This is a genomic window from Microbacterium sp. Root553 (assembly GCF_001426995.1).
In the GTDB taxonomy this organism is placed as follows: Bacteria; Actinomycetota; Actinomycetes; order Actinomycetales; family Microbacteriaceae; genus Microbacterium.
Genome location: NZ_LMFY01000001.1, coordinates 2,550,321 through 2,607,991 on the forward strand (window position 1 = coordinate 2,550,321; position 57,671 = coordinate 2,607,991).

General features: G+C 68.8%; 51 protein-coding genes (2 of these 51 cut by a window edge). 21 read left to right on the top strand and 30 right to left on the bottom strand.

The window, feature by feature from the left end; translation table 11 throughout:
- Positions 1–446: the 3' portion of a Pr6Pr family membrane protein gene (locus ASD43_RS11930; protein WP_056417748.1), read on the top strand. Its footprint begins 208 nt before the window's first position; only the last 446 of its 654 coding nucleotides appear in the window; its start codon lies off the left edge, out of view; the stop codon is at positions 444–446.
- On the opposite strand, the gene ASD43_RS11935 is transcribed toward ASD43_RS11930, so the two are convergent.
- From ASD43_RS11935 to zapE, 3 genes are all read right to left on the bottom strand, one after another.
- On the bottom strand, positions 415–960 hold the full coding sequence (locus ASD43_RS11935) for a type II toxin-antitoxin system PemK/MazF family toxin (protein ID WP_082539371.1): 546 nt from the start codon (positions 958–960) through the stop codon (positions 415–417). The genes ASD43_RS11930 and ASD43_RS11935 overlap by 32 nt on opposite strands.
- Before the next feature lie 20 nt (positions 961–980).
- Positions 981–2,219 (bottom strand): ammonium transporter, encoded by a 1,239-nt coding sequence (locus ASD43_RS11940; protein WP_045255048.1) that lies wholly within the window; start codon positions 2,217–2,219, stop codon positions 981–983.
- Positions 2,220–2,333: 114 nt separating this feature from the next.
- Complete coding sequence (gene zapE, locus ASD43_RS11945; RefSeq protein WP_056417750.1) at positions 2,334–3,383, bottom strand: cell division protein ZapE; 1,050 nt, start codon at positions 3,381–3,383, stop codon at positions 2,334–2,336.
- Between the two features lie 148 nt (positions 3,384–3,531).
- Between zapE and ASD43_RS11950 the strand changes: the two genes are divergently transcribed.
- The gene (locus ASD43_RS11950) at positions 3,532–4,425 is read left to right on the top strand and encodes a sulfurtransferase (RefSeq protein ID WP_056417754.1); all 894 of its coding nucleotides are present in this window, start codon (positions 3,532–3,534) and stop codon (positions 4,423–4,425) included.
- A gap of 19 nt (positions 4,426–4,444) precedes the next feature.
- Entirely contained in the window at positions 4,445–4,876 is a 432-nt protein-coding gene (locus ASD43_RS11955) for a SufE family protein (protein ID WP_056417757.1), read from the top strand.
- On the opposite strand, the gene ASD43_RS11960 is transcribed toward ASD43_RS11955, so the two are convergent.
- Positions 4,860–6,014 carry an alpha/beta hydrolase family protein gene (locus ASD43_RS11960; protein ID WP_056417761.1) on the bottom strand — a complete coding sequence of 385 codons (1,155 nt, stop codon included), beginning with the start codon at positions 6,012–6,014 and terminating at the stop codon, positions 4,860–4,862. The genes ASD43_RS11955 and ASD43_RS11960 overlap by 17 nt on opposite strands.
- A gap of 25 nt (positions 6,015–6,039) precedes the next feature.
- Between ASD43_RS11960 and ASD43_RS11965 the strand changes: the two genes are divergently transcribed.
- From ASD43_RS11965 to ASD43_RS11980, 4 genes are all read left to right on the top strand, one after another.
- Positions 6,040–6,621 carry a DUF3000 family protein gene (locus ASD43_RS11965; RefSeq protein WP_056417764.1) on the top strand — a complete coding sequence of 194 codons (582 nt, stop codon included), beginning with the start codon at positions 6,040–6,042 and terminating at the stop codon, positions 6,619–6,621.
- Positions 6,614–7,807 carry a ribonuclease D gene (locus ASD43_RS11970; protein WP_056417767.1) on the top strand — a complete coding sequence of 398 codons (1,194 nt, stop codon included), beginning with the start codon at positions 6,614–6,616 and terminating at the stop codon, positions 7,805–7,807. The genes ASD43_RS11965 and ASD43_RS11970 overlap by 8 nt, the downstream gene beginning before the upstream one ends.
- Before the next feature lie 73 nt (positions 7,808–7,880).
- The gene (locus ASD43_RS11975; protein WP_056417768.1) at positions 7,881–9,086 is read left to right on the top strand and encodes a thiolase family protein; all 1,206 of its coding nucleotides are present in this window, start codon (positions 7,881–7,883) and stop codon (positions 9,084–9,086) included.
- A gap of 6 nt (positions 9,087–9,092) precedes the next feature.
- Entirely contained in the window at positions 9,093–11,252 is a 2,160-nt protein-coding gene (locus ASD43_RS11980) for a 3-hydroxyacyl-CoA dehydrogenase NAD-binding domain-containing protein (RefSeq protein WP_056417770.1), read from the top strand.
- Positions 11,253–11,339: 87 nt separating this feature from the next.
- Here ASD43_RS11980 and ASD43_RS11985 read toward each other — a convergent pair whose 3' ends face one another.
- From ASD43_RS11985 to dut, 6 genes are all read right to left on the bottom strand, one after another.
- Positions 11,340–12,248, bottom strand: coding sequence for a diacylglycerol kinase family protein (locus ASD43_RS11985; RefSeq protein ID WP_056419580.1), 909 nt, complete (start codon positions 12,246–12,248; stop codon positions 11,340–11,342).
- Positions 12,249–12,316: 68 nt separating this feature from the next.
- Positions 12,317–14,257: a 1-deoxy-D-xylulose-5-phosphate synthase gene (gene dxs, locus ASD43_RS11990; RefSeq protein WP_056417776.1), complete on the bottom strand. Its 1,941-nt coding sequence runs from the start codon at positions 14,255–14,257 to the stop codon at positions 12,317–12,319.
- A 167-nt stretch (positions 14,258–14,424) separates the two neighbouring features.
- Positions 14,425–17,262 carry an aconitate hydratase gene (locus ASD43_RS11995; RefSeq protein ID WP_056417778.1) on the bottom strand — a complete coding sequence of 946 codons (2,838 nt, stop codon included), beginning with the start codon at positions 17,260–17,262 and terminating at the stop codon, positions 14,425–14,427.
- Positions 17,263–17,415: 153 nt separating this feature from the next.
- Positions 17,416–18,150 (bottom strand): DUF3159 domain-containing protein, encoded by a 735-nt coding sequence (locus ASD43_RS12000; RefSeq protein WP_056417781.1) that lies wholly within the window; start codon positions 18,148–18,150, stop codon positions 17,416–17,418.
- Complete coding sequence (locus tag ASD43_RS12005; RefSeq protein WP_056417784.1) at positions 18,147–18,734, bottom strand: DUF3710 domain-containing protein; 588 nt, start codon at positions 18,732–18,734, stop codon at positions 18,147–18,149. The genes ASD43_RS12000 and ASD43_RS12005 overlap by 4 nt, the downstream gene beginning before the upstream one ends.
- Complete coding sequence (gene dut, locus ASD43_RS12010; protein WP_056417788.1) at positions 18,727–19,200, bottom strand: dUTP diphosphatase; 474 nt, start codon at positions 19,198–19,200, stop codon at positions 18,727–18,729. Before dut ends, ASD43_RS12005 begins: the two co-directional genes overlap by 8 nt.
- A 12-nt stretch (positions 19,201–19,212) precedes the next feature.
- On the opposite strand from dut, the gene ASD43_RS12015 reads away from it, so the two are divergent.
- A complete protein-coding gene (locus tag ASD43_RS12015) occupies positions 19,213–19,677 on the top strand; it encodes a DUF3093 domain-containing protein (RefSeq protein ID WP_056417791.1) in 465 nt (154 codons plus the stop codon).
- Between the two features lie 143 nt (positions 19,678–19,820).
- Here the strand turns inward: ASD43_RS12015 and ASD43_RS12020 are convergent, their stop codons facing one another.
- Entirely contained in the window at positions 19,821–20,114 is a 294-nt protein-coding gene (locus tag ASD43_RS12020; protein WP_045255033.1) for a DUF4193 domain-containing protein, read from the bottom strand.
- 197 nt (positions 20,115–20,311) lie between these two features.
- Between ASD43_RS12020 and sepH the strand changes: the two genes are divergently transcribed.
- The gene (gene sepH, locus ASD43_RS12025; RefSeq protein WP_056417795.1) at positions 20,312–21,349 is read left to right on the top strand and encodes a septation protein SepH; all 1,038 of its coding nucleotides are present in this window, start codon (positions 20,312–20,314) and stop codon (positions 21,347–21,349) included.
- Between the two features lie 8 nt (positions 21,350–21,357).
- On the opposite strand, the gene ASD43_RS12030 is transcribed toward sepH, so the two are convergent.
- On the bottom strand, positions 21,358–22,479 hold the full coding sequence (locus ASD43_RS12030; protein WP_056417797.1) for an alkaline phosphatase family protein: 1,122 nt from the start codon (positions 22,477–22,479) through the stop codon (positions 21,358–21,360).
- Positions 22,480–22,554: 75 nt separating this feature from the next.
- On the opposite strand from ASD43_RS12030, the gene ASD43_RS12035 reads away from it, so the two are divergent.
- Entirely contained in the window at positions 22,555–24,996 is a 2,442-nt protein-coding gene (locus ASD43_RS12035) for a DNA gyrase/topoisomerase IV subunit A (RefSeq protein ID WP_149422975.1), read from the top strand.
- A 31-nt stretch (positions 24,997–25,027) separates the two neighbouring features.
- On the opposite strand, the gene ASD43_RS12040 is transcribed toward ASD43_RS12035, so the two are convergent.
- Genes ASD43_RS12040 through ASD43_RS12055 form a run of 4 tightly spaced genes read right to left on the bottom strand, consistent with a single transcriptional unit; the run spans position 25,028 to position 29,032 of the window.
- On the bottom strand, positions 25,028–25,963 hold the full coding sequence (locus ASD43_RS12040) for a 3-oxoacyl-ACP synthase III family protein (protein WP_056417803.1): 936 nt from the start codon (positions 25,961–25,963) through the stop codon (positions 25,028–25,030).
- A complete protein-coding gene (locus ASD43_RS12045) occupies positions 25,957–27,249 on the bottom strand; it encodes a F390 synthetase-related protein (protein ID WP_056417806.1) in 1,293 nt (430 codons plus the stop codon). Before ASD43_RS12045 ends, ASD43_RS12040 begins: the two co-directional genes overlap by 7 nt.
- Positions 27,249–28,046, bottom strand: a complete 798-nt coding sequence (locus ASD43_RS12050; protein WP_056417812.1) for an MBL fold metallo-hydrolase — start codon at positions 28,044–28,046, stop codon at positions 27,249–27,251. The genes ASD43_RS12045 and ASD43_RS12050 overlap by 1 nt, the downstream gene beginning before the upstream one ends.
- Positions 28,043–29,032, bottom strand: coding sequence for an NAD-dependent epimerase/dehydratase family protein (locus ASD43_RS12055; RefSeq protein WP_056417815.1), 990 nt, complete (start codon positions 29,030–29,032; stop codon positions 28,043–28,045). The genes ASD43_RS12050 and ASD43_RS12055 overlap by 4 nt, the downstream gene beginning before the upstream one ends.
- A 32-nt stretch (positions 29,033–29,064) precedes the next feature.
- On the opposite strand from ASD43_RS12055, the gene ASD43_RS12060 reads away from it, so the two are divergent.
- A complete protein-coding gene (locus tag ASD43_RS12060; RefSeq protein ID WP_056417818.1) occupies positions 29,065–30,282 on the top strand; it encodes a glycosyltransferase in 1,218 nt (405 codons plus the stop codon).
- A gap of 28 nt (positions 30,283–30,310) precedes the next feature.
- On the opposite strand, the gene ASD43_RS12065 is transcribed toward ASD43_RS12060, so the two are convergent.
- Positions 30,311–32,413: a DNA topoisomerase IV subunit B gene (locus tag ASD43_RS12065; RefSeq protein WP_082539375.1), complete on the bottom strand. Its 2,103-nt coding sequence runs from the start codon at positions 32,411–32,413 to the stop codon at positions 30,311–30,313.
- 180 nt (positions 32,414–32,593) lie between these two features.
- On the opposite strand from ASD43_RS12065, the gene ASD43_RS12070 reads away from it, so the two are divergent.
- Entirely contained in the window at positions 32,594–32,809 is a 216-nt protein-coding gene (locus ASD43_RS12070) for a DUF7455 domain-containing protein (protein WP_045255025.1), read from the top strand.
- Positions 32,810–32,879: 70 nt separating this feature from the next.
- Here the strand turns inward: ASD43_RS12070 and ASD43_RS12075 are convergent, their stop codons facing one another.
- Both ASD43_RS12075 and ASD43_RS12080 read right to left on the bottom strand, forming a co-directional pair.
- A complete protein-coding gene (locus tag ASD43_RS12075; protein WP_056419587.1) occupies positions 32,880–33,920 on the bottom strand; it encodes an alanine racemase in 1,041 nt (346 codons plus the stop codon).
- Positions 33,917–34,624: an alanine racemase gene (locus tag ASD43_RS12080; RefSeq protein WP_235564121.1), complete on the bottom strand. Its 708-nt coding sequence runs from the start codon at positions 34,622–34,624 to the stop codon at positions 33,917–33,919. Before ASD43_RS12080 ends, ASD43_RS12075 begins: the two co-directional genes overlap by 4 nt.
- 79 nt (positions 34,625–34,703) lie before the next feature.
- Here ASD43_RS12080 and ASD43_RS12085 point away from each other — a divergent pair, with 79 nt between their 5' ends.
- Positions 34,704–35,720: a sugar-transfer associated ATP-grasp domain-containing protein gene (locus ASD43_RS12085; RefSeq protein WP_056417823.1), complete on the top strand. Its 1,017-nt coding sequence runs from the start codon at positions 34,704–34,706 to the stop codon at positions 35,718–35,720.
- A gap of 66 nt (positions 35,721–35,786) precedes the next feature.
- Here ASD43_RS12085 and ASD43_RS12090 read toward each other — a convergent pair whose 3' ends face one another.
- From ASD43_RS12090 to ASD43_RS12100, 3 genes are all read right to left on the bottom strand, one after another.
- On the bottom strand, positions 35,787–36,479 hold the full coding sequence (locus ASD43_RS12090; protein ID WP_056417826.1) for a coenzyme F420-0:L-glutamate ligase: 693 nt from the start codon (positions 36,477–36,479) through the stop codon (positions 35,787–35,789).
- Complete coding sequence (locus ASD43_RS12095; RefSeq protein ID WP_056417829.1) at positions 36,479–37,711, bottom strand: RNA polymerase sigma factor; 1,233 nt, start codon at positions 37,709–37,711, stop codon at positions 36,479–36,481. Before ASD43_RS12095 ends, ASD43_RS12090 begins: the two co-directional genes overlap by 1 nt.
- A 166-nt stretch (positions 37,712–37,877) precedes the next feature.
- Positions 37,878–38,819 carry a proteasome assembly chaperone family protein gene (locus ASD43_RS12100; RefSeq protein ID WP_056417832.1) on the bottom strand — a complete coding sequence of 314 codons (942 nt, stop codon included), beginning with the start codon at positions 38,817–38,819 and terminating at the stop codon, positions 37,878–37,880.
- Between the two features lie 105 nt (positions 38,820–38,924).
- Between ASD43_RS12100 and ASD43_RS12105 the strand changes: the two genes are divergently transcribed.
- The 3 genes from ASD43_RS12105 to sucB all read left to right on the top strand — a co-directional run bounded on the left by ASD43_RS12105 (position 38,925) and on the right by sucB (position 43,643).
- Positions 38,925–40,397 (top strand): leucyl aminopeptidase, encoded by a 1,473-nt coding sequence (locus ASD43_RS12105; protein WP_056417835.1) that lies wholly within the window; start codon positions 38,925–38,927, stop codon positions 40,395–40,397.
- Between the two features lie 2 nt (positions 40,398–40,399).
- Positions 40,400–41,773, top strand: a complete 1,374-nt coding sequence (lpdA, locus tag ASD43_RS12110; RefSeq protein ID WP_056417838.1) for a dihydrolipoyl dehydrogenase — start codon at positions 40,400–40,402, stop codon at positions 41,771–41,773.
- Between the two features lie 67 nt (positions 41,774–41,840).
- Complete coding sequence (gene sucB / locus ASD43_RS12115) at positions 41,841–43,643, top strand: 2-oxoglutarate dehydrogenase, E2 component, dihydrolipoamide succinyltransferase (RefSeq protein ID WP_056417842.1); 1,803 nt, start codon at positions 41,841–41,843, stop codon at positions 43,641–43,643.
- A gap of 9 nt (positions 43,644–43,652) precedes the next feature.
- On the opposite strand, the gene ASD43_RS12120 is transcribed toward sucB, so the two are convergent.
- Positions 43,653–45,167, bottom strand: coding sequence for a hypothetical protein (locus ASD43_RS12120; RefSeq protein WP_056417844.1), 1,515 nt, complete (start codon positions 45,165–45,167; stop codon positions 43,653–43,655).
- A gap of 181 nt (positions 45,168–45,348) precedes the next feature.
- Here ASD43_RS12120 and ASD43_RS12125 point away from each other — a divergent pair, with 181 nt between their 5' ends.
- Positions 45,349–46,059, top strand: a complete 711-nt coding sequence (locus ASD43_RS12125) for a DUF4191 family protein (protein ID WP_056417847.1) — start codon at positions 45,349–45,351, stop codon at positions 46,057–46,059.
- Positions 46,060–46,125: 66 nt separating this feature from the next.
- Here the strand turns inward: ASD43_RS12125 and ASD43_RS12130 are convergent, their stop codons facing one another.
- Entirely contained in the window at positions 46,126–47,313 is a 1,188-nt protein-coding gene (locus ASD43_RS12130) for a RimK family alpha-L-glutamate ligase (protein ID WP_056417849.1), read from the bottom strand.
- 25 nt (positions 47,314–47,338) lie between these two features.
- Here ASD43_RS12130 and ASD43_RS12135 point away from each other — a divergent pair, with 25 nt between their 5' ends.
- Complete coding sequence (locus ASD43_RS12135) at positions 47,339–47,821, top strand: ATP-dependent zinc protease family protein (protein ID WP_200946588.1); 483 nt, start codon at positions 47,339–47,341, stop codon at positions 47,819–47,821.
- 9 nt (positions 47,822–47,830) lie between these two features.
- Here the strand turns inward: ASD43_RS12135 and ASD43_RS12140 are convergent, their stop codons facing one another.
- Entirely contained in the window at positions 47,831–48,217 is a 387-nt protein-coding gene (locus ASD43_RS12140; RefSeq protein ID WP_149423485.1) for an RDD family protein, read from the bottom strand.
- Positions 48,218–48,377: 160 nt separating this feature from the next.
- Here ASD43_RS12140 and glnA (ASD43_RS12145) point away from each other — a divergent pair, with 160 nt between their 5' ends.
- On the top strand, positions 48,378–49,802 hold the full coding sequence (glnA, locus tag ASD43_RS12145; protein ID WP_045253012.1) for a type I glutamate--ammonia ligase: 1,425 nt from the start codon (positions 48,378–48,380) through the stop codon (positions 49,800–49,802).
- Between the two features lie 162 nt (positions 49,803–49,964).
- Here glnA (ASD43_RS12145) and ASD43_RS12150 read toward each other — a convergent pair whose 3' ends face one another.
- Entirely contained in the window at positions 49,965–51,587 is a 1,623-nt protein-coding gene (locus ASD43_RS12150; protein WP_056417855.1) for an MFS transporter, read from the bottom strand.
- On the bottom strand, positions 51,584–52,006 hold the full coding sequence (locus tag ASD43_RS12155; protein ID WP_056417858.1) for a VOC family protein: 423 nt from the start codon (positions 52,004–52,006) through the stop codon (positions 51,584–51,586). Before ASD43_RS12155 ends, ASD43_RS12150 begins: the two co-directional genes overlap by 4 nt.
- Positions 52,007–52,154: 148 nt before the next feature.
- Here ASD43_RS12155 and ASD43_RS12160 point away from each other — a divergent pair, with 148 nt between their 5' ends.
- Complete coding sequence (locus ASD43_RS12160; protein WP_056417860.1) at positions 52,155–52,397, top strand: hypothetical protein; 243 nt, start codon at positions 52,155–52,157, stop codon at positions 52,395–52,397.
- Positions 52,398–52,501: 104 nt separating this feature from the next.
- Positions 52,502–53,656, top strand: a complete 1,155-nt coding sequence (locus ASD43_RS12165) for an AI-2E family transporter (protein WP_082539376.1) — start codon at positions 52,502–52,504, stop codon at positions 53,654–53,656.
- Here the strand turns inward: ASD43_RS12165 and ASD43_RS12170 are convergent.
- The 3 genes in view from ASD43_RS12170 to glnA (ASD43_RS12180) are tightly spaced (at most 9 nt apart) and all read right to left on the bottom strand, a layout consistent with a single transcriptional unit that may run on beyond the window.
- Entirely contained in the window at positions 53,643–54,572 is a 930-nt protein-coding gene (locus ASD43_RS12170) for a diacylglycerol/lipid kinase family protein (protein WP_056417864.1), read from the bottom strand. The genes ASD43_RS12165 and ASD43_RS12170 overlap by 14 nt on opposite strands.
- Positions 54,573–54,581: 9 nt before the next feature.
- Positions 54,582–57,557 carry a bifunctional [glutamine synthetase] adenylyltransferase/[glutamine synthetase]-adenylyl-L-tyrosine phosphorylase gene (locus ASD43_RS12175; protein ID WP_056417867.1) on the bottom strand — a complete coding sequence of 992 codons (2,976 nt, stop codon included), beginning with the start codon at positions 57,555–57,557 and terminating at the stop codon, positions 54,582–54,584.
- 9 nt (positions 57,558–57,566) lie between these two features.
- Positions 57,567–57,671: the 3' end of a type I glutamate--ammonia ligase gene (gene glnA / locus ASD43_RS12180; RefSeq protein ID WP_045253017.1), read on the bottom strand. 1,233 nt of this gene lie beyond the right edge of the window; 105 of the gene's 1,338 nt are visible here — the last part of the coding sequence; its start codon lies beyond the right edge, outside the window — the gene reads right to left on this strand; it ends in the stop codon at positions 57,567–57,569.

Here is a 57,671-nt window from a genome sequence, read left to right on the forward strand (position 1 = left end):
GACGCCGCGTCCCGGCGGGTCTCACCACCGCGCGCGCAGTGGTGACCGCCTGCATGATCGTGGTGGCGCTCGTCTACAACCTGATCGTGCCGGGCACAGGCAGCGCTCCCGCGTGGGTGAGCCTCGTGCTGCACACCGTCTTCCCGCTGCTGCTGGTGCTCGACTGGCTGCGTGTGGGCGATCGGCCCCCGCAGCCGTGGCGTCTGCTCTGGCTGGTGCTGCCCTATCCGATGCTCTGGCTCCTCGTGGTGCTGGGCCGCGGCGTCACAGACGGATGGGTGCCGTACGGCTTCCTGCTCCCCGAGCGCGGTGTGGTGTCGCTCTCCACCACCGTCGCCGCCCTGCTGGTCGCGTTGCTCGTGGCTGCTGCCGCCGTGTGGGCGCTCAGCCGGGTGCCTGCGCCGATCTCGCGGGTCAGCCCGCGGTCCACCCGTAGCGGCCGGTGAGAGCGGTGGAGACGCGCCGGTAGCGAGACCGATCGAGCACGGCGGCTTCGCGCCGCAGTCCCGTCTCATGGACACTGTAGAGCAGCTCGATGTCGACCCAGGATTCTCTCCCCTGGGCGTCCCAGGCGCCGGAACCGATCGAGAGGAAGTCGCGCCGACCGTCGTGGGGCTTGCTCGTCATCCGCAGGGCGTAGACGCGATCGGATGACTGCCGCCCGATCACCAGCAGGGGCCGATCCTTGCCTCTGCCGTCGTTCTCCTCGTAGGGCACCCACGTCCAGATGATCTCGCCGGCATCCGGGGCGCCGTCACGCTGGGGCGCATAGCCGATGACCAGGTCGCCGACCGACGAAGGGTCGATCCGCACCGTGTCGGTGCCGTGCGTCTCGGTAGTGGAGCGCAGACGCGAGACCGGGCGTCTCGGACGAGTGTTCGTCCGAGACGCCCGGTCAGATCCCAGTGCTGTGAAGAGGATCTCCGCGAGTCGTGCCAGGATGCCGTTGCGATTGCTCACACGGTCACCCTAACGGCAGGTCAGGCGTCAGCGAGCGCGTAGCCCTCCTCGCCGTGCACGACCTGGTCGACACCGGCGATCTCGTCCTCGTTCGTGACGCGGAAGCCGATCGTCTTCTCGATCGCGAAGCCGATGATGAAGGCGACGACGAAGGAGTAGATCAGGACGCCGAGAGCGGCGATCACCTGGACGGCGAGCTGGCGGGCGTCGCCGCCGACGAACAGTCCGGTGCCGGTGGCGAAGAAGCCGAGGTACAGGGTTCCGATGAGCCCACCGACGAGGTGGATGCCGACGACGTCGAGCGAGTCGTCGAAGCCGAGGCGGAACTTCAGCTCGATCGCCAGTGCGCAGACCACACCGGCCAGCAGACCCAGCAGCAGCGCCCAGCCCGGCGTCAGGTTCGCGCACGCCGGGGTGATCGCGACGAGTCCGGCGACCGCACCCGATGCCGCGCCCACGGAGGTGGGCTTGCCGTCCTTGATCTTCTCGATGAGGATCCAGCCGAGGATGGCTGCAGCGGTGGCGCCGAGCGTGTTGATGCCGATGAGTCCGACACCGCCCATGTCCTCAGACAGCCACTCCGCACCGGCATTGAAGCCGAACCAGCCGAACCACAGCAGGGCGGCGCCGAGCAGCGTCAGAGGCACGTTGTGCGGCTTCAGGATGCCCTTCTGGAAGCCGATGCGCTTGCCGAGGACGAGCGCGAGGGCGAGGGCCGCGGCTCCCGCGTTGATGTGCACCGCGGTACCACCGGCGTAGTCGATCACGCCGATCCCGCTGTCCTCGCCGAAGAGCGTGGTGCCGAGGTTCATGATCCATCCGCCACCCCAGACCCAGGCGGCGACGGGGAAGTATCCGACGGTGGCGAAGACGCCGGCGAAGATCAGCCAGCTGCCGAACTTCGCGCGGTCGGCGATGGCACCCGAGATCAGGGCCACCGTGATGATCGCGAACGTCGCACCGTAGGCGACGCCGAGCAGAGCGACGTTCGAGCCTTCACCGGCCGCGAGGCTGGAGAGGCCGATGTCGGCGAAGGGGTTGCCTGCGAAGGCGGTGGGGCTGTCGACAGCGCTCATCGAGAATCCGAAGAGGATCCAGAGCACTGCGACGAGGCCGATCGAGCCGAAGCTCATCATCATCATGCTGACGACGCTCTTGGCCTTCACGAGGCCGCCGTAGAAGAAGGCGACGCCGGGCGTCATGAGCAGTACGAGGGCGGTCGCGGTGATCGCCCAGGAGATGTTGCCTGGAGCATCCATAGTCAAACCTCACATTCGGGAACTGAGAGCTTCAGTGTGACGAGGCCCGATTTCCGGAATGCGTGAGGTTTGTTGCGGCGACGTTACAGGAGCGCCCCGGGTGTGAACATCGCGTTACGCGACACTGCGATCCGCGTGTGTAAGTGCATTGAGTCTGGAGATGGCGCGCAGATACTTCTTGCGGTATCCCCCGCCCAGCATCTCCTCGGCGAACACCTGGTCGAGGCTCACGCCGGTGGCGACGATCGGGATCTGCGCGTCGTACACCCGGTCGACGAACGCGACGAATCGCAGCGCCTCGGACTGATCCGTCAGCACCTGCACGTCTCGCAGACCCACGAGGTCGAGACCGGAGATGACACGGAGGTACCTCGAGGGGTGCACTCGAGCGAGATGGCGGATGACATCGCCGAAGGTGTCGTCGGACGCGGTGCCGCTCGCGGACCTCGTCTCGACGGCCTTCCCGTACTCGGCGTCGTCGCTCACGACCGCGTGACCGTCGAGGGCGCGCTGACGGAAGTCGACGCCGTCGATGCGGATGGTCTGGAAGCTGTCCGCCATGGCGTGGATCTCGCGCAGGAAGTCCTGCGCCGCGAATCGTCCCTCCCCGAGCGCGTTCGGCGGAGTGTTCGAGGTCGCCGCGAGCTTCGTGCCCGTGGGTACCAGCTCGCCGATGAGACGGGTCATCACCATCGTGTCGCCCGGATCATCGAGCTCGAACTCATCGATGCAGAGCAGATCCGCGCCCTTGAGGAGGTCGATCGTGTTCTTGTATCCGAGTGCACCCACGAGAGCGGTGTACTCGATGAAGGATCCGAAGTACTTCCGACGAGCAGGCATCGCGTGATAGATCGCCGCGAGCAGGTGGGTCTTGCCGACGCCGAATCCGCCGTCGAGGTAGACCCCGGGTTTGGCCTCGGGTTCCTTCTTCGCCCTGCTGAAGAACCCGCCGCGCTTGATCGGGGCGCCGGGGCCCGCGAAGCGGATCAGCATCTCCTTGGCCTCCTCCTGCGAGGGATAGGCGGCATCCGCCCGATAGCTCTCGAAGGTGGCGCCGTCGAACTGCGGCGGCGGGACGAGACTCGCCAGCATCTCCGGACCGGAGACGGTCGGCTGGCGGTCGGTCAGGTGCACGATGCCCGTGCGGCTGGGCGTGTCGGTCATCAGAGTCCTGTATCGGGGGGCGCACCTGTGTCGAAGTCTTACGAATCGGGTGCAGGGCGCACGGCGTGGATCTATCGTCGAAGTATCGGCTCCACATTACGCCGTCACCACCCTGCACCATCGCCGCTCACCGTCTGAGGAGATCCCTGTGGCCATCGAGTTCGACACCACCTCACCCAAGTTCGCCGAGTACTCCGATCCGGGGCGGCTCGTGAGCACGGAGTGGCTCGCCGAGCGCCTGGGAACACCGGGCCTGGTCGTGGTGGAATCCGACGAGGACGTCCTGCTCTACGAGACGGGGCACATTCCCGGTGCGGTGAAGGTCGACTGGCACACCGAGCTCAACGACCCCGTGGTGCGTGACTACGTCGACGGCGAGGGCTTCGCGACGCTGCTCAGCCGCAAAGGGATCTCCCGCGACGACACCGTCGTGATCTACGGCGACAAGAACAACTGGTGGGCCGCCTACGCGCTCTGGGTCTTCTCGCTGTTCGGCCATGAGGATGTGCGTCTGCTCGACGGCGGCCGTGACCGCTGGATCTCCGAGGGACGCGAGATCACGCGCGACGCACCGACGCCCACGCCGACCGAGTACCCGATCGTCGAGCGCGACGACTCCGTCATCCGCGCCTACAAGGACGATGTGCTCGCCCACATCGGCAGCCCGCTGATCGACGTGCGCTCTCCCGAGGAGTACAACGGTGAGCGCACCACCGCGCCCGCGTACCCCGAAGAGGGCACGCTGCGAGCCGGCCACATCCCCACCGCCCAGAGCGTGCCGTGGGCCAAGGCAGTGGCGGAGGACGGCGGATTCCGCCCGCGCGCCGAACTCGATGCCATCTACCGCGACGGCGCCGGACTCGCGGACGGCGACGAGGTCGTCGCGTACTGCCGGATCGGTGAGCGATCCAGCCACACCTGGTTCGTGCTCACGCACCTGCTGGGGTTCGAGAACGTGCGCAACTACGACGGTTCCTGGACCGAGTGGGGCAGCGCGGTGCGGGTGCCGATCGTGACAGGCTCGGAGCCCGGTTCCCTCTGACCGTGGGAGAATGACGGGGATGAGCACCAGCCGAGTTCCTGACACCCTCGCCGAGATCCGCGACGGATTCCTGGAGACCCCCGAGGCCGATCGTCTACTGCTCCTGCTGGAGTATTCCGACGAGCTGCCAGAGGTCTCCGAGGACGTCGCGAATCATCCCGAGATGTGCGAGCGCGTGGCCGAATGCCAGTCGCCCGTCTACATCTACGTCGAGGTCGACGAGGGCATCGTCACGATGCACGCCACCGCTCCGCCGGAGGCTCCGACGACGCGCGGGTTCGCGAGCATCCTGGTGCAGGGGATCTCCGGCCTCACCGCCGACGAGGTGCTGGCGATCCCCGACGACTACCCGCAGTCGATCGGCCTCACCAAGGCCGTCTCGCCGCTGCGGATCGGTGGCATGACCGGAATGCTGATGCGCGCCAAGAAGCAGGTCAGTCAGAAGCGCTGAAACCCTGCGCGGTCAGCCATCCGGTGATCGCGGCGTTCCAGCCGTTCTGGTCGTAGTTCCACAGCTTCGTGTGCCGAGCGACCGAGAAGCTCGGCATCGTCACGAGATCCGGCCGGGCCCGCTGCAGCGCGTGCGAGGCATCTGCCGGCACGAAACCGTCGTCGTCGCTGTGCAGGATCAGGATCGGCACCGCCAGTTCGTCGGCCCTCGCGACCATGTCGAGACGGTCGAAGGGGATGGCGTCCTCCGCCCCGCTGAGTCGCGCGGTCAGCGGCACCGAGAGTGCACTCATGGCGAGGTCCGGAAGGGGCGCCCGCATCCCCGCCTCCCTGGCCTGATACCGGAGCACGGTCCGCCAGTCGATCACCGGGGATTCGAGGATGAGCCCGGCGATGCGGTCGCGATGGCCCGAGTTGACGGCGGTCTGCAGTGACACCGCACCGCCCATCGACCACCCCATCAGGATCACCCGCTCGGCTCCGTGCCGCAGCGCGTAGGCCACCGCCGCATCGACGTCGCGCCATTCTGCTGCCCCGAGGGCGTAGGCCCCCGCACGGCTGCGCGGCGCCTCGCCGTCGTTGCGGTACGAGACCACCAGATTCGGGAATCCCGCCGCATGGAGCACCGGCACTGCCCGCAGGCACTCGGCACGCGTCACTCCGCGTCCGTGCACCTGGATGACCCAGGTCGAGGACTCCGCGGGGAAGAACCACGCGGGGCAGGGGCCGGCGGGCGACCCGATCAGCACGTTCTCCCATCGCAGGTGCAGCTCGCTCGGCGTCGCGTAGTACCAGCCGCTGAACGCCGCATCCCGGTCGACCTGAGCGCCGGTCTCGATCTCGGTCAGCAGCTTGCGTCGCACACTGGTCGCGTCGACGCTGAGCACCGCACCGAGCTTGACGTAGCCATAGGTGCCCGAGGTGAACAGGCCGTAGCGCCCCGGCAGCTCGGTGTCGCGCGTACGGGACAGCTCGATGGTCTGCGCACCGGTGTCGACAGCGAGGATCCGCGCATCCGCCGGACGTTTCGCCGGAATCACCACCCGCCGTGCGATGCGCAGCACGAGCAGGGTCATCGCCGCCCCGAGAGCGAGCAGCACAGGGACAAGGAGCGCAACGGCGTGCCTGAGACTCTTCATCGCTTCCTGACTCTAGCCTGTTGCCGTGACCGCACACCCCGATGCCGGGACGATCTTCGACGACGCCGTGGCCGAATTGCGTGATATCGCGTTCCGCGCGGACATCACGATCCGAGAGATCCCCACGCCGCAAGGCCTCGCCCCGCATGCGCTGGCGCTCGCCGCTGACGTCCGCCCGGACGACGACGGCGAGTCCGCATACGGCACCGGCCGTTTCGTGCTCCTGCACGATCCCGACACCCCCAGCGCCTGGGACGGCGCCTGGCGCATCGTCATCTTCGCCCAGGCCCCGCTGGAGACCGAGATCGGCACCGACCCGCTCCTCGCCGATGTCACCTGGTCCTGGCTCGTCGACGCCCTGGACTCCCGTGGAGCGGTCTACCACTCGGCATCCGGCACGTCGACCAAGACGCTGTCGAAGGGCTTCGGGACCCTCTCTCTCGAGGGCGACGGCGCTCAGATAGAATTGAGGGCGTCCTGGACACCCGATGGCCCCTTCGCCCCCCATGTCGAAGCCTGGGTCGAGCTGGTCGGGATGCTGGCGGGTCTTCCGCCCGGTTCCGAGGGCATCGCCGTGATCGGCGCTCGAAAGGCAGCACGTGACTGAATACTCCGTGATCTCCGACGTGTCGGAGTTCCGTGCGGCCTGCGCCGCCCTGACAGCAGGCTCGGGCCCGGTCGCCGTCGATGTGGAGCGGGCATCCGGATTCCGCTACTCCCAGCGTGCGTACCTGGTGCAGGTGTACCGCCGCGACGCCGGCGTCTTCCTGTTCGATCCGCCGGCGATCGGCGACTTCTCGCCGCTGCAGGAAGCCATCGGAGACGTGCTGTGGGTCTTCCACGCGGCCAGCCAGGACCTGCCCTCGCTGCGGGAGCTCGACCTCGTGCCGCACTCCATCTTCGACACCGAACTCGCCTCGCGACTGCTCGGTCATGAGCGCGTCGGTCTCGCCGCCGTGGTCGAGAACGCCCTCGGCATCACGCTCAAGAAGGAGCACTCCGCGGCGGACTGGTCGACCCGCCCCCTGCCCGCCGCGTGGCTGGAGTACGCGGCACTGGACGTGCTGCACCTGATCGACGTGTACGAGATCCTGCAGGCAGAGCTCGAGGATCAGGGGAAGACCGAGTTCGCCGCCGAAGAGTTCGCTGCGACGCTCACCCGCCTGCCGAAGCCGCCCCGCGAGGACCCGTGGCGACGGCTCAGCGGACTGCACCAGGTGCGCGGGGCTCGCAACCTGGCCGTCGCACGCTCCCTCTGGCAGGCTCGCGAGTCGTTCGCCCAGGACCAGGACGTCTCCCCCGGGCGACTCGTTCCGGACCGGTCGCTGGTCGCCGCCGTGCTCGCCAACCCCCAGAGCAAGCAGGCCCTCGCCGGCACCAAGGAGTTCCAGGGCCGAGCGAGTCGCTCTCAGATCGATCGGTGGTGGCAGGCCATGGTGGCCGGCCGCTCGACCGAGGATCTTCCGCGCGAACGCGTGCCGAGCGACACTCTTCCTCCTCCCCGCGCATGGGCGGACCGCAATCCCGAGGCCGATGCGCGTCTGAAGGCGGCACGCCCCGTGGTGGAGGCGACGGCCGAGGAGATGGGCATGCCCACCGAGAACCTGCTGACCCCCGACTACCTCCGTCGCGTCGCCTGGGATGTGCCGGGCCCGACCGCCGAGGACATCGGAGCAGCGCTCGAAGCGCTCGGCGCCCGCCCCTGGCAGATTGCACAGACCGCACAGAAGATCGCCGACGCCTTTGTAGAGGCGGCGCAAACCCCGGACGAGACGCCCGCAGACGCTTCGTAGGTTCGATCCAACCGATTCCTCCCGGTTTCCGGCCCTCCATAGACTGAGGCCACCGCACAAACTTGGAGGCAGAGTGGCCGAGATCTCGGACGTCTTCTTCGTCGATGGAGTGCGCACCCCCTTCGGGCGCGCCGGCGAAAAAGGCATGTACTGGAACACCCGCGCAGACGACCTCGCCGTGAAGGCGACCATCGGCCTGATGGAGCGGAACGCCGCGGTTCCCACGGACCGCATCGACGATGTCGCCATCGCCGCGACCAGCCAGACGGGTGACCAGGGCCTCACGCTCGGCCGTTCCGTCGCGATCCTGGCCGGTCTTCCGCAGACCGTGCCCGGCCTCGCCGTCGAGCGCATGTGCGCCGGCGCGATGACGAGTGTCACCACCATGGGCGCCTCGATCGGTGTCGGCATGTACGACTTCGCCCTCGCCGGCGGAGTCGAGCACATGGGGCACCACCCGATCGGCGCCAACGCCGACCCGAACCCGCGCTTCGTCGCGGAGAAGATGGTCGACCCCGGGGCCCTGAACATGGGGGTGACCGCGGAGCGCATCTTCGATCGCTTCCCGCATCTGACCAAGGAGCGCTCCGACCGGTTCGGCATGCTCAGCCAGCACAAGGTGCAGGCGGCCTACGAGGCCGGCAAGATCCAGCCCGACCTCGTCCCGGTCGCGACCAAGACCGCCGACGGCGCCTGGGGTCTCGCCACGGAGGACGAGGGCCGACGCCCGCAGACGACCATGGCGGATCTCGCCGCACTCAAGACGCCCTTCCGCCCGCATGGCCGCGTGACCGCGGGCACGTCGTCGCCGCTGACCGACGGGGCGACCATGTCGCTGCTCGCCGGTGGCGGGGCGGTGAAGGAGTTCGGACTCGCGCCGAAGATGCGCATGGTGTCGTTCGCGTTCGCGGGGGTGCAGCCCGAGATCATGGGCATCGGTCCGATCCCCTCGACCGAGAAGGCTCTGAAGAAGGCCGGGCTGACGATCGCCGACATCGGGCTGTTCGAGCTCAACGAGGCCTTCGCGATCCAGGTCATCTCGCTGCTCGACCACTTCGGCATCGCCGACGACGACCCCCGGGTCAACCAGTGGGGCGGCGCCATCGCACTCGGGCACCCGCTCGCGGCGTCCGGCGTACGTCTGATGATCCAGCTCGCGGCGCAGTTCGCTGAGCGTCCCGACGTGCGCTACGGCCTGACGGCCATGTGCGTCGGTCTCGGACAGGGCGGCTCCGTCATCTGGGAGAACCCGCACTACGACGGCAAGAAGAGGAAGTAAGCGCCGATGGCACACTCGATCTCCGCACAGTACGCGAACGTCGACTTCTCCCCCATCCAGGCCCTCACCGACGGCGAGGTGATCACGCACTCCCCCGTGCGCGACATCCGCCTCGCGTCCGGCAAGGTGCTGGCTCTGATCACCCTCGACAACGGACGCGATCACACGCGTCCGAACACGCTGGGCCCCGCCACGCTCACCGCTCTCGGCGAGACGCTCGACGGTCTCGCCGCTCGCGCCGCTGCCGGCGAGATCCAGGCCGTCGGCATCACCGGCAAGCAGTACATCCTGGCCGCCGGGGCCGACCTCTCGGACATCAGCAAGGTCGGCTCGCGGGACAACGCGCGCCTGATCGCGCAGCTCGGCCACAAGGTGCTCGGCAAGTTCGGCGAGCTCGGCGTCCCGTCGTTCGCGTTCGTGAACGGGCTGGCGCTGGGCGGCGGTCTCGAGATCGCGCTCAACTCGAGCTACCGCACCGTCGACGCGTCCGCCGCGGCGATCGCGCTCCCCGAGGTCTTCCTCGGCATCATCCCCGGCTGGGGCGGGGCCTACCTGCTGCCCAACCTGATCGGCATCGAGAACGCCCTCGAGGTCGTCATCTCGAACCCGCTCAAGCAGAACCGGATGCTGAAGCCGCAGCAGGCCTTCGACCTCGGCATCGTGGACGCGATCTTCCCGGCGGCGAACTACCTCGAGAACTCGCTCGCCTGGGCGGACGCCGTCCTCGGCGGCAAGAAGGTGGAGCGCAGGAACGAGCCCGGCAAGATCGAACGCCTCACCAAGTGGCCGATCGCCATCAAGATGGCGCGGAACATGCTCGAGTCGAAGATCGGCACCGTGCCGAAGTCTCCCTACGCCGCGCTCGACCTGCTCGACAGGGCGAAGAGCGGCACCAAGGCCGAGGGCTTTGCACGCGAAGACGAGGCTCTCGCCGAGCTCGTCACCGGCGATCAGTTCGCGGCGTCCATGTACGCGTTCGATCTCGTGCAGAAGCGTGCGAAACGGCCCGTCGGCGCACCGGACAAGGCTCTCGCCAAGAAGGTCACCAAGGTCGGCATCATCGGTGCGGGTCTCATGGCCAGCCAGTTCGCCCTGCTGTTCGTGCGCAAGCTGCAGGTGCCCGTGCTGATCACCGACCTCGACCAGGCGCGCGTCGACAAGGGCGTGGCCTACATCCACGAGGAGATCGGCACGCTCGAGGGCAAGGGCCGCCTCGACACGGACTCCGCCAACAAGCTGCGCGCTCTCGTCACCGGCACGACCGACAAGACCCTCTACGCCGACTGCGACTTCGTCATCGAGGCCGTGTTCGAGGAAGTGGGCGTCAAGCAGCAGGTCTTCGGCGAGATCGAGAAGGTCATCGCCGAGGACGCCATCCTCGCGACCAACACGTCGTCGCTGTCGGTCGAGGAGATCGGTGCGAAGCTCGCTCACCCCGAGCGTCTCGTCGGCTTCCATTTCTTCAACCCGGTCGCGGTGATGCCGCTGATCGAGATCGTGAAGACTCCGACGACGTCGGAGGAAGCACTCTCGACCGCGTTCGTCGTCGCGAAGAACCTCGGGAAGAACGCGGTCCTCACCGCCGACGCACCGGGATTCGTCGTGAACCGGCTGCTCGCGAAGGTCATGGGCGAAGCGGCGCGCGCGGTGTACGAGGGAACGCCCATCACGGACGTCGAGAAGGCCTTCGCGCCGCTCGGACTCCCGATGGGTCCGTTCCAGCTCATCGACCTCGTAGGGTGGAAGGTCGCGGCGCACGTGCAGGACACCATGGCGCACGCGTTCCCCGATCGCTTCTACGCGAACGAGAACTTCCACGCTCTGGCCGAGCTCGACACGGTGATCGAGAAGGACAAGGGCGGCCGCGTGACCGGCTGGACGAAGCAGGCGGAGAAGCTGATCAAGCCCGCAGTCGGCACGACGCCGGCCTCGGCCGAGACCATTCTGGGGCGGGTGCAGGACGGCCTCGCGAGTGAGATCAAGCTGATGCTCGATGACGGCGTCGTGCCCGAGGCCGAGGACATCGATCTGTGCCTGATCCTGGGCGCCGGCTGGCCGTTCATCGACGGCGGCGCGTCGCCGTACCTCGACAGGGAAGGCGCCTCGGAACGCGCCTTCGGCGGAGAGTTCCACACCCCGCAGATCCGCGGCATCGAGAACCGCTGACAACGATCCGGAGACCGCAGTGCCGTGCGGCGAGCACGGCGCTGCGGTCTCTCTGCGCGTCTACTCCGAAGCGAGGAGTCGGGGTCGTCAGGCGTGGTCGCCCGATGCCGGCACCATCATCGTGAGAGCTGCGGCGCGGACGCCGATCGTGCACTCCCCCGTCGCCACCCGCTCGCCGTCGGCGTACACCGCCAGGCCGGGAGCGGAGATCGCGACCGAACGCACCCGGCGATGCGACACCTCCGCGGCGCTCAGATGGCGGCCCCGCAGGAGTCGGGGGAAGAGCGCCACCAGGCGCAGGCGACCGAGCTCCCGGACGTGCACGACGTCGAGCAGCCCGTCATCCGGCGTCGCGCCCACGCAGATCGGCATCCCGCCCCCGTAGCTCTCGGTATTGCCCACGGCGATGAGCGTCCCCGCCGCATCGCGTGCGGGCTCGCCGTCGAGAGACAGCCGGAAGGGCACCGGGCGAAGACGGACGAGCTCGATGAGGAGCGCCAGATAGTAGCGCAGCGGGCCCGACGGCCAGCGCAGACGATCGGTGCGCTCGGTGACCTTGGCGTCGAATCCCAGGGCGGCGACGGTGAGGAACAACCGGGTGCTCTCGCCGGAGCGCACCTCTCCGACATCGATCACGCGGCGGCGGCCGCTCATCGCGACCAGCGCGGCGGCGGCGGCGGAGCGCAGGGGCAGCCCGAGTGCGCGAGCGAGATCGTTGCCGGTCCCGGCGGGGACGAAGGCCACGGGCACGCTCTGACCGCAGAGCAGGTCGAGGAGGCCGGACAGGGTGCCGTCACCGCCGACGACGACGAACACCGTGGGCCCCGCCGCCAGCGCCCGCACGGCGAGTTCGCGCGACTCGGCCGCCGACGCTCCGGTGTAGGTGCGCACCTCCGCGCCGCCGGCGCGCAGACGATCGACAGCGTCGGCCGCGATCCTGACCGCGCGGCCTTTTCCGGCCGCCGGATTCGACAGGACGGCGACGTGACCGCTCATCGCTTCGTCCCGTGTGGCGGTCTCCACCCCACGCGGACCCTGCGATCGATGCCCGCCACGGCGAGCGATCAGCGGCGTTCGCGGAGAGGCAGGTCGATCGTGCCCGTCTCGCCGGTCTGACGCGCGACGGGGATCCGGGTTCCCAACACCTGGGAGACCACATCCTGGGCGATCTTCGCCGCAGTGAGGCCCGCGTCTGCGAGGATCTGGTCCCGCGAGGCATGGTCGATGAACTCGTCCGGGAGCCCGAGCTCGTCCACCGCCGTATCGATGCCGGCTTCACGGAGCACCTGGCGCACGCGCGTGCCGATTCCTCCGACGCGGATCCCGTCTTCGATCGTGATGACGAGACGGTGTCGCGCCGCCATGCTCACGATCGACGGCTGCACCGGGATCGCCCAGCGCGGATCGATCACGGTCGCCCCGATGCCCTGAGCGCGCAGCCGCTCGGCGACGTCCATCGCGAGAGCCGCGAACGGGCCGATCGCCACGAGCAGCACGTCTTCGGATTCGCCTCTGGAGAGCACGTCGACACCGTCATGCAGCCGCTCGACGGCAGGGAGCTCCGGCGAGACATCGCCCTTGGGGAAGCGGATGACCGTCGGAGCGTCGTCCACCAGGACGGCCTCATCGAGTGCCTCCCTCAGACGCTCCCCGTCGCGGGGAGCCGCGATGCGGATGTGCGGCACGATCTGCAGCATCGCCAGATCCCACATGCCGTGATGGCTGGGGCCGTCAGGACCGGTCACACCGGCGCGGTCGAGCACGAAGGTGACGCCCGCCCGGTGCAGTGCGACGTCCATCAGCACCTGGTCGAACGCGCGACCCATGAAGGTCGCGTACAGCGCGACGACCGGATGCAGGCCGCCGAAGGCGAGCCCTGCCGCCGAGGCGACCGCGTGCTGCTCGGCGATGCCCACGTCGTAGACGCGGTCGGGGAAGCGCTCCGCGAACGGGGCGAGTCCGGTCGGTCGCAGCATCGCGGCGGTCATGGCGATGACATCGTCACGGCGCTCGCCCACCGACACCAACGCGTCCGAGAAGACCTCGGTCCACCCCGTGCCGCCCGACGAGAGCGTCTCGCCGGTCACCGGATCGATGCGGCCGACGGCATGGAACTGATCCGCCTCGTCGTCTCGTGCGGGCTGGTAGCCCCGACCCTTCTCGGTGATCGTGTGCACGATCACCGGTGCGCCGTAGGACTTCGCCAGCTCGAGCGTCTCGAGGAGCGCGGGCAGATCGTGTCCGTCGATCGGACCGAGGTACTTGATGTCCAGGTTGGAGTACAGCGCCTCGTTATTCGTGAATCGCGAGAGGAAACCGTGGGTTCCTCCCCGCACTCCGCGGAAGACCGCGCGACCGACGGGTCCGAAGGCCCGGAACAGGCGATCGGACTTGTGATGCAGATCCTTGTAGGCCGCGGCCGTGCGTACGCGGTTGAGATAGCGCGACATGCCGCCGATGGTCGGTGCGTACGACCGCCCGTTGTCGTTCACGACGATCACCAGGTTGCGGTCGTTGTCGTCGGAGATGTTGTTGAGCGCCTCCCAGGTCATTCCCCCGGTGAGTGACCCGTCTCCGAGCACGGCGACCACATGTCGGTCCGCTCGTCCGGTGGCGGTGAGGGCGCGAGAGACGCCGTCGGCCCAGCTCAGCGAGCTGGAGGCATGCGACGACTCCACGACGTCGTGCGCGCTCTCGCTGCGCTGTGGATAGCCGGCCAGTCCGCCGCGCAGACGGAGCTTCGAGAAGTCCTGGCGCCCGGTGAGGAGCTTGTGCACGTACGACTGGTGCCCGGTGTCGAAGATGAAGGGGTCATCGGGTGAGGAGAAGACGCGGTGCAGCGCGATCGTGAGCTCGACGACGCCGAGGTTCGGGCCGAGATGCCCGCCGGTGCGGGAGACGTTCTCGACCAGGAATTCCCGGATCTCCGCCGCGAGTTCGACCAGCTGGTCCTCGGACAGTGCGTCCAGGTCGCGGGGTCCTGAGATGCTCGGAAGGATCGGCATCTGCACCTCCTCATAGGCACCGTAGACGGCATCCGTTCGGTTCGGACGCCTGATCGATCCTACCTCGGGGCATCCGTGAAAGCTCGGAGCGACCGCTCCCCTTGACACCGCGCACGGCATGCGACAGGGGCCCGATTCCGAAGAATCGGGCCCCTGTCGACGGTCGATCAGACCAGCGAACGCAGCACGTACTGCAGGATGCCGCCGTTGCGGTAGTAATCCGCCTCGCCGGGGGTGTCGATGCGGACGACCGCGTCGAACTCCACGACCTGCTTGCCCTCGGGCGACTGCTCGCTCGGGGTGGCCGTGACCTTCACGGTCTTCGGGGTCACACCCTCGTTGAGCTCCTCGAGACCCGAGATCGAGACGATCTCGGTGCCGTCGAGGCCGAGCGACTCCCAGCTCTCGCCCGCGGGGAACTGCAGTGGGACGACGCCCATGCCGATCAGGTTCGACCGGTGGATGCGCTCGAAGCTCTCGGTGATGACAGCCTTGACCCCCAGCAGGCTCGTGCCCTTGGCCGCCCAGTCACGCGACGATCCCGAGCCGTACTCCTTGCCGCCGAAGATGACGAGAGGTGTGCCCTGCTCCTGGTAGTTCATGCTCGCGTCGTAGATGTACGACTGCGGGCCGCCCGGCTGGGTGAAGTCGCGGGTGTATCCACCCTCGACGACCTGGCCGTCGTTGACCGCCGCCACCATGGCGTTCTTGAGGCGGATGTTCGCGAAGGTGCCGCGGATCATCACCTCGTGGTTGCCTCGGCGCGATCCGAAGGAGTTGAAGTCCTTGCGGTCGACGCCGTGCTCGGTGAGGTACTGCGCCGCCGGCGTGCCGGGCTTGATGTTTCCGGCCGGCGAGATGTGGTCGGTGGTGACCGAGTCGCCGAGCGTCGCCATCACGCGAGCACCCGAGATGTCGGCCACCGGGGTGAGCTCCATCGTCATGCCGTCGAAATAGGGTGCCTTGCGCACGTACGTCGAGTTCTCGTCCCACTGGAAGATGTCGTCGTCCGGAGTGGGCAGGCTGCGCCAGCGCTCGTCACCGTCGAAGACGGTCGCGTACTGCTTGATGAACTGCTCGCGGGAGATCGACGAGTCGACCAGCTCCTGGACCTCGGCCGGGGTGGGCCAGATGTCTTTCAGGAAGACGTCCTCACCGTCTGTTCCCTTGCCGAGTGCATCGTTCTCGAAGTCGAAGTGCATCGACCCTGCCAGTGCGTAGGCGATGACCAGCGGCGGGCTCGCGAGGTAGTTCATCTTCACATCGGGGCTGATGCGTCCCTCGAAGTTGCGGTTTCCGGAGAGGACCGCGGTGACGGCGAGGTCGTGCGAGTTGATGGCCTCGGAGACCTCTTCGATCAGCGGACCGGAGTTGCCGATGCAGATGGTGCAGCCGTAGCCGACGGTGTAGAACCCGAGGCCCTCGAGGTCTTTGTCCAGACCCGACTTCTCGTAGTAGTCCGTGACCACCTTGGAGCCCGGCCCGAGGGTCGTCTTGACCCACGGCTTCTGCTTCAGGCCCTTCTCGAGCGCCTTGCGGGCCACGAGCCCGGCGGCGATCATCACCGAGGGGTTCGACGTGTTGGTGCACGAGGTAATGGCCGCGAGAGTGACGGCGCCGTTGTCGAGGATGTATTTCTCCCCCGACGGCGTGGTCACCGGCACCGGCTTCGAGGCGTTCGCCGGGGCGCCGCTGTTGATGTGCACCGGACGGGTGGTCACCGGCTCCTCTTCGCCGGGCACGGAGCCCGGGTCGGATGCGGGGAACGAGTGCTTCGACTCGAGGTCGACGACGGAATCCGAGGTGGATGCCGACGCGTACGCCAGGATGTCCTGCTCGAACTGCGACTTCGCCTCGGACAGCAGGATGCGGTCCTGCGGGCGCTTCGGGCCCGCGATCGACGGCACCACGGTGCCGAGGTCGAGCTCGAGGTACTCGCTGAACGTCGGCTCGTGCGAGGCGTCGTGCCAGAGCTTCTGCTCCTTGGCGTACGACTCCACGAGTGCGACGGCCTCGTCGCTGCGCCCGGTGAGGCGCAGGTAGTCGAGCGTGACGTCGTCGATCGGGAAGATCGCGGCGGTGGAGCCGAACTCCGGGCTCATGTTTCCGATGGTCGCGCGGTTCGCGAGCGGCACGGACGCCACTCCCTCACCGTAGAACTCGACGAACTTGCCGACGACGCCGTGCTTGCGCAGCAGGTCGGTGATCGTGAGGACCACGTCGGTCGCCGTGACGCCCGCGGGGATCTCGCCCGAGAGCTTGAAGCCGACGACGCGCGGGATGAGCATGGACACGGGCTGACCCAGCATCGCGGCCTCGGCCTCGATGCCGCCGACGCCCCAGCCCAGCACGCCGAGGCCGTTCACCATGGTGGTGTGCGAGTCGGTGCCGACGCAGGTGTCGGGGTAGGCGCGCAGCACGCCGTCGACGTCGCGGTCGTAGATGACCTTCGCCAGGTGCTCGATGTTCACCTGGTGGACGATTCCGGTTCCGGGCGGGACGACCTTGAAGTCGCTGAACGCCGTCTGGCCCCAGCGCAGGAACTGGTACCGCTCGCCGTTGCGCTCGTATTCGATCTCGACGTTGCGCTCGAGAGCGTTCTCCGAACCGAAGAGGTCGGCGATCACCGAGTGGTCGATGACCATCTCGGCGGGCGACAGCGGGTTGATCTTGTTCGCGTCGCCGCCGAGCGCCGTCACGGCCTCGCGCATGGTGGCGAGGTCGACGATGCACGGCACACCGGTGAAGTCCTGCATGACCACACGGGCCGGCGTGAACTGGATCTCGGTGTTGGGCTCTGCCGCGGCGTCCCACGAACCCAGGGCTTCGATCTGCGCCTTCGTCACGTTCGCGCCGTCCTCGGTGCGAAGCAGGTTCTCGAGGAGGACCTTGAGACTGAAGGGGAGCTTGTCGAAACCGGGCACCGTGTCGATGCGGAAGATCTCGTAGTCGGTGCTGCCGACCGTCAGGGTGCTCTTGGCACCGAAGCTGTTCACCGTGGACACGAATCCGTCTCCTTCTATTCGGATGGGAGCGACAGGCGCCTCCATCTTGCTCGCCAGCGAGCCCCTGCGGCTAGCAAGGCAGACCTAACCAGTCTGCTCTGCTCGACCCGCGAGCGGAAGCCTGCAATTTATCTTGATGTCAAGATAAATCTATCACGCCCGAGCTGTGTCTCCGGCATCCGACGCGCGCGGATACAGCGCCCGCACGACCAGGAAGGTCACTGCGATCAGCGGAGCGAACAGCGGCAGGCCCATGACCAGCTTCAGGGTCCCCAGTGCGGTGACGTCGCCGGCCAGGTACAGCGGCAGCTGCACCGCGAGCCGCGCGAAGAACAGGGCGGCCCACGCGACGCCGAGCCACAGGAATGCCCTGCGCTTGCGCCGGTCACTCCGCCAGGCGGTGCCCTCCCCCATCAGAAAGCCCACGGCGAGGCCGATCAGCGACCACCCGACGAGTGCGGAGACGAGCATGGCGGAACCGTAGACGGCGTTCGTGATGAGCCCGGGCACGAAGTTGTCCTCGCCCCGCCCGGTCAGCAGCGCGAGCGCTGCCGCTGCGGCCGCAGCGACGAGACCGCCGATCGCGGCCGACGGAGGCGACTTCTGCACCAGCCGGACGACGGTGAACACCGCCGCAAGTCCGACGGAGACCCCGAGGGGCAGGATGAGCGGCTCGGGCCGAACCGTGAACAGGATGACGAACGCGAGGCTCGGCAGCACCGATTCCAGGATGCCGCGCCAGCCGCCCATCGCGGACCACACGACCTTGCCGGTGGCGCTGCTCTCGTTCGGATCCAGTCCGGCGCGCCGTGCCGCACCGCCGAGGGCCGCGCCCACGATGTCCGACGCCGTCTGCTCGCGCTCCGGCTCGGGGACCTGCGTGCTCACGCGGAGCCGGGAGTCGCGGGCATCTTCAGCGGGATCAGATCGCGCGGCGGCATGGGCGCACCCCCGCGGACGACCACGATCGAGCGGAACAGGTCCTCGACCTTGGCCGCGGCCTCGAGGTCGGAGGCGGCGGCACCGCCGATCACACCGCGGAGGAACCAGCGCGGGCCGTCGATGCCGATGAAACGGGCCAGACGCAGCTCCGATCCCTCGCTCGCTGCCGCAGGAACCTCGGCGAGGAGCTCCTTGCCGAGAGGGCCTTCGCGCTCCTCGACCCGGCCGCCCTGGGTGCGCACCTGGTCGCGCAGCTGAACGCGCGTCTCGTCCCAGAGCCCGCCGGACCGCGGTGCCGCGAAGGGCTGCACCTGCAGCGACGACTCGGCGTAGTCGAGACCGACCGCGACGATGCGCTTGGACTGCTCCTCGACCTCCAGGCGGAGGTTGAGCCCCTCGCGGGGAAGGATCTTGATGCCACCGAGATCGATGTACGGCCGCACCGGGTTCGCTTCGGAGTCGTCGAAGGGCCCCTGCGAGGCCCGATCGTGGGGAGCCGGCGCGGAGGGAGTCTCGTTGTTGTCAGTCATTGGTCTGTCCTGCCGAGGGGGAATGGGTGTCTGCCTGGTAGCCGGTCGAACCGAAGCCGCCTTCGCCGCGGATGCTGTCGGGCAGCTCCTCGACCGGGATGAAGACGGCACGGGTGACCGGCATCACGATCAGCTGCGCGATGCGATCGCCGACGGCCACATCGTACGCGCTGTGGATGTCGGTGTTGATCAGGCTCACCTTGATCTCACCGCGGTAGCCGGCGTCGACGGTGCCCGGCGAGTTGACGATCGAGATGCCGTGCTTGGCGGCGAGCCCGCTGCGCGGGACCACGAAGGCCGCGTATCCGTCGGGCAGCGCGATCCGCACTCCGGTGGCGACCAGCGCACGCTCACCCGGTGCGAGGTGCACGGCCTCGGCAGCGACCAGATCTGCTCCCGCGTCGCCGGGGTGAGCGTATCCCGGCACCACAGAGGCGATAATGGGGACATCAACGGAATCAGTCACCCCCCGAGGCTAATGCAGAACATCGACCCCGACACGCGCACCCGCTACCGCGAGAGACTGTCCCCCAGCCTGTGGCTGCTGGTGACGGTGGCTCTCGCCGGCCCGATGGTCGCGCTCATCGCGGTGCCCGCCGGCTCCACGATCGCTCTGGTCGCCGGGGCCGCCGTCTCGGCGCTGCTGGTGATCGCCGTGATCGCGGTCACCCCCGTCGTCGCGGTCGACGGTGACGTGCTGAGTGCGGGTCGAGCGCACATCGAGGTCCGCCACCTCGGCGTGCCGATCGCCCTGACCGCCGAGGACGCCCGCCAGGCTCGCGGCCCGGGGCTTCCTGCACGCGGCTGGCACCTGATCCGCGGCGGCATCGACGGTCTGGTCGTGGTGCCGAACATCGACCCCGATGACCCCGTCGACACCTGGACGATCTCGACCAGGACGCCCGACCGACTCGCCGCGGCGATCATCGCCGCGCAGGGCTGAGCTCTTCCGCGCCGTCTCCGCGCTCTCTCCGCATGGCCCTAGAGCCGCGGCGGAACCCGGGCATACGCGATACCCCCCTCGGAAAAGACGACGCGCCCCCGACCATGACGGTCCGGGGCGCGTTTCTTCTCGCTCTGGTGCGCTCAGGCAGCGCACTCCTTGCAGATGGGGCCGGAGGCTCCCTCGTGGTCGAGCTGCGAACGGTGCTTCACGAGGAAGCAGTTCATGCAGGTGAACTCGTCCTGCTGCGGCGGCAGCACGACGACATCGAGCTCGAGATCGGAGAGGTCGGCTCCGGGGAGGTCGAAGCTGGACGGGTTGTCCGCATCCTCGTCTCCCGAAGAACCGGAGAGCTTGTCCGGCACACGCTCCTTGAGGGCTTCGATCGACTCGGAGTCGTCTTCACTCTTTCGAGGGGCGTCGTAATCGGTTGCCATGTGGTGAATCTCCACTTTCATGCGAGTGGGTGGTGCGCCGTCGGGGGTAATCGGCGGCCATAGTTTGCATGACCACGAGGGAATAAGCAAATGCTCGTGGGTGCGACAGAGCAAACTCACGGCACGCCCAGAGTATTCCCGCCTCGGGCCCGCCCCGCGTGACACCATGAACAGACACCCATCAGAGGGGCATTCGCATGGAAAACGTCACCATCGTCGGCACGGAGGCAGGCCTGCTCGTACTCGCGACCGAGTCGGGCGAGCGGTTCGCGCTGCCCATCGACGACGTCCTGCATCGTGAGCTCCGCCGCGCCACACGGCAGAGCGAGCCGGCCGCGCAGCGCCTCGCCGCGAGCCCGCGCGACATCCAGGCGCAGATCCGCGCAGGACTCACCACGACCGAGGTCGCCGAGCTGCTGGGCATCGCCGTCGAGGACGTCGTGCGCTTCGAGGGTCCGGTCCTCGCCGAGCGCGAGCACGTGATCGGTCAGGCACTCGCCGTCCCCGTCCTGATCGGCAGCGATGTCGAGCCCGACGCGCAGCCGACGTTCGGCACCGCCATCCGCGCCAAGCTCGCAGAGGTCGAGGCCTCCGCCGAGCGGTGGGCCAGCTGGAAGGGCGAGAACGGTTGGGTCATCAAGCTCGAGTTCAGCGCCAACGACGTCGACCACGACGCGCGCTGGAGCTTCGATCCCCGCCGCAGCGCCCTCTCGCCGCTCAACGCGGATGCGACCCAGCTCTCCCGTCAGGGCTCTCTTCCCGACGGACTGATCCCCCGGTTGCGCGCGGTCGACGCCGAGCGCCAGCCGTCGCCCTACAAGGACGACAGCCGCTTCGACTCCGGCGCGTTCGGACCGCGACTGGTGCCCACCCCCGAGAGCGAGGTCGACGACGTCGCGATCCCCGAGCGGTCCGCCGCCGCCGCGCAGAACGCCGCGACGAAACGGGCCCCGGAATCCGCGACCACCAGCCCGGAGACCGCCGATCTGCTCGAGGCGCTCCGCCGCCGCCGCGGTCAGCGCGAGACGGCCCCTCTTCTCGAGCATCCCGACGACGACGACGAGACGGGACCGATCGCGCTGTTCGATGCGTTCGAGGGCGATCAGTCCGACGAGCGCGAAGACGAACCCGCGGCACCGGCCGAGCCGACGAACGAGACCGGCGGGCGGCGCAAGCGGCGTAACGCCATGCCGTCGTGGGATGAGATCGTCTTCGGCGCCAAGACCGACGAGTAGACGCGGCGTCAGCGCGCGAAGGCCCCCAGCCGGAGCAGCGGTACCTGTCTCTCCTCCGGGGTGAGACCGCCGTGCTGTCCGACCATGCCACGACCTCGCTGGTCTGCGGCGGTGCCGTCGTAGACCGCGCCGTTCCCCCGTGCGACCACCAGCAGGTCGCCCATCCGTGACGCGGCGGCGGGCGCGATCGTCGGCCCGAAGAGCCCCGCGGCGATCGCGTCCTCCCTGGTGCCCACATCGGCCAGTCCCTGCAGATCCGAGGACCACTGCGCGGCGACGGCCGCGGCATCGGCCTCGGGGTCCGTGTAGACATGCAGCATCCTGGGCTCGCCGCCGATGTGACGGACGCCCGCGAGGTGCTCCGCCTCGAGGACGACCTGCCTGTGCGCCGGGACGTCGACCATCCCGTGGTCCGAGGTGACGAGGACGCCGACCCCCGGGGGCACGCGGAGCGACAGGGCGCCGTCGATCTCCTCGAGCGCCGCGACCCACTGGGCGGAGTCGACGCCGTACCGATGCCCCGCCTTGTCGACCTCGGGGAGATAGCAGTAGACGAGCGCACCGGGGTTCCGCTCGGCCAGATCGTAGGCCGAAGCCACGCGATCCGCGGGTGTCTGCGCGGCGACGAAATCGGCTCCGCGCAGCGTCGCCCGAGTGAATCCGCTCTCGGCATACGCAGCGACACCGACCGCGTATGCCGGTCGCCCTTCCCCCCGCGCTCGCTCGAAGACGGTCGGGGCCGCCTGCCAGGTCATCGGATCCAGACCCTCGGACTCCCACCCGGTCAGCTGGTTCACGAGGATGTCCCGCGCGGGATCACGGACGCGGTATCCGACCAGGCCGTGCTCGCCCGGCCACGCACCGGTCAGGATGCTGGTGAGCGCCGCCGCGGTGGTCGAAGGGAAGACCGAGTACGCCACGTCCTTCTTCGCCATACCCGCCGTGAGGGCGCGCGCATGCCCGGCGTGAGCGCGCAGACTGATGGCCCCGAGACCGTCGACGAGGACCAGCACGACCGATTCGGCGCGCGGCAGCACCGCGGAGTCGCCGTGAAGGGCGTCGAACACGTCGTCCGCCACCCCGACGATGCTCCGAGCGGCGGCAGGCTCGGACGGTAGAATGAGGGACACCCGAGCCAGTCTGACACAGGCTCCCCCACGCGCTCAGTCTTTGCACAACTCAGCCTTCGCACACTCAGGATGGCCATGCCGAAGAACCCGCCTGCCGAGCTCGCACCGGAGCGAATCCAGGACATCGATCTCGAGACCGAGATGCAGGGTTCGTTCCTCGAGTACGCCTACTCGGTGATCTACTCCCGGGCGCTGCCCGATGCGCGTGATGGCCTGAAGCCCGTGCAGCGACGGATCCTCTACCAGATGTCCGAGATGGGACTGCGCCCCGACCGCGGCCACGTCAAGAGCGCCCGCGTCGTGGGCGAGGTCATGGGAAAGCTGCATCCCCATGGTGATTCCGCGATCTACGACGCGCTGGTGCGACTCGCTCAGGACTTCGCGCTCCGGGTGCCGCTCGTCGACGGGCACGGCAACTTCGGATCGCTCGACGACGGTCCCGCCGCCGCCCGATACACGGAGGCGCGGCTCGCCTCGCCCGCGATGGCCCTCACCGAGAACCTCGACGAGGATGTCGTCGATTTCGTGCCGAACTACGACGGGCAGTTCCAGCAGCCTTCGGTTCTGCCTGCGGCGTTCCCGAACCTCCTCGTCAACGGCGCCAGCGGCATCGCGGTCGGCATGGCCACCAACATGGCCCCGCACAACCTCATCGAGGTCGTCGCCGCAGCCACGCACCTGCTCGAGAATCCGGATGCCACCACCGAGGAGCTGATGGAGTTCGTGCCGGGCCCGGACTTCCCCTCCGGCGGCATCCTGATGGGCCTCGACGGCGTCAAGGACGCCTACGCGAACGGCCGTGGTGCGCTCAAGGTGCGCGGCAAGGTCTCGGTGGAACCGCTCGGGCCGCGGCGCACCGGGATCATCGTCTCCGAGCTGCCGTACATGGTCGGCCCCGAGCGGCTGATCGAGAAGATCCGCGATGCGGTGCAGGCGAAGAAGCTGCAGGGCATCAGCGATGTCACCGACCTCACCGACCGCAACCACGGACTCCGCGTCGCGATCGGCGTCAAGACGGGTTTCGACCCGCAGGCCGTGCTCGAGCAGCTGTACCGGCTGACGCCCCTCGAAGACTCCTTCAGCATCAACAACGTCGCGCTCGTCGACGGGCAGCCCCGCACGCTCGGGCTCAAGGAGATGCTGCGCGTCTACGTCGCCCACCGGCTCGAGGTCATCACCCGGCGCAGTCGTTACCGCCTGGCCCGGCGCGAAGAGCGCCTGCACCTCGTCGAGGGTCTGCTCATCGCGATCCTCGACATCGACGAGGTCATCCAGGTCATCCGCTCCTCCGATGACTCCGAGCAGGCGCGGTCCCGGCTGCGTTCGGTGTTCGATCTCAGCGAGCTGCAGGCCGAGTACATCCTCGAGCTGCGCCTTCGCCGTCTGACCAAGTTCTCGCGGATCGAGCTCGAGACCGAACGCGATGCCCTTCTCGCCGAGATCGCAGCCCTGCGCGAACTCCTCGCCAGCGACGTGCTGCTGCGTGCAGCGGTCGCGAAGGAGCTCGACGCCGCGGCCGAGGCGTACGGCACCCCTCGCCGCACGCTGCTGATGAACGCCGCTCCCGCCAAGCCTCGCGCGACGAAGGGTGCTGTCGACCTCCAGATCGCGGATGCGCCCACCGTTCTCGTCCTGTCGACCACCGGGCGGGCGGTGCGAGTGGATCTCGGCGAGGGCCAGGAGCTCTCCCTGCCGCCTCGGCGCAGCAAGCACGACGCGATCCTCGCCACCGTCGAGACGACGGTGCGCGCCGAGATCGGCGCGCTGACCTCCGAGGGGCGAGTGCTGCGATTCTCCCCCGTCGACCTGCCGTCGGTGCCGTCGTCGTCCGTGCAGCTCGCCGCCGGCGCGCCGCTGCGGGACTACCTCGGGATCACGACGCGGGGAGAGCGGATCCTCGGATTCGTCCGTTTCGACAGCGACACCCCGATCGCGCTCGGCACCGCGCAGGGAACGGTGAAGCGGATCGTCCCCTCGACGCTGCCCGTGCGTCCGGACCTCGAGGTGATCGGCATGAAACCCGGCGACACCGTCGTCGGAGCCGTCGAGGCGCGAGACGATGCCGACCTGGTGTTCGTCACGACCGATGCTCAGCTGCTGCGCTTCTCGGCGTCCGCGGTGCGCCCGCAGGGTGCGCCCGCCGGCGGCATGGCGGGGATCAAGCTCGGTGCAGGGTCCACGGTGCTCTTCTTCGGAGCCGTGGCCCCCGACACGGATGCGGTGGTCGCCACCGTCTCCGGGTCCGACAGCATCCTCCCGGGAACGGAACCGGGGCGAGCGAAGGTGTCGGCGTTCGCGGAGTATCCCGCGAAGGGCCGTGCGACGGGCGGCGTCCGGGCGCACTCCTTCCTGAAGGGCGAGGATCGGCTCACGGTCGCCTGGGTCGGGCCGACCCCGGCGCAGGCCGTCGACCCGACCGGTGCCGTGCGAAAGCTCCCCGAGGCGGGCGCCAGGCGCGATGCCTCGGGTCAGCCCATCGACGGCGTGATCGGCAGCATCGGCCGCACCCTGGTCTGACCACGCGCGCGGTATGCCCGGTCGCGCCCGGTCAGAGGCGCAGCGCCAGGATGTTGGCGGTGAGTCCGGCGGCCGTGCCGCACAGGATCACCGTGTCACCGGTGCGCACCCGACCGCTCTCGAGCGCGCGGGCGAGCATGAACGGCACCGAGGACGAGACCATGTTGCCGAAGTGCCGCACCTCATCGATGCGTCGCTCGACGGGGATACCGAGGCGGTCGAGCATCGGGCCGAGTGCTGCGGATGCCTGGTGCGGCACCCACAGCGCGACGTCGTCGTAGGACACGCCCGCGCTCTCATGGAACGACTCGAAGAACTCCGGCAGCACACGCATCATCCCCAGCAGTGCACGGCGCCCGTTCATGTCGAAGAGGTAGTCCGCGGGGTCCCGCTCCGCGTAGACCTGCGCCGGGGACCCCGACAGTCCGCCCCTGATCTCCGTGTCGTGCGCGTAGGCGGGCCAGGTGCGCTGTGCGCTCGCGATCACCCCGCGTGCGGGATCCGCGGAACGGCGCAGCACCACAGCCGCGCCGGCATCGCTGAAGAGCTCGAAGCTCTCGCGCTGCTCCGGGTTGAGGAACCGTGTGCCCACGTCGCCAGCGAAGACGAGGATCGTCTCGTGGTCCCCCGCGTCCAGATAGCGCGAGGCGATGTCGAGCGCCGTGATGAAGCTCGTGCAGGTGGAGTTCACATCGAACGCCGCGGCGCGACCGCTCAGAGTCAGCCTCTCCAGCACGAGCGCCGCCGTGCACGGGATGGGCTGGATGCCGGCGGCTGAGGCACCGAGGACGAGATCGATCTGATCGGCGCGGACGCCGGCGTGTGCGAGTGCGCGCTCACACGCCTCCGCGAGCATGTCGAGGTGCGATGTGTCGTCGTCGAGGCGATATCGCGTCTCGCCTCCGAAGCTCACCGTGCGGTCGGGCAGGAATGTCCCCCACCCCGCGATCTCGCAGTTCCTCACCATCTCCGCTCCCCCCATCCCTGCACGACCCGACGCAGCTTCACCGACCCGTCCGGCACGAATCCGATGAACTCGAGGTCCGGACGCTCGCATCCGAGTCGATGCGCGAGCGCCCCCACCTCATCCGCCACGCGGCGCCGAGACCGATCATCGACCGTGTCCAGGGCGATCTGCAGGCGCGACTCGCCGATCTGCGTGATGCGGTACTCGTCGAACCCGTCGGCATACAGCAGCGCACGCGTGATCACGTCCGCGAACACGGGCACCTCGCGGCCGTCGAGGCCGCGGAGGATCAGCGTGTCGCCCTCGCGCCCTTCGATGCGCTCGATCGCCGTCAGGGCGGTGCCGCACGGGCACGGCGACGTGCGCTCGCGCAGCACGTCTCCGAGGCGGTAGCGCACGATCGGCTGCGCACGACGACGCAGATCCGTGACGATCGGGGTGAAGCGCTCGGCATCCAGGTACTCCCGCTCGACCAGGATGTCGTCCTCGTTGAGGTGGATGACCCCGTGCGGGCAGGTGTGCGCGAGGAACCCCTCGGTGCACTGGTACAGCTGATGCAGACGCTCCTGTCCGAGCGATCGCGTGATCCGCTGCGCATCGAAGACCTCGAGCACCTCGGCAACCGCGTAGACCTTCTGCGGGACGACGTCGAACTCCCCGGCATCCGCGGCATGCGCGATCAGCCGGAGCACGGAGGGCGGAGCCACGAGGATGGTCGGGCCGAAGGAGCGCAGGGCCGCGATGTTCTCCGCCATGTCCGCGTACACGTCGAAGTAGCGGAACGACACCGCCGCGGAGCCGACCGACTCGTAGAGCGTGTTGTCGGCGCGCAGGAAGAGCGCGATGCGGTGTCCGAGCAGGGCGCCGCGCGGGAGGGTTCGTGCCAGCACGGCCCCCACCCAGGCGTCGCGCTCGGCCGCACTCACCACGAACAGGCCGCGGTGTCCGCTCGTGCCGCTGGAGAGACCCACGGAGTGGGACCCGAGGTCGAGATCGAACTCCCGCGCGCGCTCGTTCGCGATCGCGAGGGCCAGCGCGTCATCCCTGCCGACACCGACCGTGTTGATGTCGTCGAACCGGCTCATCATGACGCTCTTGTCCATCAGCGGGAGGTCCGCGAAGGACCGCATGGCGAGGAGATCTCCGAAGTACCGGGATCGACGACGCAGGAACCGCAGGTGCGCGCGCAGCAGGCGCCGCTGACGCCGCTCGATCGCCGCTCGGGTGCGCAGCGGACGCAACCACCGCACCGCCGCGAACTCGCGCAGGATCCTCAGTCGCGACATCAGCTCAGCAGCTCCGTGGCTCCGAGCGGGTCGTGGCTGCAGACGACGCGGATGCCGGCAGCGGCGAGGCCGCGCAGCGTGCTCGCCGTGGACGCGTAGCGCTGCGGGTCGTGCTGGATCGCACGCGGGAGCATCCGCAGTCGTCCCGAGGCGTCGAGGAGGTCCGCCCCCCATGCCGCGTCACCGGCGAGCAGGACTCGGCCCTCGATCAGGGCTCCCAGGTGCCCGTCTGCGTGGCCGGGGAGGTCCACGACGAGATACGAGCCGTCGCCGAGAAGATCGTGCCCGCTCAGCACCGTGCCCCGCACCGCGACGTCGACGAACGCGTCGTCGGCGAGAGTGCGGCGCTCCGCCCCGGAGAACCAGTCGGGCAGCAGCCCCGTCAGAACCCCGTCGCGCAGACGCGGTCCGGCGAGCGTCCTCTGGTGTCCCGCGCTCAGCACGAACGTCGCATGCGGAAAGCGGCGGACGCCGCCGATGTGATCGGGATGCAGGTGCGACAGCACGACGTGCGTGACGGATGCCGGATCCACACCGTCGACGCGGAGCTGCACCGCGATGTCGTCCTCGTCGTCCACCTGCGGCGGCAGGAGGCGCCGATAGGCCGCACCGCGCCACCCCGTGCGCCACTCCCCTGTGGCATACCCGGTGTCGAACAGCACTCGCCGTCCGTCCGCAGCGTCGTACAGGAAAACGCCGGAGGGGAACTCCCGGCGTCCCCGAGGCTCCCCGTGGAACATGGCGCCGACATCGTGCACGGTCTTCCCGCACACGTAGTGGCGGAGGCGGCCGGTCATGACTCCCCCGGCATGTGCGCCGCGACCCGGGCGAGCGCCTCGTCGAGGGACACCTCGGGTCGATATCCGAGGTCGGCCTTCGCGCGCGAGACGTCGAGGGTCTGCGAGTAGGCGATGGTGGTGAGGGTGTAGCGGGTGAGCGGAGGTTCCGGACGCCAGGGCAGAGCGGAGCAGACCCGCTCCAGAACACCGGCCAGGGCCCAGGCGAGGGGCCGGGGCAGCGGACGGAACCGCGGCTCCTGTCCGAGGAGGCCGAGCAGGGTCGTGAGAAGGTCGCGGAATCGTCGGGGATCGTCGTTGGAGATGTTGTAGACGCCCCCGGCGGCATCGCCGCGGTGCAGCGCGAGGCGCAGAGCGGCGGCGACGTTCTCGACCGCGGTGAGGTCGATGAGGGTGTCGCCTCCGTCGAAGAGCGGCACCCCGATCCGCCGGTGCACCGCGAGGAGTCTCGGCACGAGGCTCGGATCACCGACTCCGATGAGTCCGCGCGGGCGTACGATGACCAGCTCGGGGATCGTGCCGGCATCCCGCGCCTCGAGCAGCAGGTCCTCCGCGGCGATCTTCGAGCGGATGTAGCCGTTCAGGCGGTTGCTGCGGTCGACATCCCCCTCTCGGATGCCGAGTCGATCGCGCGGCGCCGCATACACGCTCGGCGACGAGACGTGCACGATCCGGCGCACACCGTTGCGACGGGCGAATTCCACGACGTGGCCCGTGCCCTCGATGTTCGTCGACCGGAAGTCCCGCCACTCACCCCACGGCGTCGAGAGGGCGGCGCAGTGGATGACGGCGTCCACCGGAAGGTCCAGGCGCCGCAGCGACGCGAGGTCGCCGGGAACCCGATGCGCCTCGTCGGCCACCCGCGCGAGCGCCGTCAGGTCACGGCCGGCGGCGAAGACCTCGTAGCCGTGCCTGTGCAGATCGGGCACGACGTGCCCGCCGAGGAACCCGCTCGCCCCCGTCACCAGCACACGGGCTCCGGACATGCCCCTCACCCTAGCCGCCCTATTGTGGTCGTGTGCGCATAGCCATGGTCACCGACTACTACCTGCCGACGCTGGGCGGTGTGCAGACGGTCATCAAGGCACACCGCGAGGCGCTGGAGCAGGCGGGGCACGAGGTGTTCGTGTTCGCACCGCTGGCCGCGGAGAGTGACGACCCGCACGTGGTGCGGCTGCCGACCGCCCGGGGCTTCGCCCCCGACGGCTACCCGTTCACCTGGCCCCCGCGGGCCGCGGCGGAGTCCTTGCGCCGCGAGCTCCGCGCCCGCGGGATCGACCTGGTTCATGTGCACACCGAGATGTTCGCCGCACTGGCCGGGTTCGACGCGGCCAGGGCGCTGGGCGTGCCCGTGGTGCAGACCATGCACGGGCGCATCGACGTCTACACGCGATCGGTGCTCCCCCTCCCCTCGGTCACGACGATGCTGCTCGCCGCGATGCACCGGCACCGGATGAGCCACGCACAGGCACGCCTCGACTCGACGGCCCCGTACGCGGCGACTCGGATGGCGCGCCGCATGTGGCGGCTGATGGTGAGTCAGGCGAACCACGCCGACCAGGTCATCGTGCCCTCCGCCCACTTCGCCGCGAAGCTCGTCGCGCAGGGGGTGCGCACTCCCCTCACCGTCCTGTCGAACGGACTCGAGGCGAGTGTGCTCGATGCGGTCGGCTGGCCGACACCTCGCGAGTTGCGCGACGGCGAGGATCTCCGGGTCGTGTGGTGCGGGCGGTTGTCTCCGGAGAAGCGCCCGTCCGTCTTCGTCGACGCGGTGCGTCGGCTTCCGGGGATCAGCGCCGAGATGCTCGGTGACGGCGTCGCGCGTCGTGCCGTGTCGTCTGCCGCCGCCGACCTGCCGGACGGGCGGCTCATCGTGCACGGCGCGGTGCCCCAGTCGCAGGTGCTCGATGCCATGCGCCGTGCGCACGTGCTGGTCTCGACGTCTCTCGACTTCGACAACCAGCCGATGGTCATCCTCGAGGGCCTCGCCTCCGGGCTGCCGGTGGTCGTCACCGACCCCGATCTGGCCGAGATGCTGCCCGACGGCGGAGGACTGGTGACCCCCACGCCGGATGCCGACGGACTCGCGCGTGCGCTCCGCAGCCTGCAGGATGCCCCGGGCCGCGTCGCCGCGATGAGCGCCGCAGCCCTCGCGCACCGCACTCGCGTCGCCCAGGACACCCACCGCGACGCGCTGCTCGCGGTGTACAGGGCGGCGATGACGGCCGCACGCTGAGGTCAGGCGTCGAGGTCAGGCACTGACGTCAGGCGTCGATGTACTCGCGCGACAGCCGGTCCGACGAGTCGATGATGAACTCCCGGCGCGGAGCCACCTCGTTGCCCATCAGCAGCTCGAACACCCGACCCGCGGCTTCGGCATCCTCCATGCGCACCCGGCGCAGCAGGCGTCCGCCGCGATCCATGGTCGTGTTGGCGAGCTGCTCGGCATCCATCTCTCCGAGGCCCTTGTACCGCTGCAGCGGCTCGTGCCAGCGCTTACCCGCCTTGCGCAGCTTGGCCAGCAGCGCATGCATCTCCTGCTCGCTGTAGGTGTAGATCGTCTCGTTGGGCTTGGACCCCGGGTTGATCACGATCACGCGGTGCAGGGGCGGCACGGCCGCGAAGACCCGGCCGTGCTCGATCAGCGGGCGCATGTAGCGGTAGAACAGTGTCAGCAGCAGCGTGCGGATGTGGGCGCCGTCGACATCAGCGTCGCTCATCAGGATGACCTTGCCGTAGCGGGCGGCGTCGATGTCGAAGCTGCGTCCGGAGCCCGCACCGATCACCTGGATGATCGACGCGCACTCGGTGTTGGAGAGCATGTCGCCGACGGAGGCCTTCTGCACGTTGAGGATCTTGCCGCGGATCGGCAGAAGGGCCTGGAACTCGCTGTTGCGAGCGTTCTTGGCCGTGCCGAGCGCCGAGTCGCCCTCGACGATGAAGAGCTCGCTGCGCTCGACCTCGTTCGTGCGGCAGTCCACGAGCTTCGTGGGCAACGTCGACGACTCCAGTGCGTTCTTGCGTCGCTGCGTCTCTTTGTGTGCGCGCGCCGAGACGCGCGCCTTCATCTCGGCGACGACCTTGTCGAGCAGCTGAGTGGCCTGGCTCTTGTCGTCGCGTCTGGTGGAGCTGAAGCGGGCCGCGAGATCCTTGCGGATCACCTGGGCCACGATCTGGCGCACGGCCGGTGTGCCGAGGATCTCCTTGGTCTGCCCCTCGAACTGAGGCTCGGGGACGTTCACCGTGAGCACCGCGGTGAGGCCTGCGAGAACGTCGTCCTTCTCGAGCTTGTCGTTGGCGCCGACCTTCAGCCGTCGTGCGTTCTGATCGACCTGCGAACGCAGCACCTTGAGCAGCTCCTGCTCGAAGCCCTGCTGATGGGTGCCGCCCTTGGGCGTGGAGATGATGTTGACGAACGACCGCGTGGTCGTGTCGTAGCCCGTGCCCCAGCGCATGGCGATGTCGACGGCGCAGACACGTTCGACCTCGGTCGCGATCATGTGGCCGTCGGCCTGCAGGACCGGGACGGTCTCCTTGAAGGTGCCCTCGCCCTGGATGCGCCAGGTGTCGGTGACGGGAGCGTCGTTCGCGAGGTACTCGACGAACTCCGAGATACCGCCGTCATAGCGGTAAGAGGTCTCGATCGGCTGACCTTCGACCTCGGAGCCGTTCGCCGCACGCTCGTCGCGGATGACGAGTTCGAGACCGGGGACGAGGAAGGCCGTCTGCCGCGCGCGCGTCACCAGCTCGTTGAGTTGGAACGCGGCATCCTTCGTGAAGATCTGATGGTCGGCCCAGTAGCGGATCCGAGTTCCGGTCGCTCCCCGCGGTGCCTTGCCGATGACCCGCAGCTCGCTCTTGTCGCGGAACGGCGTGAACACGGCATCCGGTCGCTTCTCGCCGCTGTCGGCGAAGAGTCCGGGCTCACCGCGGTGGAACGACATCGCGTAGGTCTTGCCGCCGCGGTCCACCTCGACGTCGAGACGCTCCGACAGGGCATTCACCACCGAGGCGCCGACACCGTGCAGACCGCCCGACGCGGCGTACGAGCCGCCGCCGAACTTGCCACCGGCATGCAGTTTCGTGAACACGACCTCGACGCCGGTGAGTCCGGTGCGCGGTTCGACGTCGACGGGGATGCCGCGACCGCGGTCATGGACCTCGACGCTTCCGTCTTCATGCAGGATGATGTCGATCTTCGATCCGTTGCCGGCGACGGCCTCGTCGACGGCGTTGTCGATGACCTCCCAGAGGCAGTGCATCAGGCCGGGCGATCCGTTCGAGCCGATGTACATACCGGGGCGCTTGCGGACGGCCTCAAGCCCTTCGAGCACCTGGAGATGATGGGCGGAATACTCGGCGGTCACAATGTCCGAGTCTATTCTCCGCACGGCCTCCGACGCCCACGACACTCCCCGCGGACGGGTGAGAGAGGTGCGCAGCGTACGCGCTGAGCGAAACACGCCGCAAACCGGGCATGCCCACAGTGACGGCGTGGTTGTATTGAACACGCCCAGCCGGGACCCGACACTCAAGGAGGCACCGAGATGAACGCAACAACGACCGAACGTGAGACCTCCACCGTCGAGTTCCGCCTGACCGCCATGGATCGCTGTGATTCCTGTGGAGCTCAGGCGTACATCGCCGCCGAGGTCAACGGCTCCGAGCTCCTCTTCTGCGCCCACCACGGCCGCAAGTACGAAGAGAAGCTTCGCAGCGTCGCGACGAGCTGGCACGATGAGACCGCTCGTCTGATCGACTGATCTCGGATCGATCAGCCTCGGGACCCGTCTTCTGACGGGTCCCGCTCTCGTTAAGGCATCACCACGCGGCTCACGGCGTGACCACGCGGCGCACCCGGGACGTCAGCCGGGTGAGGATCTCCTCGCCGACCGTGTCGATGCGTTCCGCGAGCGTGGTGGCGCTGTCTTCGCCGTGCGTCCCGGGGCCGAACACCCACACCCGATCGCCCACGGCGGCGCCCGGCCACCCTGCGACCACCGATGTGGTCGCATCGATGCGTCGCAGTTCGCGCGGGCCCTGCGGCGTCCCGACGCGGCAGCCCGCCAAAGACGAAGGGATGCCGTCGAAGGCACCGACCCCGATCACCGCGTCGCCCTCCACGATCTCGACGACATCCGCACCGAGGCGCGCGATCGGCTCGATCCCCTCGAGCTCCGGACCGTCCGCCGACCGGACCCCGTAGCAGAACGCGCCGATCCGCGACACCGATCCGCGCAGCTCCGGTCGCCACCAGGAGGCGGCCGACGCCGTCAGGTGCAGTGCCTCGGGCGTCCCCCCGGTCCGTTCGGCGATATCTACGGCCTCGAGGAAGAGTCGCTGCGCCTCGTCGTCCTCCGCGTCGCTCGCTTCGGCCAGGTGACTCCAGATGCCGACGAGCTCGATCTCCCCCGCGGTCTCGGCAGCGCGGACCTCGACGAGCACGCCCTCCCACTCCGACGGCAGCAGACCGTTGCGGTGCAGGCCGGTGTCGATCTTGAGATGCACCCGCGCCCGCAGCCCGAGGTGATGCGCGCGCGCGATGATCCGCCGCAGATACTCCGCACTTCCCACACCGAGGTCGATCCGCGCACGCAGCGCCTCGTCGATCTCGGCATCCGTCGACGTGACCCACGCGAGGATCCGTCCGGTGTCTCCGAGCGCCCGACGGGCCTCGATCCCGCTGGCGACGTCGTACGAGCCGTACCACTCGACCCCGGCATCTCGGGCGGCCTCGACCGCCCAGCCGAGTCCGTGACCGTAGGCGTCGTCCTTGAGCACGACCATGAGCGCCGAGGGCGCGATGCGCTCCTGCACCGCCCGGATGTTGGCGGCGAATCGCGCGGTGCTGATCTCGAGGACCGGCCGGCTCATGCCTCCCACCCCCGCTCGGCGTGGGCTCCGGCGACCGTGATCAGCTCCGCGACGGAGAGCCCCGTCACCGCACTCCATCGGGCGAGTGCGGGAGCGGACGGCCCGCGCCCGCCGAAGTAGGTGACCTCGACGCCGGGCTCCGTCTCCCCCGCGTCCTGCAGGTCGATCACGCAGACGTCCATCGCGACACGGCCGATTATCGGCCGCTCGGTGCCCGCGATCTCGACGTGGGCGGCGTTGCCGAGACTGCGCACGATCCCCTGGGCGTATCCCCCGGTGACGAGTGCGACGGTCGTGTCCCGCGCGGCCCGGTGGGTGTAGCCGTATGAGACGGCATCACCGGGTTCGAGCGGCTTCGTCGAGAGGACGGATCCGGTCAGGCGCATCACCGGGGCCGTGCGAAGGTCCCCCTCGGCATCGGGCAGACCGTACAGGAGGAAGGGATCGATGTCGGCCTCCCCGTGGATGACGGCGTCGATGCCCTCCAGGCGCAGCGCCTCGACCTCCTCGGCGTAGTCCACGCGCACGGCGGAGGCTCCGGCGGCGGTGACCGCGTGCGCGACGGCGAGGACACCGTGCCCCCAGGCATCTCGGCGCAGATCCGCGACGCGGCCTCCGGCGGCGACGGCCTCGGCCGCGGCGGAGGCCAATGCCGCCCGCGAGATCATCGCGCGCGGACGGGAGCTGGAGGTCTTCTCACACACACTTCCACCCTAACTCCGGCCTCCCAGAATGGCAGTCGTGCCCGCCGTAGACTGGATGCGACCCCGACCTTGGAGACCCATGTCACGTTTTTCCCTCGCGCCCCGCCTCCGTTACCTGGCGGACCGCGCCCGCCGCATCGACGTCGCGTCGGTGATCGAGAGGGCCAAGGAGGCCTCGGAACAGCACGGCAAGGCCGTGCCCGTCGTCGTGGTCGACATGCTGTGGTCCGCCGGTCGTCACAACGTCGGCTTCCAGGACTACATCGACTACGACTTCGCGATCCTCACCAAGGCGGAGCGCGACACGTTCATGACCCACCCGGTCTCGAATCAGATCTCCCAGCAGTACGACCACCCGGACTACCGCCACCTCTTCCATGACAAGGCAGAGTTCGACGCCCGCTTCGACGCCTTCCTCAAGCGCGAGTGGATGCTGATCACCGAAGGGAACGCCGACGAGCTGCGCGCCTTCACCGAGCGACAGGGCACGATCGTCGTCAAGGAGACCCACGGACAGGCCGGCACCGGCGTGCACCGCTACCACGCCGCCGACGTCGCCGACTGGACGGCGTTCCACGCGCAGCTGCTCGCGAAGAAGCAGGTGCTCGTCGAAGAGGTCATCCGCCAGCACGAGGACCTCGCTGCCGTCTGCCCGGGAACGGTGAACACCACGCGCATCACCGCGTTCTTCGACGGCGAGAAGACGCACATCCTCGCGATCGCCCAGAAGTTCGGCCGGGGCGCGGTGAGCGACCAGATGAGCTTCGGCGGCTTCTACACGATGCTCGACGAGAACGGGCACTCGAGGGGACCCGGCTACGACTCGCACGGCCACGTGCACGTCACGCACCCGGACTCGGGCTTTCCCATCGCCGACTTCCAGCTGCCGATGATGGACGAGGTCCGGGACTTCGTCGATCAGGTCGCCAGAGTCGTGCCGCAGATCCAGTACGTCGGCTGGGACATCGTCGTCACCCCCGACGGCCCCGTGCTCGTCGAGGGCAACTGGGGAGCGGGTGTGTACGAGAACAAGCCCAGCGTCACCGGCATCCGCACCGGACACAAGCCGCGCTACCAGGCTGCCATCGGTTTCTGACCGCGACGCGAGAAGGCCCGGATGCCGAGCATCCGGGCCTTCTCGCATGTATCGCGGCTGTGGTGCTCAGACCTCGCGGACGATCCCCATCGGGGTGGACTGGGTCGCCTGGCCGAGCGGGTTGTCGCCGAGGATCTGCACGAGACGGCGCTCTCCGGCCTTGTCGAGAGTCGAACCGAGGATGTTGCCGCCGATGTCGTTGATGTCGACCACGGCCACGTCGACCGCGCCACCGACCAGCTTCTGCACCCGCAGAGCGACGTCACGCGGGTTCTTGGGTCCGAGCACGACCGCCTCGTTGTACGGCGGGATCGTGTTCTTGGTGGGTCCGTCGATCGCACGGGCCTTGTCACCGGCGATCCGGTAGAAGTCACCGCTGCGCCCGATCGCCTTCGAGAGCACCGAGACGCCGGCCGCGAACAGGATCCGCAGCGTGCCGCACTCGCGCAACGCCATCTCCATGGTCTCGGGCATGCCGAGACCGATGCCGTACGACGTGCGCACCACATGCCGGGAGAGGAACCGTGCGAGCGGACGCGGCGTGATCTCATCGAGACGGTACGAGCGTCCCTGCGTGATCGCGACGATCTTCTCGGTCACGAACAGCAGGTCGCCCGGCTGCACCGCATCCTTCGCGTACTCCGCGATGACGGAGTCCAGGTCGTCGTTCGGCATGACGACCCTGGTGCGCAGCGGGATTCGCGCGTAGGTCTTGCCCTCGACGCGGGTCTCGAGCGCTTTGCCCTCGTTCGCCTGCATCACTCGAGGTAGTCCCGCAGCGACTGCGAGCGGCTCGGGTGGCGGAGCTTCGCCATCGTCTTCGACTCGATCTGTCGGATGCGCTCACGCGTCACGCCGAACGTGTCACCGATCTGGTCGAGCGTCTTGGGCTGTCCGTCACCGAGGCCGAAGCGCATCCGGATGACACCGGCCTCGCGCTCCGACAGCGAATCGAGCAGCTGCTCGAGCTGGCGCTGCAGCATCGTGAATCCGACCGCGTCGGCGGGGACGACGGCCTCGGTGTCCTCGATGAGGTCACCGAACTCGCTGTCACCGTCTTCACCGAGGGGCGTGTGCAGGGAGATCGGCTCGCGACCGTACTTCTGCACCTCGACGACCTTCTCCGGCGTCATGTCCAGCTCGCGGCTGAGCTCTTCCGGAGTGGGCTCGCGGCCCAGGTCCTGCAGCATCTGGCGCTGCACGCGGGCCAGCTTGTTGATGACCTCGACCATGTGCACCGGGATGCGGATCGTGCGGGCCTGGTCGGCCATGGCACGGGTGATCGCCTGACGGATCCACCAGGTGGCGTAGGTCGAGAACTTGAAGCCCTTGGTGTAGTCGAACTTCTCGACCGCGCGGATGAGACCGAGGTTGCCCTCCTGGATCAGATCCAGGAACTGCATGCCGCGGCCGGTGTAGCGCTTGGCGAGCGAGACGACGAGACGCAGGTTGGCGCCGAGCAGGTGGCTCTTGGCACGCTGGCCGTCGCGGGCCACCCACTGCAGGTCGAGTCCCAGCTGACCGGCCTTCTCGGCGGCGGTCATCGTCGACAGCTTCTCCTCCGCGAAGAGACCGGCTTCGATCCGCATCGCGAGCTCGACCTCTTCGGCCGCGTTCAGCAGCGCGACCTTTCCGATCTGCTTCAGGTAGTCCTTGACGGGGTCGGCGGTCGCGCCGGTGATCTGCGTCGAGTAGACCGGCACGTCCTCGTCGTCGTTGGACGAGATGACGATCGCGCCGGTGGGAAGGGGTTCGGTGAACGCGGGCTTCGCGTCCTCGTCATCTTCCTCGGGCTCTGCGGCGGCGGGAGCCTCGTCGTCTTCGACGATGTCATCCGCCTTCTTCTTCTTCGCGGGCGCGCGCTTGGCGGCCGCCCGCTGCGCGGCGGTCTTCGGGACGGGCTTCTCGACCGTCTCCTCGACCGGAGCGTCGACCTCGGGAGCGTCGGCGGTCTTCTTCGTCCGGGTCTTCTTCGTCGTGGCAGGAGTCACGTTTCGCCTTTCACGGGGCCGCTCGCAGGCCCCGGAGCATTTCGGACACTAGTAAGACCCTTGTCAAGTCGGATCTCCGAAAAGATCGATTGACAACGGGTCAGAGTCCTAGTATCGCACACGTGCGGGCATGCCGGCGCATTCGGCCGAAGTTTCGACCGGGAGCTCAGCCCCGGCCGGGCTTGTCCTCGTCGCCGGTCGGCCGCGAAGCAAGATATCGCTCGAGTTCGGCGGCCAGCTCGTCCGCACTGGGGAGGTCGCGCTCGTTGAACCCGCCCTCATCGTACGAGCCGTCCTCGGGGTCGCGACCGGCCATGTAGGCGTCGTAGCGACGCTCGAGTCCATGCACCATCTGCTGCAGTTCGTCGTTTCCGAGCACCTGCTCGTCGATGCGCGCGAGGTAGTCCTCACGACGGTCCTGGACCACGTCGAGGATGAGCACGAGCCCTGTTGCGGCCATCAGCTTCTCCGCCGCCGCGATGACGGCGTCGGGGTTCTCGGTCTCGGCGAGGTAGTGCGGGACCAGGAGCACGAAGCCCACGACCCGCTCACCGTGCTCGGCGAAGCGGAACTCGAGCAGATGACCCGCCGTCGCCGGCACCTGGGTGCGGGGACGCCACACGGAATGGGCCACCGTGAGCTCACGGCGGTTGCCGCTCACCGTGGTGCCGATCGGGCGCGTGTGCGGCACGGGCATGGCGATCGAATGCACCCAGTTGAGCCCGGACACCTCGAACTCGTCGGCCAGCTCCACCACCGTGCGTGCGAACTCGTTCCAGGCGAAGTCGGGCTCGTAGCCCGCCAGCAGCAGGAACTTCTGGCCGAGCGCATCGGTCGCGAGGGACAGTTCGAGCCGAGCGGGGCGGAACTCGGTGAGGTGATCCTGATCGAACGAGATCACCGGGCGACGCGCCCGGTAGTCCAGCAGCACGTCGTTGTCGAAGACGGCGATCGGCTGTGGAGAGGTCGTCTCGCGGAGGTGCTCGATGAGCCCGGAGACCGCGTTGCCCGCGTCGGTGAAACCCGTCAGGAGCAGCACAAGGGGCAGCCCGCGCGGCACTGCCGGCGCGTTCGCGACACGTTCATGGATCTCTCCGGAGAAGGGCATGTGTCCATGCTACGAGCCGCATCGCGGCGACGGGTGACGACCGTCATGCTGAGAGCGAACAGGCCGCCCGCCGTCCCCACGTCCGACCATCCCTAGGATGGAGGTATGACGCTTCCCGCGCTCTCGCGCACCTCAGATCAGTTCCCCGGAAGCGCTGCAGACGCCGCAGTGCTCGTCATCTCCGACATCTCGGACTCGACGGATTCGCTGTCCGCCCACCCCGGGCTGGCCGAATCGCTCGAGGGGATCGGCTTCACCGGATCGCCGTCCGCATTCACCCGTGTGTACGCGCCCGAGGTCACCACCCTCCCGTTCGCCGTCGTCGGTGCGGGACGCGCCCCCGACGCCGCCGCCGTCCGCGACGCCGTCGGAACAGCGCTGCGCTCCCTGACCGGCTTCGCCACCGTCGCCCTCGCCCTCTCCCCCGAGCTCGAGGCGTTCGCCGATGCGGCCGCCGAGGGCGCCGTGCTCGGCGGCTACCGGTTCGACGACTACCGCCGCGAGCAGGGCAAGACCCGTGCATCCGCCGTCGTCCTGCATGCCGAACTCGACGACGCCGCTCTGAACAGGGCGGTCGCCGTGGGTGAGGCCGTCGCGCTCATCAAGGACCTGGTCTCGACGCCTGCGGAGTGGCAGAGCCCCGCACAGCTGGCGCAGAGCGCCGCCGACAGCGTCGCGGACCTCGACGTGTCCGTGACGATCTACGACGAGGAGCGGCTCGCCGCAGAGGGCTTCGGAGGGATCCTCGGCGTCGCCCAGGGGTCCGACCGGCCCCCGCGCCTGGTCAGACTCGACTACGCGCCCGAGAACGCCACGCGCCACATCGCGCTCGTCGGCAAGGGCATCACGTTCGACACCGGAGGCCTGTCGCTCAAGCCCGCGGCGTCGATGGTCGGCATGAAGTTCGACATGGCGGGCGCCGCGACCAGCGCCGCTGCCCTGCGCGCCATCGCCGCTCTGGCACTCCCCGTGCGGGTGACCGCCTGGCTGTGCATCACCGACAACATGCCGTCAGGGCGCGCGCTGCGCCCCGGCGACGTCATCCGCCTCCTCGACGGCACGACCGTCGAGGTCCCCAACACGGATGCCGAGGGACGCCTGGTGCTCGCCGACGGCCTGGTCGCTGCGAGCCGCGAGAATCCCGATCTCATCATCGACGTCGCGACCCTGACCGGCGCGATCCTGATGGCCCTCGGTCACCGCCACACCGGCGTGTTCGGAGACGACGACGCGGTCGCCGAGTTCCTGTCCGCGGCGGAGAAGGCCGACGAGCTCGCCTGGCACATGCCGCTGCCGGCCTACATGGAGGAGATGCTCGACTCCCCCATCGCCGACATGCAGAACGCCAACATGGGCGACCGCATGGGCGGCGCCTCGTACGCGGGACTGTTCCTGCGCCGCTTCATCGGCCGGGTCTCCGACGAGAAGGATGCGCCGCGGATCCCGTGGGTGCATCTCGACATCGCGGGATCCGGAGAGCACAACGGTGCGCCGTACGGCTTCACCGGCAAGGGCCCGACCGGGGCGATGGTCCGATCGATCATCGCGTTCGCCGAAGCATCCCACAAGGAGGCATGACCATGACCACGCACACCTTCGACATCGTCGTCCTGGGCGGGGGAAGCGGCGGCTACGCCGCGGCTCTGCGCGCGAGCGAGCTGGGCAAGTCCGTCGCCCTCATCGAGAAGGACAAGGTGGGCGGCACGTGCCTGCATCGCGGCTGCATCCCCACCAAGGCACTGCTGCACGCGGCGGAGGTGGCTGAGCACGTGCGGGATGCTGCCCATGTGGGAATCTCCGCGACTCTCGACGGGATCGACCCCGCGGGCGTGCGCGCCTACCGCGAAGGGATCGTCGCGAAGAAGTACAAGGGGCTCGAGGGCCTCGTGAAGGCACGGGGCATCACCACGGTCGCCGGTGCCGGACGCGTCAACGCGGACCGGTCTGTCAGCGTCGGCGACGACGTGTACGTCGGCACCGATGTCATCCTCGCGACCGGCTCGTACAGCCGCACCCTGCCCGGTCTCGAGATCGGCGGACGCATCCTGACGAGTGAGCAGGCGCTCTCCCTCGACGTCATCCCCGAGCGCGTCCTCGTGCTCGGCGGCGGTGTCATCGGCGTCGAGTTCGCCAGCGTCTGGCGCTCATTCGGCACCGAGGTCACGATCATCGAGGCCCTCCCGCATCTCGTCCCCAATGAGGACATCGCGATGAGCAAGGGCCTGGAGCGGGCGTTCCGACGCCGCGGCATCCAATACTCGCTCGGCGTGCGGTACCAGAGCGCCGTGCAGGACGACACGTCGGTCACCGTCACGCTCGAAGACGGCAAGACCTTCACCGCGGACTACCTGCTCGTCGCCGTCGGACGCGGTCCGGTCACCGCCGATCTCGGATTCGAGGAGGCGGGGGTCTCCCTCGACCGCGGGTTCGTGACCGTCGATCAGGATCTGCGTACGGGCGTCCCCGGCGTGTGGGCCGTCGGCGACATCACGCCGGGCCTCCAGCTCGCTCACCGAGGTTTCCAGCAGGGAATCGCGGTCGCGGAGCGGATCGCCGGGCTCTCCCCCGTCAACGTCCCCGACGTGCAGATCCCGAAGGTGACCTACTCCAGCCCTGAGGTCGCCTCCGTCGGGATCACCGAGGATGCGGCCGTCGCCGCGCACGGAGCGGACGCGGTGATCGCCTACGAGTACAACCTCGCAGGAAACGGCAAGAGCGAGATCATCGGGACCGGCGGTCTCGTCAAGGTCGTCCGCCTCAAGGACGGACCCGTCGTGGGCGTCCACCTGCTCGGCGATCGCGTGGGCGAACTCATCACCGAGGGCCAGCTGGCCGTCGCGTGGGAGGCTCACCCCGAGGACATCGCCCCCCTGATCCATGCGCACCCCACCCAGAGCGAGGCACTCGGCGAAGCCTTCCTCGCTCTCGCGGGAAAGCCGCTGCACGCCCTCTGAACACCAACCGGTGAACAGTTCACTAAGCTAGTCACGCGTCATTTAACTTCTTGAAGGAGACTCAGTCATGAGCACATCCGTCGTCCTCCCTCCGCTCGGCGAGAGCGTCACAGAGGGTACGGTCACCCGCTGGCTCAAGCAGGTGGGAGACACCGTTCAGGCGGACGAAGGCCTGCTCGAGATCTCGACCGACAAAGTCGACACCGAGATCCCGTCGCCCGTCTCGGGCGTGATCGAGGAGATCCTCGTCGCCGAGGACGAGACCGTCGAGGTCGGAGCGCTTCTCGCGCGCATCGGCGACGGCAGCGCCGCGGCACCGTCCGACGATGCCCCCGCGCAGGCCGCACCGGTCGCATCGCAGGCTCCCGAGCCTGCCGCGCCGGCGCCCGCCACCGACGCTCCCGCCGCCCCGGCCGAGCCGGCCCCTGCGGCACCCGCCGAGTCGTCGGCTCCCGCCGCCTCGGGCGACGCCACGGACATCGTCCTCCCCGAACTCGGCGAGAGCGTCACCGAAGGAACCGTCACGCGCTGGCTGAAGCAGATCGGCGACAGCGTCGAGGTCGACGAGGCTCTGCTCGAGATCTCCACCGACAAGGTCGACACCGAGATCCCCTCGCCGGTCGCCGGCGTGCTGCAGGAGATCGTCGCCGCCGAAGACGAGACCGTCGCCGTCGGTGCTGTCCTCGCCCGCGTCGGATCCGGTGCGGCCCCCGCAGCCGCTCCGGCCGAGGCTCCGGCACCCGCGGCCGAGGCTCCCGCTGCCCAGGCCGCCGCTCCGGCCCCGGCCGCGCAGGCTCCCGTCTCCGAGGCACCCGTCGACAAGCCCGCTGAGCGTCCCGCCGCCGAGGCCCCCGTCGCAGCACCCGCCGAAGCCGCTCCCGAGCAGGCGACCGGCGGAGCCGCCGGCGGTTCCTCGACCCCGGCACCGGCCGCAGAGCAGAAGCTCTCGCTGCCGACCGAGAACGACAACCTCTACGTGACGCCGCTCGTGCGTCGCCTGGCCTCGCAGCAGGGTGTCGACCTCGCGAGCGTCACGGGCACGGGAGTCGGCGGACGCATCCGCAAGGAGGACGTGCTCAAGGCCGCGGAGAGCGCCGGCGCAGCACCCGCCGCCGCTGCCGCTCCGGCAGCCCCCGCGCCGCTCGAGGTCTCGCCGCTGCGCGGCACGACCCAGCCGATGTCGCGTCTGCGCAAGGTTCTCGCCAAGCGCGCCGTGGAGTCCATGCAGCAGACCGCTCAGCTGACGACGGTCGTCGAAGTCGATGTGACCGCGCTGGCGGAGTACCGCGACAGCGTCAAGGGATCGTTCCTGGAGAAGACGGGCGACAAGCTGTCGTTCCTGCCGTTCTTCGCTCTGGCAGCCGCCGAGGCGCTGCGCGCCTTCCCGATCGTCAACGCGACGGTCGACGGCGAGCAGATCGTCTACCCGGAGTCGGAGAACGTGTCGATCGCGGTCGACACCGAGCGCGGTCTGCTGACCCCGGTCCTGCGCGACGCGGCGTCGAAGAACATCGCCGAGATCGCCCATGAGATCGCCGACCTCGCTGCCCGCACCCGCGACAACAAGCTGAAGCCCGACGAGCTCGCCGGCGGCACGTTCACGCTGACCAACACCGGTTCGCGCGGCGCACTGTTCGACACCCCCGTCGTGTTCCTGCCCCAGTCGGCGATCCTCGGCACCGGCACGGTCGTCAAGCGCCCCGGCCTCGTCAAGGTCGGTGGAGCGGATGCGATCGCCGTGCGCTCGTACGTCTACCTCGCGCTGTCGTACGATCACCGCATCATCGACGGTGCAGACGCTGCTCGCTTCCTCGGCGCCGTCAAGGCACGCCTCGAGTCGGCGCAGTTCGCCGCTCAGCTCGGAGCCTGACCCACTGCATCACCCTGGCTGGTCCGCGACGTCGTAGGCGTCGCGGACCAGCCATTTCTCGTCGACCCTCACGAGCACGAGCATCCAGTGGCGGACCCCAGTCGCGGCCTTCTGAGTGGTACCGGCAGGCGATGAGACCTTGACCACCGCGATATCGCCGTACTGGTCGACCGGCGCGAACATCAGCCGGTCGTCATCAGCGATCGCAGTGCCGCCGAGCACCTTCCCGAACGTCGAGACCGCGGCGGCCGAACCGGCGGCCACCGCATCGGCGCACACGGCATCGCTCGCGGCGAGGCATCCGCGGAAGACGGCGAGCACCGCGGGTGCGGCGACCACCGGATCGTCCGACGTCGCCGGATCGACGTCGGGCTCTGCGGTTCCCTCCGGCTCTGCCGACGCCTGCGGCTCGGCGGGGTCAGCGTCGTCGTCGGGCGCCACGGGCGTCGCCGGCCTCGAGGAGCGCTCTCCACCGCGCTCCCCAGCCCGCGCGGCCTCCCCGGCGGAGGGGCTCGCTGCGGGGTCGTCCTGGCCCTGCGTCGCCCCGGTCGGCCACAGGAGCCCGGCCGCCAGCACGACGGAGGCGGCGACGCCGGCCATCGCCACCGCGCGCAGGTGCCGCGCCCGCGGACGGTCGGGTCGCCGTGGCGTCTTCGCGGCGTCGGGCGTGACCGAGCGACCTCCGGCTCCGGTGACACCGCGGCGGGAGCCGAGCGCCCGGAGACCTCGAGAGGCCGCGCCCGCCACCACCGACGCACATGCGACGAGGGTGCCTCGCACCGCGGCGGGAAGAAGAGAACGGCCCGCCTCCACGACGCGCCCCTCGCGCCGGGTGACGGGGTCGGGCACGACTCTGCGTCCGGTGTCGAGATCCCGAACCCGCACCGGTTCCTGCACCGATCGCTGCAGGGGTCGCGGTGCCGCGGTATCGAGCAGATCGGTCTCCCAGCGCTCGAGCCTGCGCGGGGACATCTGCGCGGTGCCGCCGACGGCCCGCAGTCCCTCGACGATCTGACCGAGCAGTCGGCTCAGTGCACGGTCGGAGCAGTCCTTGTGCAACTGCTCCACGAGGAGGGCGGTGGCCGCGTATGCGTCGGCGCCACCGCCGATCACGAAGAGCGGACGCCCGTCGTCGGTGAGCCACCATTCTCCCGTGCAGACGCCGTCATCGGAGCGGACGAGCTCGCCGACCCCTCGCAGGAGGCTCGCCACCATCGTCGTCACCTCCCCGGCGGCGAGGGGCGCCTCCGCGAGCACCCGACGCCCCAGCAGTGCGCCCACGCGCTCCGTGCACCAGGGCAGAAGTGCATCGTGGCCGTCGGAGCGGCGCGCGAGGTCGATCGGCGCGGCGACATGCTCATCCCCCACATGCGCCCAGCCCGCCCAGCCGCCGAGCTCCCCCACGTCGACGAGCACGGCCGCAGATCCTCCCCGAACCACCAGGGGGCCCGCGAACGGGCCTTCCCCGGCGTCGAGCCGACGGATCACGCGATGCACGCCCGGCACGAGGGGCGCATCGCGCATCCGGGACTCTCTGACTGCCATCACCCCACCCCATCGCACCCGCGGCGGCAGAAGGGCCCCGCAGCGGCACTGGGGATCGAATCGTCCGGATCCGCCATCGGTGCAGGAATCGTCCCGGCCCGGGAATCCGCCTGACGCGAACGACGACATGCGCGCACCGCGCAGTCGGTATTCTTGTTGCATGGCAAACCGTTCGTCCGCGCCCGAGAAGCGTCCGGGGTTCTTCTCCCAGATCAAATCCCTCTTCAAATTCACGAGAGAGATCTACCCCTGGCTCCCCTGGGCCCAGATCGCGATGCTCGTGCTCGGCGTCCTCGTCGGCCTCATCGTCGGGTACCTGATCCCGCCGTTCCAGGTGTGGACCCTGATCCTCTGGGGCATCTCCGGCCTGATGCTCGGCATCCTCGGCGCGATGTTCCTCATGACACGGCTGTCGACGTCGGCCATGTACCAGAAGATCGACGGCATGCCCGGTGCCACCGGGCACGTGCTCAGCACCAGTCTCGGCCGCAACTGGCAGGGGTCGGAGACCCCCGTCGGCATCAACCCCAAGACTCAGGACGCGGTCTACCGCGCCGTCGGTCGCGGTGGCGTCGTGGTGGTCGGCGAAGGATCGCGCGGACGTCTGAGCCGCCTCGTCAACGACGAGCGCAGCAAGGCCGCCCGCGTCGCCCACGGCGTGCCCGTGACCGTCATCTACATCGGCCACGGTGACGACGACGTCGCGATCGCCGACCTCGCCAAGACGATCAAGAAGCTGCCCAAGGTGATCGACAAGGCCACGATGGGTGCCGTGATCCGCCGCATCGAGTCCGTGTCGCAGTCGATCTCCTCGCTGCCGATCCCGAAGGGCATCGACCCCACCAAGGTCAGGGCACAGCGCCCGCGCTGATCCCGCACCACCGCAGACGAACGAAGCGCGGCCGCCCTCATCCGAGGAACGGCCGCGCTTCGTCGTTCACTCCGACAGCGGCTGCCGCGGAAGCCGACGCACCTTGGCGCGGCGGCGGCGACGCTCGGGCACCATCGATCGCATCTCGTCGAGCTTGCCGAAGCAGAACAGGCGATCCTCGGCCTCGAGGACGACGTGCTTGCGCGGGTTCGGGATGACCGAGACTCCGCGGTGCAGGGTGAGAACCGTGATGTCGCGCTCCCACAGGCCGGCCTCGCCGAGCGTCTTGCCCACCAGGTCCACGGCACCGTGCACCATGAGCTCGGCGACTCCGTAGCCCGTCGAGACGGTCAGCCGCTGACGGACATCGATCTCGGGGAACGCGACCTGGCCGGCGATGTAGTCGATGATCGCACCGGCGACATCGAGCTTGGTGGCCATCTCGATGCCCTGCAGCCCGGGAGACGAGTTGACCTCCATCACCAGCGGCCCGTCTTCGCCTTCGAGCATGTCGACGCCGGCCACGCGGAGTCCCATGATCTGGGCCGAGCGCACGGCCGCGCGCTCGTAGACGGGGTCGAGTTCGACCGCCTCGACCGATCCACCGCGGTGCACATTCGAGCGGAACTCGTCACCCGCAGCCGACCGTCGCATCGCGGCGACGACGCGGTCCCCCACGACGAGGGCGCGAATGTCGCGGCCGCGGCTCTCGGAGATGAACTTCTGGATGAGCACGTTCTGCTTCGTGGAGTGCAGTGTCTCGATGATGGCCTCGGCGACCTTCACCTGCGGCGCGAGGATCACGCCGATGCCCTGGGTGCCCTCGAGCAGCTTGATCACCACGGGCGCACCGCCGACCCGCTCGATCGCGGGACGCACGTCGGCGCGGTTGCGCACGAAGGCGGTGGGCGGCATCGCGATGTTGTGGCGGGAGAGGATCTGGTTCGCCCGCAGCTTGTCGCGGGCGCTGGAGATCCCGTTGGCCGTGTTGGGCGTGTAGACGTCCATCTGCTCGAACTGGCGCACGACGGCCGTGCCGAAGTACGTGATTGAGTTGCCGATGCGCGGGAGGATCGCGTCGTAATCGCTGAGCTGGCGGCCCCTGTAATGCAGGTCGGGCTCGTCGGCGGTGAGGTCGATCGCGAAGCGCAGCGTGTTGAGCACCTTGACGGTGTGACCTCGCTGAAGAGCCGCGGCTCGCAGTCGTTGGGTGGAGTACGCCTGCGGCGCACGGGAGAGCACTGCGATCTTCACGGGGATTTCCTGCCAGGATGGTCGGGTGAACAAGTCGTCCCACCATTCAAACACCCTTATCGGGTGGCGAGAATGGGTGAGCCTGCCTGATCTCGGCGTCGATTGGCTCAAGGCCAAGATCGACACGGGTGCGCGGACCTCCTCGCTGCATGCGTTCGAGATCCACGAGTTCGAGCGCGACGGCGTGTCGTGGGTGCGCTTCCGCGTCAAGCCCTGGCAGGACAGCCAGGAGGACGCGGTGGTCGTGGAGTCTCCGGTGCACGACCGACGCGCGGTGCGGAGCTCCTCAGGCCATGCCCAGGAGCGTCTGGTCGTCGAGATGCTCATCCGTCTGCACGACCGCGAAGTGCTCGCCGAGGTGACGCTGAGCAATCGCGACGAGATGGGATTCCGGATGCTCATCGGACGCGAGGCGCTCCGTCGGGGCTACCTCGTCGATCCGGCGCGGTCCTTCGTCGGTGGACGAGCACCCCGTGAGGCCCGACGCCGCAACCGCGGCAAGGAGTGACGCGGCGACTCAGGCGCGGATGAGCACGAGCCCCGTCGCCTTGTCGTGGAGCCCGCGCTGGTCGGCGTCGAACACGACGGCGGGGATCACGATGACGAGCAGCAGCGTGCGCACGATCGGACGCCACAGCCCCACCCAGCCGCCATCGAGGCGCACGAGCCGCATCCCGAGGATGCGGTGCCCCGGGCTTCCGCCCGCGGTCGGGATGAACAGGATCTGCAGCACCGCGAAGACCGCCATCGGAGCGAACATGGTCAGCCCCGCCTCGCTCGGCAGCGCGAACTGGTCGTAGCCCAAGAACCCCGTAGCGATGATCGTCGCGGCAAGGTAGTCGATGAGGAGCGCGCCGATCCGCCGGCCCGGTCTGGCGATGCTGCCCGTACCCGTCCGGGGCATTCCGAGGCGTTCTCCGGGGTACGTGTTCACAGCGTCCGTCACGTCACAAGCCTACCGGCGCGTAACACGTTCGAAACAAAGCGGATACCGTGGAGTAACGCCCCGCACGTACTGTGCACAATGGCCGTGAAGCCATCGATCCGCAATCCAGGAGTCGTACATGTTCAAAGATTCGTCCGAGGTGCTGAGCTACATCAAGGAGAACGACGTCAAGTTCCTTGACATCCGATTCACTGATCTTCCTGGTGTCCAGCAGCACTTCAACATCCCCGCTGCGACCGTGGACGAGGACTTCTTCGTCGACGGTCAGCTGTTCGACGGCTCGTCGATCCGCGGCTTCGCGAGCATCCACGAGTCTGACATGCAGCTCATCCCCGACGTGACGACGGCCTACATGGACCCGTTCCGCGAGGCGAGCACGCTCGTGATGATCTTCGACATCTACAACCCGCGCACCGGGGAGATCTACTCCAAGGACCCGCGTCAGGTCGCCAAGAAGGCTGAGAAGTACCTCGCCTCGACCGGCATCGCCGACACCGCGTTCTTCGCTCCCGAGGCCGAGTTCTACATCTTCGACGACGTGCGCTACTCGGTCACCGCCGGCGAGAGCTTCTACAAGGTCGACTCCGAGGAGGCCGCGTGGAACACCGGTCGCGAGGAGGAGGGCGGAAACCTCGCCAACAAGACCCCGTACAAGGGCGGCTACTTCCCCGTCAGCCCGGTCGACAAGACCGCTGACCTGCGCGACGACATCACCCTGAAGCTGATCGAGGCCGGGTTCATCCTCGAGCGCTCGCACCACGAGGTGGGCACCGCCGGCCAGCAGGAGATCAACTACCGCTTCGACACCATGGTGCACTCGGCGGACGACATCCTGAAGTTCAAGTACATCGTCAAGAACACCGCCGAGGAGTGGGGCAAGGTCGCCACCTTCATGCCGAAGCCGCTGTACGGCGACAACGGCTCGGGCATGCACACGCACCAGTCGCTGTGGAACGACGGCAAGCCGCTGTTCTACGACGAGGCCGGCTACGGCCAGCTCAGCGACATCGCGCGCTGGTACATCGGCGGCATCCTGGCGCACGCGCCGGCACTGCTGGCGTTCACCAACCCGACGCTGAACAGCTACCACCGCCTGGTCAAGGGCTTCGAGGCTCCGGTCAACCTGGTCTACTCGGCCGGAAACCGCTCGGCCGCGATCCGCATCCCGATCACGGGTTCGAACCCGAAGGCCAAGCGCATCGAGTTCCGTGCACCGGATGCCTCGGGCAACCCGTACCTCGCGTTCGCCGCGCAGCTCATGGCCGGCCTCGACGGCATCAAGAACCGCATCGAGCCGCACGAGCCGGTCGACAAGGACCTCTACGAGCTTCCTCCCGAGGAGGCGAAGAACATCCCCCAGGTTCCGAACTCGCTGCTCGACTCGCTCGACGCGCTGAAGGAGGACCACCAGTTCCTCCTCGAGGGCGGCGTGTTCACCGAGGAGCTCATCGAGACCTGGATCTCGTACAAGTACGAGAACGAGATCCTGCCGATGGCTCAGCGCCCGCACCCGTTCGAGTACGAGCTGTACTTCGGCGTCTGACACCCGGTAGCGCGTTCTCGATTCACAGACATCGAGGAGCGCGCTCCGAGGCCACCGAGCCCCGGCTTCGACGACATCTCCGCAGAGATGCACATCGAAGCCGGGGCTTTCTGCTGTGCGTGAGCACGACACGGCCGCGCGCCGTGGCGCAGTGGTTCCGTCTCAGCGCGTGGCGACGCCCTGAGACGGCGGGGACTCGGGAAAGTAGTGCCGTTCGCGGGGCTCGCCCTGGATATGCGCTCGGGCATCGGCCTGGATCTCACGATCGCGCCCGGTCAGTCTCTGTGTCTGCTGACGCCGGTATTCACCCCAGGACGGGACCATGAACGACTCGAGCAGCACATCCTGTTCCTCCCCGCTGCGCAGAAGGGTCCACCGATACCCGCCCGTGCGGCGCCGGGAAGCCTCGACCAGCCGCATGGCCTCGCGGAACGGCTCGACGCGGCCGGGATCCACGGTGTAGGTGATCTGCACCAGCACAGGACCGTCGGTCGGCTGCGGGTCGAGAACGAGGGTGGGCGTGGGCCACGACATCGACACCGTGCGGTCCACGGTGCTGGTGCCAGGCAGAAGAGGAAGCCACGCGACACTCACTGCCACGATGACGAGCAGCGCCGCGGCCGCCGCCAGGGATATCGCCGTGCTGAGCGCGCCGGCCAGAGCGCCCCACCCGAAGGATCCCACTGCCATCGCCCCCATGAACACGAGGATGTAGATCGATGCCCCGCGCGATCGCACCCACTGGGGAAGGGTCAGCTGCAGTGCGGCATTGAGCACCGTGAGCGTCCCGATCCAGGCGACGCCGGCGAGGACGAGCAGCGGCAGCATCGGGACGAAGGGCAGGAACGCCGCAGCGAGGGTGCCGACCGCGAACAGCAGCGCGCTCACCCCGATCACCGCGTTGTCCGAGAATCGCTTTCTGGCGACGGGCAGGACGAAGATGCCCAGCACGGCACCGGCGCCGACCGCGCCGAGAAGGAACCCGTATCCGCTCGAGGTGAGGCCCAGCCGTGTGGCGGTGACGGGAAGCAGGGCCCACAGCGCGCTGGCGGGAAGAGCGAACAGGGCTGACCTCAGCAGGATGCGACGCACCAGATGGGCGGATGCGACGTAGCGGACGCCCGCTCGGAGCGCGGCGCCGAAAGGTTCGCGGTCGTCGAGGCCGAGCTGCGGTGGACGCCTCCACCACCACAGCGCAGCGACTGCGGCGACGAAGCTGAGCGCGTTGATGCCGAACACCACCGGGGCGCCGAACAGCGACAGGACCACTCCGGCCAGAGCGGGCCCGACTGCGCGGGCGCCGTTCACCGTGACTCCGCCGAGCGCCGAGGACGCACCGATGAGCGGACGGGGAACGAGTTCGGGCTGGATCGCCTGCCACGCCGGTGACGTCAGTGTCGAGGTGATCCCGAGCAGAAAGGTGAAGCCGAGAATCGTCCACGGTGTGAGAGCACCGAAGAACGCGATGACCGTGAGTGCGGCGGCGATCAGCGCGCTCGCCGCCGATCCCCAGATCAGCAGCTTTCGGCGGTCGAGCGAATCGGCCAGCACCCCCGCCGGCAGCGAGAACAGCACGGCCGGGGCGAGGCTCGCTGTCTGCACGAGGGCGATGAGAGTCGCTCCGGCGGCCGCATCGACGAGGAACCACTGCGCGCCGACGGTCTGCATCCAGGTGCCGATGTTGCTCCCCAGCTGTGCGAACCACAGCACCCGGAACGCGGGAATGGCCAGGGGCGCCCACGCGGAGACGGGGCGGGATTCGGTCGCATCGGCTGCGGCGGTCATCGGTGCTCGTCCACCCTGTCTGACGGTTCCTCTCGAACGGCGAAGAGATTGCCGAACGGATCCAGAAGCTGACACAGCCGCTCGCCGGTGAAGACCGTCTTCGGTCCACGATGAGTCCGTGCCCCATGGGCGGTCCAGTCCGCGACGATCGCGTCGACGTCGGATACGGTCCAGTACGGCACCGTCCCGGACGGCCCAGGCGAGTTCACCTCGTCCGCGGCGTGCAGCGTCAGACGCGAACCACCCAGCTCGAATGCGACCAGCGCTCCCCCTCGAATCGTGGGCCGGCGGTGCAGTCGCGCCGCGTACCACTCGACCGCGGCATCGAGATCGGCGACGAAGTAGAAGACGTTCCCGATCGCGCTGAACGAGTCGGTCTGCGGATGCGCGTGACCGACGGGAACGGGCTCTGTCGACATAGGGTCCCCTCGATCTCGCGCCGTCTGATGGGCGCCCTGATCGCACGCTAGAAGGTGCGGAGGAGACGGCTGCTCGACATATGTCGAGGGTTCAGTGCACCCCCGTGCGACCGCGCCGTCGACGCGGAGCATGGACCCTGCCACGGTGATGGATCGCTCACAGGTCGACATCGAGGTGCACACCTGGCAGGGTGGTCTGATGAGTGACACGGACCGCCGCATCGGGATCAGCTACGGCCTGATCGTCTTCGCCGCTCTCTTCGCGCTGACGTGCATCATCCTGATCGTCACGGGCGTCGTGGGACCGACCGCCTGGTTCACGGTCGTGGCGATGGCGCTGCTCGCTCTCTCCCAGTGGCTCAACATCCGCGCGCGGCGCAGGAGTCGCTGACCCCGCTCTCTGCCCACCGGCGTGTCACGCGGCCGTGTCGCGCTTGCTTTCACCCCGGGCGACTGGTCAACTGAGTGGTCTGTTCGATCATGATGGGGGCCGCCATGCGCCGTAAGCACGACAAATCGGAGCCGAAGAGGGTCTTCACCTCCGAGACTCCCCCGGCGCAGCCGAAGACCGCCGCCGCCGCGATCGCCCGCATCAACCCGTTCATGTACGGACTGCTCGGTGCGTTGGGTGTGCTCGTCGCCCTGATGCTCGGCGGGATCGTCAATCAGCTGGCCACCGTGCTCGTCTACATCGGCGTCGCCATCTTCCTGGCCCTCGGGCTCGACCCCATCGTCGCGTTCATCGAGCGGAAGCTGCCTCGCCCCGCCGCGGTCGCCATCGTCGTCTCGGTGGTGGTGCTCGCGTTCGCCGGGATCATCCTGGCGATCGTGCCCATCGTCGTCGACCAGATCACCAACCTGATCGACAACGGCCCCCAGATGGTCAAGGACATCCAGTCGGCCGCCTGGTTCAAGGATCTCAACAGTCAGTTCGGTTCGACGTTCGAGGACGCGGCGAACGGCATCCTGTCCTTCCTGCAGGACCCCGGCAACCTGGCCGACATCGGCGGCGGAGTCTTCGCCGTCGGCGCGGGCATCGCTGGCGGATTCACCGGGGTCACCATCGTGCTGATCCTGACGCTCTACTTCATGGCGTCATTGCGGAGCATCAAGCGCGTCGCCACGCGCTTCGTTCCCGCCTACCAGCGCGACACCTTCCACGGGCTCCTCGAAGACGTCTCCGGCGCCGTGGGGCGCTACGTGATGGGTCAGGCCAGCCTCGCGTTGATCAACGGCGTGCTGAGCCTGATCATGCTGAGCATCATCGGGGCCCCGGTCCCTGCCCTGCTCGCTCTCGTCGCCTTCATCGGATCGATGATCCCGCTCGTGGGTACGCTGAGCGCCTCGATCATCATCTCGCTGGTGTGCCTCATCGAGAGCCCGGTGACCGCGCTGATCGCGATCGGCTACTACCTGGTCTACATGCAGGTCGAGGCGTACATCCTCTCGCCGCGCATCATGAACAAGGCCGTCGCCGTGCCCGGAGCGCTCGTGGTGATCGCCGCGGTGGCGGGCGGAGCGCTCGGCGGCATCCTCGGCGCGCTCGTCGCCATCCCCGTGGCCGCGAGCGTCATCATCATCGTGCAGAAGGTCGTCTTCCCCACGCAGGACCAGAAGGTCGTGCCGCCGGGGACGCTCAGCGAACGGTGAGCGCGCCGGGGTCGACCCGCACGGAGAACGACGAGACCTCGCCGACCTCTTCGCCGTCGATCTCGAACGCCTGAGGCGACGAGAGGGTCACCGCGATGCGCTGCGCCGCGACATGGGTGGTCGAGTCGGTGCTGACGGCCTGGTCGACCGCGCCGAACAGGCGGCGCACGCCGTTCTCCCACACCAGGGAGCGCACGGTGTCGAGCCACTGCAGTGGACCGTCGGCGCTCACCAGCAGCATGTCGAGCTGACCGTCGTCGATCAGGGCGTCGGGCAGCAGGCGGATGCCGCCCTGGACCATGCCGCAGTTGCCGATGAGCATGGTGTGCCCACGCAGCCCCTCCGGCTCGGCGTCGTCGAGCGTCAACTGGATGTCGATCATCTCTGTGCCGGCGACTGCGCGACCCATCGCCTCGACGTAGGCCAACCAGCCGGCCCGGCTCTTGAGGTCGTCATCCGTCTCGACGAGCATCTGCGCGTCGATGCCGAAGCCGACCATCACGACGAACGCATGCTCGGCGCCGCCGTGCTCCACCCATCCCATGTCGATCTTGCGAGACTCGCCGTCGAGCACGCGCCGCAGCGCGGCGGGGATGTCGTTGAGGGGCACATCGAGATTGCGTGCCAGCAGATTTCCGGTGCCGCGGGGCACGATGCCCAGGGCGACGCCCGTGCCCGCGAGCCCTTCGGCGACCGCTCGTACCGTGCCGTCGCCACCGGCGGCGATCACCACGTCGCAGCCCTCGCTCGCCGCCTCCACAGCCATACCGCGGCCCGGGTCGTCGGGAGTCGTCTCCCACCACTGCACGGGGATGCCCGCGGCGTCGCTGCCGAACACCTCGGCCACCGCCGCCTGCAGCTTGTCGCCGCCGGGCTTCGAAGGATTCCACACCACACCGAGCTTCGAGATCGTCATGGGATCAGGCTAGCCGTAGAACAGCTGCTCGAACGCCCTTCTGGCCCGCCGCGTCACGCCGAGATAATCGTCGTCGAGCACGCTCGCCGAACGGTCGGGGTAGCCCAGCAGACGGCCGATCGCATCGAGCTCCCTCGGTCCGGTCGGCAGCACGTCGCTGGTCTTGCCCGTGAAGAGCGTGATGGCGGAGCGGAGGCGGCTCGACAGCAGCCACGCCTCGCGCAGCAGATCGGCCGACTCCGCAGGTACGAGCCCCGCGGTCACGGCGGCGTCCAGCGCTCCGAGCGTCGACGTCGTGCGCAGCTCGGGCACGTCGTGCGCATGCTGCAGCTGCAATAGCTGCACGAGCCACTCGACGTCGCTCAGGGTGCCGGGCCCGAGCTTGAGATGACGCCGGGGATCCACACCCTGCGGCAGCCGCTCCCCCTCCACCCTGGCCTTGATGCGCTTGATCTCGCGAGTGCCCTGCAGATCGATCTGCGCGGGGTAGCGGATGCTGTCCGCGAGGGCCGTGAACTTCTCGATCAGCGTCACGCTGCCGGCCACACCGCGCGCACGCAGCAGTGCCTGCGCCTCCCAGGAGAGCGACCACCGGCGGTAGTACTCGGCGTATGCGTCGATCGAGCGCACCACGGGACCGTTGCGTCCCTCCGGGCGCAGATCGGCGTCGAGATCGAGCGGCACCCGGTGATCCGTCAGATGCTCGCGCAGGCCCGAGACGATCCTCGTCGCCAGCGCCTGGGCCCGCTGCGGGTCGATCCCGTTGGCGTCGTACACGTAGAGGATGTCGGCGTCCGAGCCGAATCCGAGCTCCGCGCCACCGAATCTCCCCATGCCGATGACGGCGAAATCGAGCGACTCGTCGTCCGCGGTCACGAACTCCCGGCGCACCGCACGCAGAGCTGCCTGGATCGTGGCATCCGTGATCTCGGTGAGCGATGTCGCGACCTGCTCGATCGAGAGCACGTCGAGCACCCCGCCCATCGCGGTGCGCAGAAGCTCCCGACGTCGCAGCGCCCGAACCGCCTGCAGCGCGTCGCCGATGTCTCGGTGGCGCGTCTGGATGGCGCGCGCCTCCTCATCGATCGCCGCTCCGCTGCGCGGTCGCAGGAGGTCGCTGCTGTCGAGCCACGCGACGGATTCGGGGATCCACTCCATGAGCTCGCCCACGTACCGCGACGACGACAGGAGGCGCGTGAGACTCTCGGCCGCACCGGAGGAGTCGCGCAGCATCCGAAGGAACCAGGGAGTGTCGCCCAGTCGCTCGCTGATCCGGCGGAATGCGATCAGGGCGTAGTCGGGGTCGCTGCCGTCGGCGAACCAGCGCACCATCACCGGCATGAGGTGTCGCTGGATCGTCGCCTTGCGGCTGAGCCCCGTGGTCAGGGCGCCGATGTGTCGGAGCGCGCCCGCGGGGTCACGGAAGCCGATCGCCATCAGCCTGTCGTGCGCCTGTGCGGTCGACAGCGTGCGCTCCTCCTCGGGGAGCGAGGCGACGGCGCTCAGCAGCGGTCGGTAGAACAGGCGGGTGTGGATGTCGCGGACCTCGCGGCGAACGCCCTCCCATCGTGCCCAGATCGCCTCGCCCGACTCCCCCAGTCCCGTGCTGCGCGCGAGCACCCGCAACCCTGCGGGGGTGCGCGGCATCAGGTGGGTACGGCTCAGCTCCCGCAGCTGCAGGCGGTGCTCCATCAGCCGGAGGATGCAGTAGTCGTCGGCGAACGACGCCGCCTCGGCGCGTCCGATGTAGCCCCCCTCGACCAGCGCGTCGAGGGACTCCAGCGTCCCCCTCGTGCGCAGCCGCGGGTCGGTGAGGCCGTGCACAAGCTGCAGCAGCTGCACCGTGAACTCGATGTCGCGAAGACCTCCCGCGCCCAGCTTCAGCTGATACGGCGCGTCCTCGGGGTCGATGTGCTCCATCACGCGCTCGCGCATGCGCTGCACGCTGTCGACGAAGTTCTCCCTCGCCGCGCTGGAGAAGATCTTCGGCTGCACGCCTGCGACGTACGCCTCGCCGAGCTCAGGATCGCCCGCCAACGGACGCGCCTTCAACAGCGCCTGGAACTCCCAGCTCTTCGCCCAGCGGTCGTAGTACGCCAGGTGCGAGGCCAGCGACCGCACGAGCGCGCCCTGCTTGCCCTCCGGCCGCAGCGCCGCATCGACCTCCCACAGGGGCGGTTCGACCTCGATGCCGCTGAGACCGCGCATCGTCTCGCGCGCGAGCCGCGTCGCGATGTCGATCGCCCGGGCCTCCGACACCACCTCTTCATCGGTGGTGCCACCCACGAAGATCACGTCGACGTCGCTGACGTAGTTCAGCTCCCTGGCACCGGCCTTGCCCATGCCGATGATCGCGAGTCGGGTCGCGGCGACCTGCTCCGGGGTCAGCGAGTCGGAGAGTCGACGCCGGGCGATCGCCAGCGACGCCTCCAGCGCCGCGCCTGCGATGTCCGCGAGGGCGGCGCCGACGTCGCCGACGATGCGCACGGGGTTGTGCACGGTGAGGTCGATCGCCGCGATCGCCGCGAGATTGCGGCGGTAGGCGACGCGCAGGGTGACCACGGCGTCGTCATCGCCGGACGCGGCGAAGCCGTCGACCGCGCCGACGGCGTCCAGCATCCGCTCGCGCAGCTGCTGAGCCGTCGGGAGCTCGGCCGCTGCCTCGCCCAGCACCGCGATCTCACCGGGATGCCGCAGGAAGAAGTCGGCGAACCCCTGCGAGGCACCGAAGACACGCCAGAGGCGTCGCCGTGCCCGCGGATCGGCGAACAGCCCGGCGATGGCTGACGGATCGCGACGCGCGACGCGGAGCATCCCCTCCACCGCGGAGTCGGGATCCGCCCCGTCGGCCTCGCCGAGCAGCATCGATCTCTCGAGACCGAGCAGCTCGGCGAGCTCCGCGAGATTGGCCGCCGCCTCACTGAGCTCGGCGAAGCCGAGCCGTGCCAGCGCGGACAGGGAGACGGAGTCGTCCGAACGGGCCATGCGCGACGCTCAGAGCAGCTCGAGGTTGTTCTTCAGCTCCAGCGGGGTCACCTGGCCGCGGTAGGCCTCCCACTCCTTGCGCTTGTTGAGGAGCACGTAGTTGAACACGGACTC

Coding starts and splice junctions, on each gene's coding strand:
- ASD43_RS11940 (WP_045255048.1), bottom strand. CDS start 2,219: ATGGATGCTCCAGGCAACATCTCCTGGGCGATCACCGCGACCGCCCTC.
- zapE (WP_056417750.1), bottom strand. CDS start 3,383: ATGACCGACACGCCCAGCCGCACGGGCATCGTGCACCTGACCGACCGC.
- ASD43_RS11955 (WP_056417757.1), top strand. CDS start 4,445: ATGAGCACCAGCCGAGTTCCTGACACCCTCGCCGAGATCCGCGACGGA.
- ASD43_RS11960 (WP_056417761.1), bottom strand. CDS start 6,014: ATGAAGAGTCTCAGGCACGCCGTTGCGCTCCTTGTCCCTGTGCTGCTC.
- ASD43_RS11980 (WP_056417770.1), top strand. CDS start 9,093: ATGGCACACTCGATCTCCGCACAGTACGCGAACGTCGACTTCTCCCCC.
- ASD43_RS11985 (WP_056419580.1), bottom strand. CDS start 12,248: ATGAGCGGTCACGTCGCCGTCCTGTCGAATCCGGCGGCCGGAAAAGGC.
- dxs (WP_056417776.1), bottom strand. CDS start 14,257: ATGCCGATCCTTCCGAGCATCTCAGGACCCCGCGACCTGGACGCACTG.
- ASD43_RS12005 (WP_056417784.1), bottom strand. CDS start 18,734: ATGACTGACAACAACGAGACTCCCTCCGCGCCGGCTCCCCACGATCGG.
- ASD43_RS12015 (WP_056417791.1), top strand. CDS start 19,213: ATGCAGAACATCGACCCCGACACGCGCACCCGCTACCGCGAGAGACTG.
- ASD43_RS12020 (WP_045255033.1), bottom strand. CDS start 20,114: ATGGCAACCGATTACGACGCCCCTCGAAAGAGTGAAGACGACTCCGAG.
- sepH (WP_056417795.1), top strand. CDS start 20,312: ATGGAAAACGTCACCATCGTCGGCACGGAGGCAGGCCTGCTCGTACTC.
- ASD43_RS12035 (WP_149422975.1), top strand. CDS start 22,555: ATGCCGAAGAACCCGCCTGCCGAGCTCGCACCGGAGCGAATCCAGGAC.
- ASD43_RS12040 (WP_056417803.1), bottom strand. CDS start 25,963: ATGGTGAGGAACTGCGAGATCGCGGGGTGGGGGACATTCCTGCCCGAC.
- ASD43_RS12045 (WP_056417806.1), bottom strand. CDS start 27,249: ATGTCGCGACTGAGGATCCTGCGCGAGTTCGCGGCGGTGCGGTGGTTG.
- ASD43_RS12050 (WP_056417812.1), bottom strand. CDS start 28,046: ATGACCGGCCGCCTCCGCCACTACGTGTGCGGGAAGACCGTGCACGAT.
- ASD43_RS12055 (WP_056417815.1), bottom strand. CDS start 29,032: ATGTCCGGAGCCCGTGTGCTGGTGACGGGGGCGAGCGGGTTCCTCGGC.
- ASD43_RS12070 (WP_045255025.1), top strand. CDS start 32,594: ATGAACGCAACAACGACCGAACGTGAGACCTCCACCGTCGAGTTCCGC.
- ASD43_RS12075 (WP_056419587.1), bottom strand. CDS start 33,920: ATGAGCCGGCCGGTCCTCGAGATCAGCACCGCGCGATTCGCCGCCAAC.
- ASD43_RS12085 (WP_056417823.1), top strand. CDS start 34,704: ATGTCACGTTTTTCCCTCGCGCCCCGCCTCCGTTACCTGGCGGACCGC.
- ASD43_RS12090 (WP_056417826.1), bottom strand. CDS start 36,479: ATGCAGGCGAACGAGGGCAAAGCGCTCGAGACCCGCGTCGAGGGCAAG.
- ASD43_RS12100 (WP_056417832.1), bottom strand. CDS start 38,819: ATGCCCTTCTCCGGAGAGATCCATGAACGTGTCGCGAACGCGCCGGCA.
- ASD43_RS12105 (WP_056417835.1), top strand. CDS start 38,925: ATGACGCTTCCCGCGCTCTCGCGCACCTCAGATCAGTTCCCCGGAAGC.
- lpdA (WP_056417838.1), top strand. CDS start 40,400: ATGACCACGCACACCTTCGACATCGTCGTCCTGGGCGGGGGAAGCGGC.
- sucB (WP_056417842.1), top strand. CDS start 41,841: ATGAGCACATCCGTCGTCCTCCCTCCGCTCGGCGAGAGCGTCACAGAG.
- ASD43_RS12120 (WP_056417844.1), bottom strand. CDS start 45,167: ATGCGCGATGCGCCCCTCGTGCCGGGCGTGCATCGCGTGATCCGTCGG.
- ASD43_RS12125 (WP_056417847.1), top strand. CDS start 45,349: ATGGCAAACCGTTCGTCCGCGCCCGAGAAGCGTCCGGGGTTCTTCTCC.
- ASD43_RS12140 (WP_149423485.1), bottom strand. CDS start 48,217: ATGCCCCGGACGGGTACGGGCAGCATCGCCAGACCGGGCCGGCGGATC.
- glnA (WP_045253012.1), top strand. CDS start 48,378: ATGTTCAAAGATTCGTCCGAGGTGCTGAGCTACATCAAGGAGAACGAC.
- ASD43_RS12150 (WP_056417855.1), bottom strand. CDS start 51,587: ATGACCGCCGCAGCCGATGCGACCGAATCCCGCCCCGTCTCCGCGTGG.
- ASD43_RS12155 (WP_056417858.1), bottom strand. CDS start 52,006: ATGTCGACAGAGCCCGTTCCCGTCGGTCACGCGCATCCGCAGACCGAC.
- ASD43_RS12160 (WP_056417860.1), top strand. CDS start 52,155: ATGGATCGCTCACAGGTCGACATCGAGGTGCACACCTGGCAGGGTGGT.
- ASD43_RS12165 (WP_082539376.1), top strand. CDS start 52,502: ATGCGCCGTAAGCACGACAAATCGGAGCCGAAGAGGGTCTTCACCTCC.
- ASD43_RS12170 (WP_056417864.1), bottom strand. CDS start 54,572: ATGACGATCTCGAAGCTCGGTGTGGTGTGGAATCCTTCGAAGCCCGGC.
- ASD43_RS12175 (WP_056417867.1), bottom strand. CDS start 57,557: ATGGCCCGTTCGGACGACTCCGTCTCCCTGTCCGCGCTGGCACGGCTC.